The organism is Methylobacterium oryzihabitans (genome assembly GCF_004004555.2).
GTDB lineage: Bacteria > Pseudomonadota > Alphaproteobacteria > Rhizobiales > Beijerinckiaceae > Methylobacterium > Methylobacterium oryzihabitans.
This window is the reverse complement of the sequence record NZ_SACP01000033.1, coordinates 1-56,529: the sequence shown is the minus strand read 5'-3', so window position 1 is coordinate 56,529 and position 56,529 is coordinate 1. Positions and strand designations below refer to the sequence as shown.

46 protein-coding genes, 2 pseudogenes and 1 riboswitch (1 of these 49 only partly in view) are annotated in these 56,529 nt (G+C 73.5%); of the genes and pseudogenes, 15 read left to right on the top strand and 33 right to left on the bottom strand.

What is annotated here, in order from left to right; genetic code table 11:
• On the top strand, positions 1-1,746 hold the 3' portion of the coding sequence (locus tag EOE48_RS24105; RefSeq protein WP_127733434.1) for an SWIM zinc finger family protein. Its footprint begins 168 nt before the window's first position; the window shows 1,746 of its 1,914 coding nt (coding positions 169-1,914); the start codon falls outside the window, past its left edge; the stop codon is at positions 1,744-1,746.
• Positions 1,747-1,754: 8 nt separating this feature from the next.
• Here the strand turns inward: EOE48_RS24105 and EOE48_RS24100 are convergent, their stop codons facing one another.
• From EOE48_RS24100 to EOE48_RS24090, 3 genes are all read right to left on the bottom strand, one after another.
• Complete coding sequence (locus EOE48_RS24100) at positions 1,755-2,528, bottom strand: SDR family NAD(P)-dependent oxidoreductase (RefSeq protein WP_127733433.1); 774 nt, start codon at positions 2,526-2,528, stop codon at positions 1,755-1,757.
• A gap of 67 nt (positions 2,529-2,595) precedes the next feature.
• Positions 2,596-4,011, bottom strand: coding sequence for an amidase (locus EOE48_RS24095; protein ID WP_127733432.1), 1,416 nt, complete (start codon positions 4,009-4,011; stop codon positions 2,596-2,598).
• Between the two features lie 111 nt (positions 4,012-4,122).
• A complete protein-coding gene (locus EOE48_RS24090) occupies positions 4,123-4,839 on the bottom strand; it encodes an MgtC/SapB family protein (RefSeq protein ID WP_127733431.1) in 717 nt (238 codons plus the stop codon).
• 163 nt (positions 4,840-5,002) lie between these two features.
• Between EOE48_RS24090 and EOE48_RS24085 the strand changes: the two genes are divergently transcribed.
• Positions 5,003-5,689 (top strand): Crp/Fnr family transcriptional regulator, encoded by a 687-nt coding sequence (locus EOE48_RS24085; protein ID WP_127733430.1) that lies wholly within the window; start codon positions 5,003-5,005, stop codon positions 5,687-5,689.
• On the opposite strand, the gene pdxR is transcribed toward EOE48_RS24085, so the two are convergent.
• Complete coding sequence (gene pdxR / locus EOE48_RS24080) at positions 5,686-7,119, bottom strand: MocR-like pyridoxine biosynthesis transcription factor PdxR (protein WP_187371525.1); 1,434 nt, start codon at positions 7,117-7,119, stop codon at positions 5,686-5,688. The genes EOE48_RS24085 and pdxR overlap by 4 nt on opposite strands.
• Positions 7,120-7,215: 96 nt before the next feature.
• Between pdxR and EOE48_RS24075 the strand changes: the two genes are divergently transcribed.
• On the top strand, positions 7,216-8,139 hold the full coding sequence (locus EOE48_RS24075) for a DMT family transporter (RefSeq protein ID WP_127733428.1): 924 nt from the start codon (positions 7,216-7,218) through the stop codon (positions 8,137-8,139).
• Positions 8,140-8,429: 290 nt separating this feature from the next.
• On the opposite strand, the gene EOE48_RS24070 is transcribed toward EOE48_RS24075, so the two are convergent.
• The 10 genes from EOE48_RS24070 to EOE48_RS24025 form a co-directional block, all read right to left on the bottom strand.
• Positions 8,430-11,591 (bottom strand): ATP-binding protein, encoded by a 3,162-nt coding sequence (locus tag EOE48_RS24070; protein ID WP_127733427.1) that lies wholly within the window; start codon positions 11,589-11,591, stop codon positions 8,430-8,432.
• Positions 11,588-12,274, bottom strand: a complete 687-nt coding sequence (locus EOE48_RS24065) for a hypothetical protein (RefSeq protein ID WP_127733426.1) — start codon at positions 12,272-12,274, stop codon at positions 11,588-11,590. Before EOE48_RS24065 ends, EOE48_RS24070 begins: the two co-directional genes overlap by 4 nt.
• Complete coding sequence (locus EOE48_RS24060) at positions 12,271-13,263, bottom strand: endonuclease domain-containing protein (protein WP_127733425.1); 993 nt, start codon at positions 13,261-13,263, stop codon at positions 12,271-12,273. The genes EOE48_RS24065 and EOE48_RS24060 overlap by 4 nt, the downstream gene beginning before the upstream one ends.
• A gap of 108 nt (positions 13,264-13,371) precedes the next feature.
• Positions 13,372-14,070 carry an ABC transporter ATP-binding protein gene (locus EOE48_RS24055; protein WP_210249594.1) on the bottom strand — a complete coding sequence of 233 codons (699 nt, stop codon included), beginning with the start codon at positions 14,068-14,070 and terminating at the stop codon, positions 13,372-13,374.
• Positions 14,067-14,813, bottom strand: coding sequence for an ABC transporter ATP-binding protein (locus EOE48_RS24050; protein ID WP_127733424.1), 747 nt, complete (start codon positions 14,811-14,813; stop codon positions 14,067-14,069). Before EOE48_RS24050 ends, EOE48_RS24055 begins: the two co-directional genes overlap by 4 nt.
• Positions 14,810-15,808 carry a branched-chain amino acid ABC transporter permease gene (locus EOE48_RS24045; protein ID WP_127733423.1) on the bottom strand — a complete coding sequence of 333 codons (999 nt, stop codon included), beginning with the start codon at positions 15,806-15,808 and terminating at the stop codon, positions 14,810-14,812. Before EOE48_RS24045 ends, EOE48_RS24050 begins: the two co-directional genes overlap by 4 nt.
• Positions 15,805-16,662, bottom strand: coding sequence for a branched-chain amino acid ABC transporter permease (locus EOE48_RS24040; protein WP_127733422.1), 858 nt, complete (start codon positions 16,660-16,662; stop codon positions 15,805-15,807). The genes EOE48_RS24045 and EOE48_RS24040 overlap by 4 nt, the downstream gene beginning before the upstream one ends.
• 252 nt (positions 16,663-16,914) lie before the next feature.
• The gene (locus EOE48_RS24035) at positions 16,915-18,129 is read right to left on the bottom strand and encodes an ABC transporter substrate-binding protein (protein ID WP_127733421.1); all 1,215 of its coding nucleotides are present in this window, start codon (positions 18,127-18,129) and stop codon (positions 16,915-16,917) included.
• A gap of 19 nt (positions 18,130-18,148) precedes the next feature.
• Positions 18,149-19,600, bottom strand: a complete 1,452-nt coding sequence (locus EOE48_RS24030; protein ID WP_127733420.1) for a glutamine synthetase family protein — start codon at positions 19,598-19,600, stop codon at positions 18,149-18,151.
• Between the two features lie 4 nt (positions 19,601-19,604).
• Complete coding sequence (locus EOE48_RS24025; protein ID WP_127733419.1) at positions 19,605-20,960, bottom strand: aromatic ring-hydroxylating dioxygenase subunit alpha; 1,356 nt, start codon at positions 20,958-20,960, stop codon at positions 19,605-19,607.
• Positions 20,961-21,208: 248 nt separating this feature from the next.
• On the opposite strand from EOE48_RS24025, the gene EOE48_RS24020 reads away from it, so the two are divergent.
• Positions 21,209-22,009: an IclR family transcriptional regulator domain-containing protein gene (locus EOE48_RS24020; protein WP_127733418.1), complete on the top strand. Its 801-nt coding sequence runs from the start codon at positions 21,209-21,211 to the stop codon at positions 22,007-22,009.
• A gap of 351 nt (positions 22,010-22,360) precedes the next feature.
• Here EOE48_RS24020 and EOE48_RS24010 read toward each other — a convergent pair whose 3' ends face one another.
• Genes EOE48_RS24010 through EOE48_RS24000 form a run of 3 tightly spaced genes read right to left on the bottom strand, consistent with a single transcriptional unit; the run spans position 22,361 to position 25,079 of the window.
• Positions 22,361-23,182 (bottom strand): ABC transporter permease, encoded by an 822-nt coding sequence (locus EOE48_RS24010; protein WP_127733416.1) that lies wholly within the window; start codon positions 23,180-23,182, stop codon positions 22,361-22,363.
• 2 nt (positions 23,183-23,184) lie between these two features.
• A complete protein-coding gene (locus EOE48_RS24005; RefSeq protein ID WP_127733415.1) occupies positions 23,185-23,994 on the bottom strand; it encodes an ABC transporter ATP-binding protein in 810 nt (269 codons plus the stop codon).
• The gene (locus EOE48_RS24000; RefSeq protein ID WP_187371524.1) at positions 23,991-25,079 is read right to left on the bottom strand and encodes an ABC transporter substrate-binding protein; all 1,089 of its coding nucleotides are present in this window, start codon (positions 25,077-25,079) and stop codon (positions 23,991-23,993) included. Before EOE48_RS24000 ends, EOE48_RS24005 begins: the two co-directional genes overlap by 4 nt.
• Positions 25,080-25,164: 85 nt before the next feature.
• Between EOE48_RS24000 and EOE48_RS23995 the strand changes: the two genes are divergently transcribed.
• On the top strand, positions 25,165-25,890 hold the full coding sequence (locus EOE48_RS23995; RefSeq protein WP_127733413.1) for a phosphoribosyltransferase: 726 nt from the start codon (positions 25,165-25,167) through the stop codon (positions 25,888-25,890).
• Positions 25,891-25,897: 7 nt separating this feature from the next.
• On the opposite strand, the gene EOE48_RS23990 is transcribed toward EOE48_RS23995, so the two are convergent.
• The 15 genes and pseudogenes from EOE48_RS23990 to EOE48_RS23920 all read right to left on the bottom strand — a co-directional run bounded on the left by EOE48_RS23990 (position 25,898) and on the right by EOE48_RS23920 (position 41,159).
• The gene (locus EOE48_RS23990; RefSeq protein WP_127733412.1) at positions 25,898-26,791 is read right to left on the bottom strand and encodes an HpcH/HpaI aldolase/citrate lyase family protein; all 894 of its coding nucleotides are present in this window, start codon (positions 26,789-26,791) and stop codon (positions 25,898-25,900) included.
• 68 nt (positions 26,792-26,859) lie between these two features.
• Complete coding sequence (locus EOE48_RS23985) at positions 26,860-27,627, bottom strand: SDR family oxidoreductase (RefSeq protein ID WP_127733411.1); 768 nt, start codon at positions 27,625-27,627, stop codon at positions 26,860-26,862.
• Positions 27,624-28,433 carry an N-acyl homoserine lactonase family protein gene (locus EOE48_RS23980; protein WP_127733410.1) on the bottom strand — a complete coding sequence of 270 codons (810 nt, stop codon included), beginning with the start codon at positions 28,431-28,433 and terminating at the stop codon, positions 27,624-27,626. The genes EOE48_RS23985 and EOE48_RS23980 overlap by 4 nt, the downstream gene beginning before the upstream one ends.
• Positions 28,430-29,422: an Ldh family oxidoreductase gene (locus tag EOE48_RS23975; protein WP_127733409.1), complete on the bottom strand. Its 993-nt coding sequence runs from the start codon at positions 29,420-29,422 to the stop codon at positions 28,430-28,432. Before EOE48_RS23975 ends, EOE48_RS23980 begins: the two co-directional genes overlap by 4 nt.
• A gap of 292 nt (positions 29,423-29,714) precedes the next feature.
• Positions 29,715-30,107, bottom strand: coding sequence for a carboxymuconolactone decarboxylase family protein (locus EOE48_RS23970; protein ID WP_127733408.1), 393 nt, complete (start codon positions 30,105-30,107; stop codon positions 29,715-29,717).
• A 43-nt stretch (positions 30,108-30,150) separates the two neighbouring features.
• The gene (locus tag EOE48_RS23965) at positions 30,151-31,371 is read right to left on the bottom strand and encodes an ABC transporter substrate-binding protein (protein ID WP_127733407.1); all 1,221 of its coding nucleotides are present in this window, start codon (positions 31,369-31,371) and stop codon (positions 30,151-30,153) included.
• Between the two features lie 338 nt (positions 31,372-31,709).
• Positions 31,710-32,942: an ABC transporter substrate-binding protein gene (locus EOE48_RS23960; protein WP_127733406.1), complete on the bottom strand. Its 1,233-nt coding sequence runs from the start codon at positions 32,940-32,942 to the stop codon at positions 31,710-31,712.
• A 59-nt stretch (positions 32,943-33,001) separates the two neighbouring features.
• Positions 33,002-33,709: an ABC transporter ATP-binding protein gene (locus EOE48_RS23955; protein ID WP_127733405.1), complete on the bottom strand. Its 708-nt coding sequence runs from the start codon at positions 33,707-33,709 to the stop codon at positions 33,002-33,004.
• Positions 33,696-35,477, bottom strand: a complete 1,782-nt coding sequence (locus tag EOE48_RS23950) for a branched-chain amino acid ABC transporter ATP-binding protein/permease (protein WP_127733404.1) — start codon at positions 35,475-35,477, stop codon at positions 33,696-33,698. Before EOE48_RS23950 ends, EOE48_RS23955 begins: the two co-directional genes overlap by 14 nt.
• The gene (locus EOE48_RS23945) at positions 35,477-36,430 is read right to left on the bottom strand and encodes a branched-chain amino acid ABC transporter permease (protein ID WP_127733403.1); all 954 of its coding nucleotides are present in this window, start codon (positions 36,428-36,430) and stop codon (positions 35,477-35,479) included. Before EOE48_RS23945 ends, EOE48_RS23950 begins: the two co-directional genes overlap by 1 nt.
• Before the next feature lie 120 nt (positions 36,431-36,550).
• Positions 36,551-37,966 (bottom strand): MmgE/PrpD family protein, encoded by a 1,416-nt coding sequence (locus EOE48_RS23940; RefSeq protein ID WP_246154783.1) that lies wholly within the window; start codon positions 37,964-37,966, stop codon positions 36,551-36,553.
• 107 nt (positions 37,967-38,073) lie between these two features.
• Positions 38,074-38,982 (bottom strand): annotated as a pseudogene (locus EOE48_RS30400) (NAD(P)-dependent oxidoreductase); the annotation flags it as partial.
• Positions 38,983-39,113: 131 nt separating this feature from the next.
• Complete coding sequence (locus EOE48_RS23930) at positions 39,114-39,791, bottom strand: haloacid dehalogenase type II (RefSeq protein ID WP_127733401.1); 678 nt, start codon at positions 39,789-39,791, stop codon at positions 39,114-39,116.
• 119 nt (positions 39,792-39,910) lie between these two features.
• Positions 39,911-40,114: a hypothetical protein gene (locus EOE48_RS23925; protein ID WP_246154779.1), complete on the bottom strand. Its 204-nt coding sequence runs from the start codon at positions 40,112-40,114 to the stop codon at positions 39,911-39,913.
• A 118-nt stretch (positions 40,115-40,232) separates the two neighbouring features.
• Entirely contained in the window at positions 40,233-41,159 is a 927-nt protein-coding gene (locus EOE48_RS23920) for a LysR family transcriptional regulator (RefSeq protein WP_127733399.1), read from the bottom strand.
• Between the two features lie 156 nt (positions 41,160-41,315).
• Between EOE48_RS23920 and EOE48_RS23915 the strand changes: the two genes are divergently transcribed.
• From EOE48_RS23915 to EOE48_RS23890, 6 genes are all read left to right on the top strand, one after another.
• The gene (locus tag EOE48_RS23915; RefSeq protein ID WP_127733398.1) at positions 41,316-42,056 is read left to right on the top strand and encodes an SDR family oxidoreductase; all 741 of its coding nucleotides are present in this window, start codon (positions 41,316-41,318) and stop codon (positions 42,054-42,056) included.
• 416 nt (positions 42,057-42,472) lie between these two features.
• Entirely contained in the window at positions 42,473-43,834 is a 1,362-nt protein-coding gene (locus EOE48_RS23910) for an MmgE/PrpD family protein (RefSeq protein ID WP_127733397.1), read from the top strand.
• Positions 43,835-44,097: 263 nt separating this feature from the next.
• Complete coding sequence (locus tag EOE48_RS23905) at positions 44,098-45,429, top strand: MFS family transporter (protein WP_127733396.1); 1,332 nt, start codon at positions 44,098-44,100, stop codon at positions 45,427-45,429.
• A 110-nt stretch (positions 45,430-45,539) separates the two neighbouring features.
• Positions 45,540-47,198 carry an acetolactate synthase large subunit gene (locus EOE48_RS23900; RefSeq protein WP_127733395.1) on the top strand — a complete coding sequence of 553 codons (1,659 nt, stop codon included), beginning with the start codon at positions 45,540-45,542 and terminating at the stop codon, positions 47,196-47,198.
• Complete coding sequence (locus EOE48_RS23895) at positions 47,195-49,033, top strand: ATP-binding protein (RefSeq protein ID WP_127733394.1); 1,839 nt, start codon at positions 47,195-47,197, stop codon at positions 49,031-49,033. The genes EOE48_RS23900 and EOE48_RS23895 overlap by 4 nt, the downstream gene beginning before the upstream one ends.
• Before the next feature lie 5 nt (positions 49,034-49,038).
• Positions 49,039-50,376, top strand: a complete 1,338-nt coding sequence (locus tag EOE48_RS23890) for a sigma-54-dependent transcriptional regulator (RefSeq protein WP_127733393.1) — start codon at positions 49,039-49,041, stop codon at positions 50,374-50,376.
• 30 nt (positions 50,377-50,406) lie between these two features.
• On the opposite strand, the gene EOE48_RS23885 is transcribed toward EOE48_RS23890, so the two are convergent.
• Positions 50,407-50,838, bottom strand: coding sequence for a hypothetical protein (locus EOE48_RS23885; RefSeq protein WP_127733392.1), 432 nt, complete (start codon positions 50,836-50,838; stop codon positions 50,407-50,409).
• 197 nt (positions 50,839-51,035) lie between these two features.
• A riboswitch (cobalamin riboswitch) is annotated at positions 51,036-51,243 on the top strand.
• Positions 51,244-51,351: 108 nt separating this feature from the next.
• Here EOE48_RS23885 and EOE48_RS23880 point away from each other — a divergent pair.
• From EOE48_RS23880 to EOE48_RS23865, 4 genes and pseudogenes are all read left to right on the top strand, one after another.
• Positions 51,352-53,442 (top strand): TonB-dependent siderophore receptor, encoded by a 2,091-nt coding sequence (locus tag EOE48_RS23880; protein ID WP_127733391.1) that lies wholly within the window; start codon positions 51,352-51,354, stop codon positions 53,440-53,442.
• On the top strand, positions 53,442-54,176 hold the full coding sequence (locus EOE48_RS23875; protein ID WP_127733390.1) for an ABC transporter ATP-binding protein: 735 nt from the start codon (positions 53,442-53,444) through the stop codon (positions 54,174-54,176). The genes EOE48_RS23880 and EOE48_RS23875 overlap by 1 nt, the downstream gene beginning before the upstream one ends.
• On the top strand, positions 54,173-55,567 hold the full coding sequence (locus EOE48_RS23870) for a DUF3526 domain-containing protein (RefSeq protein ID WP_127733389.1): 1,395 nt from the start codon (positions 54,173-54,175) through the stop codon (positions 55,565-55,567). The genes EOE48_RS23875 and EOE48_RS23870 overlap by 4 nt, the downstream gene beginning before the upstream one ends.
• A pseudogene (locus tag EOE48_RS23865) lies at positions 55,564-56,529 on the top strand (ABC transporter permease); the annotation flags it as partial. The gene EOE48_RS23870 and the pseudogene EOE48_RS23865, both read left to right, overlap by 4 nt.

Sequence of the window (56,529 nt, the reverse complement as noted above, 5' to 3'; positions counted from 1 at the left end):
CGCCTGCCCCCCGGCCGGCCGCCCGGCGAGGCGGCCTGCACCTGCCCGGCGGGCGGGATGTGCCGCCACCGCGTCGCGCTGGTGATCGCCTACCGGGCCGAGGCGGTCCCGGCGGACGCGGACCCGACGCCGGGAAGCGCCGCGCCCTGGGATCCCGGCGGGCTCGAGTCCGCCGCGTTCGAGGCCGGGCTCGGGCCGTCCGGGGCCGCCGAACTGAAGCGCCTGCTCGCGGCGGGCGTCACGGTCGGGCTGGAGTACGGGCCGGTCCCGGCGGCGCGGCTGCCGACCGCGAGCGTGCGCTTCCTCGTGCCCGGCGAGACCGGCTACGCGCGCTGCGACTGCGCCGCCGGCGGCGGCTGCGCCCACGTCGCGGTGGCGATCCGCGCCTTCCGCGCCGCGTCCGGCGCCGCGGAGATCCGGCTCGGCGGCGCCCACGAGGCCGCCCCGGCCGACGACCTCGCCGGGGCGGTCGAGCGGCTGGTCGCCGGCCTGATCGAGGCCGGGGTCGCGGCCGGACCGGAGGCGCATGGCGACGCCCTCGACCGGCTCGGGCGCGCGGCGGCCGCCCGCGGCGCCACCCAGGTCCTGCTGGCGCAGGCCGACCTCGCCGGGCAGCTCGCGGCCTATGCCGGGCGCAGCGCCGCCTACGACGAGGCCGTGGTGCTGGCGCTGGCCACCGAGCTGATCGCCCGCACCCGGGTCGGCGACGCCGCCGCGCTCGGCCTCGGCCAGCCCTACGAGACCGCGATGGGCAAGACCCGGCTGGTCTCCCTCGGCGCCCGCCTCGTCGCCCGCGGGCGGGGTGCCGTGGCACGGGTGGCGCTCGCCGACACCGATACCGGCGCGACCCTGGCGCTGGAACGCGACTTCGCCCCGGCGGAGGACGAGGCCGGCTTCGTCGCCGGCCTGCCCGGCCGCCTGCTGGCGCCCGGCCTGCCGCTCGCCGGCACCGGGCGGGGCCAGATCCTCACCAGCGTCGCCCGCCGGCGCGCCGACGGGCTGCTGGCGCTGGGCCAGGGCGCCCGCGGGCGCACCGCCCTGCTGCCGCGGGACGCGATCCTGCGGCTGCCGGCGCCGCTCGCCGCCCCCGATCTCGCGGCGATCCGCGACCGGCTGGCGGCGCGGTCGCCGGGCTTCCTGCGCCCGCGCGACCGGCTCGACGCCTTCCACGTCGTTCCGGTCGGCGAGGTGCTGGGTCAGGCGTGGTCGCCCGGCGCCCAGCTCTGGCAGGCGGCGGTGGCCCTGCCGGGGGAGGGCGGCACGCTCCACCTCGCCCGCGCCCACGACCGCGCGGCGCCGGGGGCGCTCGACGCGCTCGCCGCCGCCTTCGCCGGCCGGTGGGGAGCGGTGCGGCAGGTCGCCGGCCCGATGGGGATCGAGGGCGGCGCCCTGGTCTGCGATCCGTGGTCGGTCGGCACCGACCGCCTCGTCGTGCCGGATCTCGAAGCGCCCGACGCGCCCGCGACCGCGGTCGCGCCGGCCCCGGCGGCGGGATCCTCGCTCGTGGACGAGGCCGCTTCCCTGCTCGCCGGGGCGCTCCATGCCGGGCGGCGCGCCTTCGCGGCGGCCTCCGGCGCGGGCGCCCCGCGCCTCGTCGCCGACCTCACGGCCTCCGGCCACGCCGCCACCGCCGCGCGGCTGTCGGAGGCGCTGGCGGCCCGGGGCGACGGCGCGGTGGCGGCCTTCGCCCGCGCCGCCCTGTGGGTCGCGGCGATGGCGGAGGATCCCGGCCCGGAAGCGTCGTGAGCGACGGCCTACGCCCCGCCCCAGTTCATCGTCAGGCCGCCATCCATGGTCCAGGTCTGGCCGGTGACGTAATCGCCGTACTCGGAGGCGAGGAACAGGGCGAGGCGGGCGATCTCGATCGGCTCGCCGGCCCGGTGCCACGGGATCTCCTTGAACGACGCCTCGCGCTTCTGCGGGTCGTCGAGCCGCTCCTGGGTCATCGGCGTCGCGATCAGCCCGGGGGCGATGTTGTTGACGTTGATCCTGTCCTCCGCCAGCTCGACCGCGAGGCTGCGGGTGAACGAGCCGATCCCGGCCTTCGACATGCCGTAGGGGGCCGAGTTCGGGGTCGGCAGGTGCTGGGCCACCGACGAGATGGTGACGATGCGCCCGCGCCCGCCCGCCGCCTTGCGCAGGCGCACGAAGGCCCGGGCGCAGTGCAGCGGCCCCTTCAGGTTGGTGTCGAGGATCAGCGCGAGCTGGTCGTCGGGCAGGTCGGCGACCGGGGTCTGCGCGCCCATGCCCTTGCCGGCGTTGTTGACCAGCACGTCCGGCGTGCCGAGTTCGGCCGCGACCCGGGCGAACAGCGCGTCCACCGCCGCCGGGTCGCGCACGTCGAGCTGCGCCACCAGGGCCCGGCGCCCGGCCGCCTCGACCTGCCGGCGCGTCTCGGCCGCGCCGGCCTCGTCGGTGTGGTAGGTGATGCAGAGGTCGGCGCCGGCCTGCGCGAACAGCACCGCCGTCGCCTGGCCGATGCCGGAATCGGCGCCGGTCACCACGGCGATCGTTCCGTCGAGCTTCATCTCGGGGGTGTCTCCTGTCGGCCGGCAACGTGCGGTCGACGCCGCCGTTCCGGCCCGGAGGCCCCGGCTACCCGGCGTGCGTCACCTGCGGCGCCTCGCGCAGCGACCACGGCCGCGCCGCCTCGAAGGCGCGCGAGGCGGCGAGCACCCGCGCGTCGGCGCCCTTCGGGCCGACGATCTGCAACCCGACCGGCAGCCCGGCCCGGGTCAGCCCGCACGGCACCGTCGCGCCCGGCTGGCCGGTGAGGTTGAACGGGTAGGTGAACGGGGTCCAGTTGAGCCAGTCGTCGCCGAAGCGGCCGTCCGGCGGCGTCAGGTGCCCGGCGGCGAAGGCCGGCGTCGCCAGCGCCGGGGTGAGCAGCAGGTCGTAGCGCTCGTGGAAGCGGGCCATCGCGGTGTAGAGGGCGCCGCGGGCGCCGAGCGCCGCGACGAAGTCGGCCGCCGCGATCCGGCTGCCGGATTCGGCCACCGCCCGGAAGCCCGGCTCCAGGTCCCCGCGCCGCGCCTCGGGCACCGCCCGCATCACGCACCACGCACCGACGTGCCAGATGCCGTTGAGGGTGTCGATCGGGTCGGCGAAGCCCGGATCGGCCTCCTCGACGGTGGCGCCGAGTTCCGCGAAGGCCCGTGCCGCCGCCTCGGTCAGCGCCGCCACCTCGGGATCGACGCCCTCGGCATAGCCGAGCCGCGGGCTCCAGGCGATGCGCAGGCCCCGCACTCCGTCCTCCAGGCCGGCGCGGTACTCCGGCGGCGCGTCGCGCTCGGCCAGCATGTCGCGCGGATCGGGCTGCGCCATCACGCCGAGCATCAGGGCGGCGTCGCGCACCGTGCCGGTCATCGGACCGAGATGCGAGACCGGCGCGAAGGGCGAGGGCGGGAAGGCCGGGACGCGGCCGTAGCTCGGCTTGAGCCCGTAGATGCCGCAGAACGCCGCCGGAATCCGGATCGAGCCGGCGCCGTCGCCGCCGATATGCAGCGGCCCGAGATTGAGCGCCGCCGCCGCCGCGGCCCCGGCCGACGATCCGCCGGTGGTGGTCGAGGTGTCGTGCGGGTTGCGGGTGATGCCGGTGAGCGGCGAGTCGCCGAGCCCCTTCCAGCCGAATTCCGGCATCGTGGTGAGGCCGAACGGGATCGCGCCGGCCTCGACGAGGCGGTCGACCACCGGGGCGCTCTCGGCCACCGGCGCCTCGGACGAGGTGCGCGAGCCCCGCCGCGACGGGTGCCCGGCCCAGGCGACGTTGTCCTTGACCGTCACCGGCACCCCGTCGAGGGGGCCGGCGGGGTTGCCCGCGGCCCAGCGCGCCTCGGAGGCGGCGGCCGCCGCCAGGGCCGCCTCGGGCGCGAGCCGCACGAAGGCGTTGACCGCCGGCTCGTGCCGCTCGACCCGGGCGAGCACGTCGGCCATCACCTCGCGCGGCGACAGGCTGCGGTCGCGGTAGCGGGCGAGGAGGGCGGTCGCGTCGAGCTGCCAGATGCCGGTCATGTCGTCTCCCCGAACCCCGAGCCGGCGCCGCGGCCCGGCCTGAGCCTGCGACCTTAGCGGGATCCGGGCCAGCCCGTCATGCGCCGGCCGGGGAGCGGGCGCGCGTCGGGCTCAGTCGCTGTTGCGCGCGGCCCAGGTGGCGTGGCGGACCTCGGTCCGGCGCTCCAGGGCGGCGACCACCGCGTCCAGTTCCGCCGGCTCGACCGCGGTGCTGACCAGCGTCGCGACGAGCTCCGACTCGTCGGGGCCGCGCTCCTCGACCTCGACCTCGCTCACCGGGTAGTGCGCCGCCTCGAGCTGGTCGGTGAGCACGTCGCGCAGCGCGGCGACCTGGTCGTCGCCGGCGGTGACCCGGACCTCGTAGGTCGCCTCGGTCAGGCGCTCGTCGATCGGGGCGCGGTTGATGGCGTTGACGAGCGGCCGCAGCAGCGTGTTGCCGGCCAGCACCACCACCGCGACCATCACCGCCTCGGCGGCGAGGTCGGCCCCCGCGAACGCCCCGACCGCCGCCGAGCACCACAGCGTCGCGGCGGTGTTGAGGCCGCGGACGTTGGTGCCCTCCTTCATGATCGTGCCGGCGCCGAGGAACCCGACGCCCGACACGACGTAGGCGATGATCCGCACCGCGCCGTCGGGGCCGGTGAGCCGCATGCCGAGATCGACGAAGGCGGCGGCGCCGACCGCCACCAGCACGGTGGTGCGCAGGCCCGCGGTGCGCTGGCGGTACTGCCGCTCGGCCCCGATCAGCGTGCCGAGCACGAAGGCCAGCACCACGCTCACCACCGAATCGAGGAACGTCCAGGGCTGGAACGCCACCACCACCGCCATGCCGCCGGATCCTCACGCCACTGCCGAGCGTGCCCGGTTAGCCGGCATCGTCGTCGTTTCGATGACAGATGGGCGTCCCGCATCCCCGGCCGATCCCGCCGCGACCCTGGCAAGCCCGGCCGGACCGTGGCAGAACAGCCACGGCGCGGCGGGGGTTTCGGCAATGGGGCGGCTAGCGGTTTTTCCGTTCTTCAAGGATCCGGGCATCGATCTCGGCCCGTTCGAGGCCCGCTGCATCTGGCGCCGCTTCGAGCCGAACGAGATCCTGGTCGATTTCGACGACGCGTCGACCGACGTGTACTTCCTCGCCACGGGCGAGGTCCGGATCCTCAACCGGACCCAGTCGGGCAAGGAGGTGATCCTCGGCGAGATGCGCGGCGGCGAGTTCTTCGGCGAGCTGGCGGCGATCGACGGGGTCAGCCGCTCGGCCAACGTCACGGCGCTGACGCGGGGCGAACTCTGCGTCGTGCCGGCGGGGGTGTTTCGCCAGATCGTGTTCGCGGCGCCGCCGATCGGCGAGCGGCTGCTGCGGCTGCTGGCCAAGCGCGTGCGGATGCTCAACGCCCGGCTGATGGAGCACGCGGTGCTCGACCTGCGCCACCGGCTCTACGCCGAGTTGCTGCGCCTGTCCTCGCCGCGGGCCGGCGCCGACGGCGAGCGGGTGGTGACCCCGCCGCCCTACCACCACGTGCTCGCCGCCCGCATCGGCTGCCGCCGCGAGCAGGTAACGCGCGAATTCACCACCATGGCCCAGGAGGGCCTCGTCGACCGCACCCGCGGCGCCCTGATCCTGCGCCGGCCCGACCTGCTGGAGGCCCGGGTGGCGGAGGCGCTGCGGGAGGACGGTTAAGCGTCGCGCAGGGCCGCGTCGAGCCGGGCGACCGCCTCGGTCAGTTCCGCCGGCCGCCATGCGGCGAAGCCGAGCAGCAGGCCGGCCGCGTCGCCCGGCGGGCCGGCATGGAGCCGCGACAGCGCCAGGACGTCGAGTCCGCGCGCGCCGGCCCGCGCCGCCGCCGCGGCATCGGCGGTGCCGTCGCGCAGGCGCGCCAGGACCTGAAGCCCGCCGGCCGGCGCCTCGACCGCGATCCGGTCGCCGCAGGTCTTCCGCAGGGCCGCGACGAGGTGGTCGCGCCGTTCGCGGTAGAGCCGCCGCGTCCGGCGCAGATGCGCGCGGTAGAGGCCGCGCCCGAGGAACAGCGCCAGGGCCTCCTGGACCTGGGGCGCCGCGGTCAGGCCGAGATGGCGCTGCGCCGCCAGGGCCACGGGCAGCAGGGGCCGCGGCACCACCATGTATCCGACCCGCACGGCCGGGCTCGTCGCCTTGGCGAAGGTGCCGGCATAGATCGCGCGATCGGCCCCGGTCAGCGCCTGGAGCGCCGGGACCGGCGCCCCGTCGAAGTGGAACTCGCCGTCGTAGTCGTCCTCGAGGATCAGCGCCCCGGCGGCGTCGGCGGCGCGCAGGAGGTCGCGCCGGCGCGCGACCGGCATCAGGCACCCGGTCGGGAACTGGTGCGAGGGCGTGACGACGACGAGCTTCGGAACCGGGCTGTCCCGGGGCAGGGTCAGCCCGTGGGCGTCGACCGGCACCGGGACCACCCGGGCTCCGGCGGCGGCCAGGGCCTCGCGGATCCCCGGATAGCCCGGCTCCTCGATCCAGGCGGGATCGCCCGGATCGAGGACGAGGGCGGCGACGAGGGTCAGGGCCGCCCGGGCGGTCGGCAGGATCACGACCCGATCGGGCTCGGCCCGCACGCCGCGCTGCGCCGCGAGGTGGTCGCGCAGGCCCGCCTGGAGCGCCGGGGCGTTGGCGGCGGGGGGGCCGGCCGGGCTGCGGCGGGCCGCGTCGCGCAGGCAGCGCGCCCAGGCCGCGTGGGGGAATTCCCGCGGGTCGCCGAATCCGGTGCGGAACGGCCGCAGCGTCGCGGAGGCGGGCGCCGGCGGCAGCGCGGCGGCCCAGGCCGACAGGCGGGGCATCGCCGCGGCGCCCGCCGGTGGCCGTCCCGGGACGGGGCCGGCGAGGCCCGTCCCGGGCGCGACGACCGGCCGGCAGCCCTGGCGCACCACGAGGTAGCCCTCCGCCGCCAGTTGCCCGAAGGCGGCCGTGACGGTGTTGCGCGAGACCCCGAGATCGTCGGCGAGCCGCCGGCTCGACGGCAGCATCGTGCCGGGCGCGAGGGCGCCCCCGGCGACCAGCCCGCGCAGCCGGGCCGTGAGGGCCTCGGCGAGGCCTTGCGTCCGCGGCAGATCGTGCCCCAGCAGGTCGGCCAGCACCGCACTCATCCGCTGGCCCTCCGGAATGGATGGAACTGAGCCTCGGCGAGGATCCAGCCGGCACCCTACGGCAACGGTCGTTCGGAATCACCCCGAGGACCGGCCATGGACCCTGCTCCCTCCCGCCTCCGTGCCTTCGCCCTGCTCGCCCTCGTCGTGGGCGCCTGGGGCTGCAACTGGCCGGTGACGAAGCTGCTGGTCGAGACCGTGCCCCCGCTCTGGGTCACCGCCTCGCGATGCTGGATCGCCTTCGCTGCCGTGCTGGCGATGCTCGCCGCCTCCGGCGCGCTGATCCGCCCGCCGGCCGGCGATTGGCCGGCGCTCCTCGGCACCGCGCTCCTGCACATGGTCGGGTTCTCGACCCTGTCGGCGGCCGGCCTCGCGGTGCTGCCGGCGAGCCAGGCGATCGTGCTCGGCTACACCACGCCGCTCTGGGTCGCGCTCGCGGCGCCGCTCGTCCTCGGCGAGGCGATGCGGCCGGGCCACCGCCTCGGCGTCGGGCTCGGGCTGGTCGGGCTCGCGGTGCTGCTCAACCCGGTCGCGGTCGACTGGTCGCGTCCCGACACCGCCGGCGGCATCGGCCTCGTCCTCGCGGCGTCGCTGTGCTGGACGGGAAACATCCTGCTGATCCGCTCCCGGGCCTGGACCGCGCGCCCGTTCCAGTTGCTCGTCTGGCAATTGCTCCTCGCCGCCTGCGTCCTGACCGGGCTCGCCGTCGCGGTCGAGGGCGCGCCGCGCTTCGCCTGGACCGGGCGGACCGGTCTCCTGCTCGCCTTCAGTGGGCTGGTGGGCACGGCGCTCGGCTACTGGGCGATGTCGGTGGTCAACCGCGGCCTGCCCGCCCTCGCCACGGCGCTCGGCCTCACGGCGACGCCCGTGGTCGGCATCGCCTGCGCCGGGCTGGCTCTCGGCGATCCGCTCACGCCGCCGCTGGTGGTCGCGGCGACGCTCATCGTCGGCGGGATCGCGGCCAGCAGCGTGGCCGGGCGGCGGACCGCCCCGAGACCGCCGCCCGCAATCCGGAGGTGATACGATGTCCGGACGTTTCGTTCCGGGAATCGTATCACAAGCCCGCGCGGTGGAGCCGAAGGCTCCACACGCATGAGCGAAGTCGATGTCCGCATCGCGAAACGGTCCCGCAGGAATCGCCAGAAGCGATCAATCGGAAATCGTATGAGGTCGGTCGATCGTCTCTGGAGGCCGGAGGGGGCGTCCCGACGGCGAACGGGTTCACGGCGTTGGCGGGCCCCCGACCCCGCGGGCGGGATCGCCCATGCGACGGCGGGCCTGCCGTCATCGCGCGCGTCCGGGGACCGGGCTCAGGGCGGGGCCGCCCGGAGCCCGGCCGCGATCGCCGAGCGACGGGCCTGCGCGGCGACCTCCTCGGGCGTCGGCGGGTTGGCGGGGTGGTGGCTGAGGCAGAGCGGCGTCCGCAGCTTGGCCGGGCGGCCCGAATTCTCGGTCGAGAAGTAGAACTCGCCCATGGCGAGCCGCCCGATATCGGCGGCGCTGCCGCCGTTCGCCGCCATGATCTCCTGCGCCGCCGAGATCGTCGCCGGGGCGCTCTGGCGGCCGAAGAACTGCGTCGTGCAGTTCGACACGATCTGGTTGTGGATGCCGCGCGGCACCTGCGTCGCCACGATCATCCCAAGCCCGTACTTGCGCCCCTGCGCCACGAGCTTGATGCCGCTGCCGAGGCTCGGGACGCCGCGCCCGGAGGGCAGGAAGGTCTGGGCCTCGTCGACGACGTAGAGCATGCCGCGCGGCGAGGGATTTTTCTTGATCCAGCCGAACAGCGCCATCTGGAGCCGGTTGACGAAGTCCTCGCGCGCCGCGTCGGAGGCCAGCCCCGACAGGTTGACGACCGAGACCCGGGTGCGGGCCGGGTCGGGCCCGTGGAACAGCAGCGCGGGATCGAGGACCGCGCCCTCGACCTTCAGCAGCGGGTTGGTGGCGACCGCGGCGTAGAGCTGGTCGGCCATGGCGGCGGCGAGCTTCTGCGCGTTGCCGATCCGGCTGACGCCCTCCGGCAGGTCGGCGAGCAGCGCGGTGAGGTCCGCGAGATTGCCGCCGCCGCGGCCGGCGAACAGCCGCAAAGCCTCGGCGAGCACGCCCTTCTGGAGCGGCTTCGACGCGCCCGCGAGGGGGCCGAGGGTCTCGGCCGCCATCTCGATCGCCTGATCGCCCTCGTCGCGGTCGTCGCCGAACCCGGCGAAGTCGGGCAGCGGCGACAGGAACAGCGGGTTGCCGGCGTGGCGGCCCGGGGTCCAGACCACGACCTCGACCGCGGCCCGGTAGCGCGCCGCCTTGGCCTCGTCCTCGGGGGTGAAGGTCTTCGGCGTCTCCGGCCACGCATCGCCGAGGCGCGACAGGTCGTTGTTGGGATCGACCACGATCGCCGGGATGCCCGACAGCGCCGCCTCCTCGACCAGCCGCCGCAGCAGCACGGTCTTGCCCGAGCCCGAGCCGGCGATGATCGCGGTGTGGCGCGGCAGCAGCCGGAGCGGCAGCGTCACCGCCTGTGCCTCCGGCGTCAGGCGGTGCCCGACCGGGATGGCATCGGGCGCCGGCTCGGCCGGCGGTGGGGCAGGGGGAGCCGTCCGCCGGGGCGGCGGCTCCGGAGCGGCGGGCAAATCGGGCACGACCGTCTCGACGGCATCCGGCTCTCCCGCGTCCCTCGCCCCCGCCCGCGGTTCGGCGAGGCCGATCTGGCGGAAGAACTCCGTCGCGAGGAGCGGCTGCCGGCCGCGCAGCCAGCGCTCGAACCGGTCGAACTCGCCGGCCTCGGTGGCGCGCTCGCGCAGGGTGCGCAAGGCCACGAAGGTGCGCAGGTCGTCGTCGGACGGATCGACCAGCCGGCCGCCCGCCGCCGCGAAGGCGTCGAAGAGCTGCTTCGTCTTGGCGCCCGTCGGCACCGGGCCGCGGCGCACCAGCACCAGTTCGCGCCCGGGGATGCGGGTCGAGATCCCCGACGCGGTCAGCGCCGCCCGCAGCCGGGCCTGGAACGCGATCGCGTTGCGGTGCTGGAGCGCGCGGTAGCAGACGTGCCGCTCGCGGTCGTTCTCGTCGCGGTAGGTAAAGGTCAGGCGGCCGTGCAGCGGCGGGATCCGCTGCTCGGGCTCGCCCTTGCTGGCGACGTCGCAGGAATCGTCCGGGTCGTCCTCCAGGGCGTAGAGGTCGAAGGTCGCGCGCAGCAGGTCGCCGAGGCCGCCGTCGTCGCCGTCGAGCAGGCCGCCGATCTCGGCGACCCGGCGCTCGCCGTCGAGGTCGAAGATTGGGGGCGGCGTGACGAAGCGCGTATCTTTCGTCCGGTCGATGAGGCTGTCGCAGGCGGTCACCGCGTCCCCGGCGAGGCAGTCGCGGCGGAACGCGTCGCAGCGCATCAGCAGGGTGCGGGGCATCACGCCGTGGGCGGCGGCCTCGGCGATGGCCCGGTCGGTATAGGGCCAGGTCGGGCTCGACGGCGCGAACCCGGCCTCGCGATAGGCCGGCGCCAGCCGGTCGCGGATCAGCGCCGCCGCCGCCATCCGGTCGTTCATGCCCTGGAGGGCGACCGGTCTCTCGAACCGCTGCTGCGCCGAGCGCAGCCCGCGTTCCTCGATGCGCGTCCACGAATCCTGCAGGCAGGTGACGACCGTCATGCCGCGGCCGCCGACGTCGTGGAGTTCGAGCAGGCCGGCGGCCAGCACCTCGGTCAGGCTCGCGGCGCCGTCGAGGTCGTCGCCGAGGGCGATCCGGCTCGCATCGACCACGCCGTCGATCTGGTCGAGGGCGACGAGGGTCGGTCCCGACAGCCCCATGATCCACGACAGGCCGCGCACCACCTCGACCGGGGCCGGCGGCGGGCTGCGGAAGCCGAGCTTCGCCCGCTCGGCCGGGTCGGCGTCGTAGCCCTGGAGCCACGCATGGGCGAGGCTAACGGTGTCGAAGTCGCCGGCGCGCAGGAGGCAGAGGGCGCGGAACACGTCCTGATGGCCGAGCGCCCGGGCCGAATCATCGCGCATGAGCGCGCGGACCAGGATGTCGACGATCCGGCGGACGTCGATGTCGGGGGTGTTGAACGCCTCCTCGACCTGCCGCTCGACGTTGAAGCGGCGGGCGACGCCGGCCAGCACGGCGTCGGATTGTCGGCGCCCGTCCGGCATCGACTTCATCAGCGCGCCGACGAAGCTGAGCGCGGCGCTGCGCCAGAAATCGGTCAGCCCGAGCACGTCGAGCATCACGAACCAGCCGCCCGAGGCCCAAACCTCGCGCCGGATCTGGCCGACGAGGTGGGTCTTGCCGATGCCGGACTGGCCGAGGAGGACGCGGCCGGCCACGCGCTGCCCGGTGTCGCGGGCGCCGTCGTGCAGGGCGGCGGCGATCTGCGGCGCGAGGGCGTCGTTCGGCCCGCCGGTCGGCGCGACGTCGAGCCAGACGCTGTCGAGGGTGCGCACCCAGTCGAAGTTGACCCGGCGCAGGGCGTCGAGGGCGGTGCTCATCGCTGGATCCAGATCAGGTGGAAGGGTTCGCCGGCCGGGTCGTAGGCGGCCGCGCGCTCGGCCGCGGTCAAGGCCTTCGGGTCGGTGAGCTGGCTCAGCCGGGCGGTCGGGTCGCCGCGCAGGATCGCGGCGAGCCCGGCATCGACGGCAGCGCGGTCGAGGTCGGCGAGCTTTTCGCGCAGGGCGCTCAGCCGGATGGCCCGGGCGGTCTCGCCGCCGGTCAGCGCGAGATAGGCCGCCTCGATCCGCGCGCGGATTTTCGCCGGCGCCCGAGCGCCGTCGGGCGGTGCCGCCTTCGCCTTGCGTGAGCCGCCCGACGCCCTGCGCCGCGGCCGGGAAGGCGGCGGGGCCTCCGGCTCGGGCGGGGAGCCGACGAACTCGGCGAGCGTGACGCCCGCGGCGTCGAGGTGCCGGCGCACCCGCGCCAGCCAGTCCTGGAGCACGCGGTAGTTCGGCGGCAGCGGCGCGTCGGCATGCTCGCCGGCCCAGCGCCAGCCCTTGTCGGCCACCGTGAGTCGGAACGAGCGCCCGGCCCGCTCGACCGTCAGGAAGCGCCCCGCGACCAGGGCCTCGCGGTCGGCCTTCTCGACCCGCGGCAGGATCTCGCTCTGCAACGCGGTGCCCTGGCGGCCGAGCAGGCACCACAGGACCAGCGCCTGCTTCGGCGTCGGCGTCTCGCTCATCGGGTCCGGTCCTCCCCCGGGGCTCGCAGCCGGACCACCGCGCGGATCTTCTCGATCGCCCGGGGCAGGTCGGCCTCGACCTCGTCGTTGGTGATGCGCAGCACGAGGTAGCCCGCCACCAGAAGCTCGTAGTCGCGGTGGCGGTCCTCGGCGAATTTCTGCGGCGTCCGGTGCTCGGGGCCGTCGAGTTCCACGACGACCCGGTGCGCGCGGCAGACGAGGTCGACGCGGACGCTGCCGCCCCAGGCGCCGACCGGCACCGGCGTATTGCCGGCGAACAGGCCGGCGAGTTCCGGGTCGCCGTGCAGGGCCGCCTCGACCCGCCGCTCGGCGAGGCTGGCGTGGTGCGCCCGCGAGCGCGGCGCGATGAACCGCGCGGCGGCCGGCACCGGCGCGTGGCGGACCTCGTGGGCGCCGTAGAGGATGCGCGGATAGGGCGGCTCCTCCGGCGGAGCCGAGGGCAGGGCCGCCACGACGGCGGCGCCATGGCCGGCGCACCATTCCAGCGCCTCGATCACCGGCGCGGCGCGGACGGGGGCCGCCGGATCGACCTCGGCGACCAGGACGACGCCCGAGGCGTCGATGACCGCGAGCAGCTCGGCGAATTCCAGCGTCGCCGGCAGCCGGCGGAACCGCGGCGGTCGCCCGGCCCCGGCCCGGCGCGCGGCGGAGTCACGCCAGGACGCGGACAGGGCCGAACCCGACGCCCCCGCCTCGTGCCAGTGCGGCCAGCGCGCGAGCGCGAGGTCGGCGAGGTCGTCGAGGATGCGCTCGAGGATCGCCGCGGTGGTGGACAGATCCTCGACCGCGAGCAGGAGCACGCCCCGCAACCCGTCTCCGTCCGCCGCCAGGATCTCGCCGAGCCGGTCGCGCCCGAGACCGATCAGCGACAGCCGCTCGCCGCCCGCGAGGCGCTGGACGCGGTCGGCCAGTTCGGCCGGAGCGATCTGCGGCCGGGCCGGCGGGTCGGGACGGACAGGCGAGGGCAAGTCGAGACCGCAACCTGGGGTAGGAGACCGCTACTCCCATTTCATAAGGCGGGTCCCGCGCAAAGACAAAGCCGGAATGATCCAACCGGTCGCAGTCCGGCAGGCCCGTCACAACCCGGTCAGTTCCACGATCCGGGCCGGGTCGGCGAGCAGGGCGGCGCTGCCGGCCCGGGCGACGATGCGGCCGCGGTCCATCACCACCGCGTGGCCGGTGAGTTCGAGGGCGTCGGCGGCGTGCTGCTCGACCATCACCAGGGCGAGCCCGGTGCCGGCGAGTTCGCGGATCGCGTCGAGCACCACGTCGACCATCACGGGGGCGAGGCCCTCCAGCGGCTCGTCGAGGAGCAGCAGGTCGGGATTGAGCATCAGGGCGCGGCCGAGCGCCAGCAATTGCTGCTCGCCGCCCGAGAGCTGCCAGCCCTGGTTCGCCCGGCGCTCGGCGAGGCGCGGCAGCAGGGCGTAGACCCGGGCGAGGTCCCAGGGGCCGGGCCGGGCGGCGACCTCCAGGTTCTCCTGCACGCTGAGCGTGCGGAAGATGCGCCGCTCCTGCGGCACCCAGCCGAGGCCGAGCCTCACCCGCTCGGCGGCCGGCAGCCCGGCGACGTCGCGGCCGCGCCACAGGATCCGGCCGGCGGTGCGGTCGGTCAGGCCCATCAGCGTGCGGATCAGCGTCGTCTTGCCGACGCCGTTGCGGCCGAGCAGCGCCAGCCCGCCGCCCTCGGGGATCGCGAGGTCGATCCCGTCGAGGATCGTCGCCCGGCCGTAGCCGGCGGTGACGCCCTCGACGGCGAGCAGCGGCGGGCTCACGCGCGCCTCCGGCCGAGATAGGCCTCGCGCACCGCCGGATCGGCCGCGACCTCGGCCGGGCTGCCCTCGGCCAGCACCGCGCCGCCGGCCATGACGGTGACCGTGCGGGCGAAGCGGCGCACGAGGTGCATGTCGTGCTCGATGAACAGCAGGGCGAGGTCGGCCGGCAGGGTTTCGAGCACCTCGAACAGCCGCGTGCTCTCGCCGGCCGGGACGCCGGCGGCGGGCTCGTCGAGGAGCAGCACCCGCGGCCGGCCGGCGAGCGCGAGCGCGATCTCCATCACGCGCTGCTGGCCGTAGGCCAGGGTGCCGAGGGGCCGGCCGGCCTGGGGCAGGGCGCCGAGCCGGCCGAGGATCTCCGCCGCCTCGTCGCGGCGCCCGCGCCGGGCCAGCGGTCGCAGGCAGCGCCAGGTCAGCCCGTCGCGCTCGGCCAGCGCCAGCGCCACCGCCTCGAAGGCGGTCATCTCGGGAAACAGCGACGTGACCTGGAAGGTGCGGCCGAGGCCGCGCTTGACCCGGGCCGGCACGGATGCGCGGGTGATGTCCTCGCCATGCAGCCGCACCCGGCCGCGATCGGGGGCGAGCGCCCCGGTGAGCAGCGACACGAAGGTGGTCTTGCCGGCGCCGTTGGGGCCGATCAGGGCATGGCGGGCGCCGGCCGGCAGGACGAGGTCGACGCCTGACACGGCGTGGAGCGAGCCGAAGCTCACCGACAGGCCCTCGGAGGCGAGCGCCGCCGTCACGATTCGCCCCCGGCGGCGACGCGGGTCCCAGTGGCACGGTGCAGACGCGGCAGCCGGCCGTGCAGGCGCCGGGCCACGCCGCCGAGGCCGCCCGGCACCACGAGCACGGTCAGCATCATCGCGGCGCCGAGCCAGCCGGTCCAGTAATGCGGGCTCAGCGCCGACAGCCAGTCCCGGGCCGCCATGTAGACCAGGGCGCCGACGAGGCCGCCGTAGCGCCCGCCGGTGCCGCCGAGGCACAGCACGATCAGCACCTCGGCCGAGCGGTGGAAGCTCAGGCTCTCCAGCGCCACCGACTGCGTGGTCTGGGCGAGCAGGGCCCCGGCGATGCCGGCGAGCACCGCCGCGACGACGAAGCCCTGGATCAGCCGCCGGCGCCCGTCGGTGCCGAGCGCCGCCATCCGGGCCGGGTTCTGCTTCAGCCCGCGCAGGGCGTAGCCGAACGGCGAGGCGGCGAGGCGAGTGTAGAACAAAAACCCCGCCGCCAGCACCGCGAGCGCGTAGCCGTAGGCGGTGAAGCCGTAGAGGTCGAATGGGAACAGGCCGAGCACCGGGCTCAGATCGAAGCCGCTGAGGCCGTCGTCGCCGCCGGTGAGGACGCGGGCGCGGCTCGCCGCCTCGTGCAGCATCAGCCCGAGGCCGAGCGTCACCATGAGTTGCGCGAGGCCGTGGACCCGCACCACCAGCGGTGCCACCAGGGCGGCAGCGAGGCCCGCGACGAGGCCGCCGGCGGCGAGGCCGGTCAGCGGCTCGCTCCAGCCGTGCAGCGCCAGCAGGGCGGCGGCGTAGGCGCCGAGCCCGAAGAAGGCGGCGTGCCCGAGGGAGACCAGTCCGGCATGGCCGACCAGAAGGTCGAGGGAGAGGGCGAACAGCGCCAGGATCGCGATCTGCGAGCCGAGGAGGACGTGGTCGGGCGCGATCCACGGCAGCGCCGCGAGGGCGAGCCAGGGCAGGATCTCGGCCGGATGGACCCGGCGCGGGCCGAGTGTCGTCATGCGCGCAGGACCCCGTTCGGCCGCCAGACCAGGGCGGCGACGGCGAGCCCGTAGACCGCGAAGGCGCCGATCTCCGGCAGGTAGTACTTGCCGGCGACGTCGACGAGGCCGACCGCGGCCGCGGCGAGGAACGATCCCGTGACGGTGCCGGCGCCGCCCATGCAGACCACGATGAGGAAATAGGCGAGGTACTTCAGCGGGAAGGTCGGGTCGAGGCCGAGCACCGGCACCGCCAGCGCGCCGCCCAGCCCGGCGAGCCCGGCCCCGAGGGTGAAGGTGAGGGCGAACAGCCGCCCGACCCGGATGCTGACGCCGCCGGCCATCTCGGCATCCTCGACCGAGGCCCGCACCAGGGCGCCGATCCGGGTGCGCTCCAGCCCGAGCGCCAGCGCGAGGGCGACCGCGACGCCGAGCCCGATCAGCACGAGGCGGTAGAGCCCGACCCGCACCCCGCCGAGATCGACCTGCCCCTGGAGGAAGCCCGGCAGGTCCGCCGGCTGCTGGCCGGCACCGAAGGCCGCGGTGGCGGCGGCGATCCAGACATAGACCAGCCCGACGGTGAACAGCACCTGATCCAGCGGGCTGCGGCCGTAGAGGCGGCGAAACAGCAGCCGCTCCAGCACCACTCCGCCGACCGCCGCGGCGAGCGCCGCCAGCGGCAGGGCGAGCAGGAACGGCACCCCGGCGCGGGACATCGCCAGGGCCGCGACGTAGCCGCCGCCTGCCGCGAAGGCGCCGTGGGCGAGGTTGACGAGCCCCATCAGCCCGAGCGTCACCGCGAGCCCGACGCTCATCAGGAACAGCAGCATGCCGTAGGCGAGGCCGTCGAACACGACCACCGGCAGGCCCGTCATCGAGGATGCTCCGTCATGGACAAGTTGGATGGTCGCTCATCGGGGAGGCTGCGGCTGATTCCGAGGATCTGCGGGTTTCGACACGGGCGGGGGTTCCGCTCTCCCATTCGCACCAGCAGATTCACACATCGCCGAACGAGGCGCGAGGAGAACGCGCGCAATCCGTTATATGAAGTTGCGATCCCGATCTGGAGCGGGGATCCCGCGCTGGACTCTCAATCGTCGAACCACCCGCTTCGAGCCCTTCCCGCCCTACGCCAGCGGGTCGGTGACGCGGTCGAACTTGTCGAACTCGGTGCAGACGAGCCTGCCGTCGATCCGCTCGGTGCGGCGGACGTAGACCGTCTGGACGATGTCGCGGGTCTCCGGCCCGATCTCGATCGGCCCTCGCGGGCTCTCGAAGGCGAGGCCGCGCAGCGCCGTCATCAGGGCGTCGCCGCCCTTGCCGCCGGACTTGGCGAGCGCCGCGTCGAGGGCGGCGAGGCCGTCATAGGCGGTCATCGCCATGTAGTTCGGCGCGTAGTCGCCGTGCTCGGCCCGGTAGCCGGCGACGAAGCGGCGGTTGAGGTCGGACGGGTGCGCGGTCGAGTAGTGGTGGGTGGTGATCAGCCCGAGCCCGGCGTCGCCCGCCGCCTGCATGTAGCTGTCGTCCATCGCCTCGCCGGTGGCGAGGAGCCTGATCCCGGCCTCGGCCAGCCCACGCTCGCGCGCCGCCTTGAGGAAGTTGTTGGGCAGGTCGCCGGAGGGAAAGAAGAAGAACGCCGCCTCGGGCTTCTCGTCGCGGATGCGCTGGACGAAGGCGGAGAAGTCCGGGTTGCTCAAGGGCGCGCGCAGGGCGCCCACCACCTTGCCGCCGGCGGCCGCGAAGCTCTGCCCGAACGCCTTCTCGGCATCCGCCCCCGGGCCGTAATCCGAGACCAGGGTCATGGCGGTCTTGGTGCCCTGGCGCCCGGCCCAGGTGCCCATCGGAGCGCTGACCTGCCCGACCGTGAACGAGATCCGGGCGAAGTACGGCGACTTCGACGGGATCACCGAGGCCGAGGCGTTGAGCACGATGCAGGGGATCTTGGCCTGGCTCAGCACCGGCCCGATCGCGATGGCGTTGGGGCTGAAGTCGAGGCCCATGATGGCGTCGACCTTGTCGCGGGTGATGAGCTCGCGGGCGAAGCGCGTGGCGAGGTCCGGCGCCGGGCCGGCGGTGTCGCGCTTGATGATCGCGACCTCGCGCCCGGCGACCTTGCCGCCGTTCTGCTTCAGCCACAGGGCCATGCCGTTGTCCATCTGCCGGCCGTAATCGGCATAGGGACCGGAATAGGTCACGATCATGCCGATCCTGAGCGGCTCCGACGACTGCGCCAGGGCCGGCCGGCCGAGGGCGAGCGCGGCGGCGCCGGCGCCGAGGGATTTCAGCACCGTGCGGCGGTCGGAGGTGCGCCGGGCAATACCGTCGAGTGTGGCCTCGTCCATCGTCGCGTCCCCTGGTGGATCAGAACAGGTCGAAGTATTCGCGCTGTTCCCAGTCGGTCACCTCGGCCTGGAAGCGCTCGATCTCGGCCGACTTGATGCGCAGGTAATAGTCGATGAAGGCGGAGCCGAACGCGTCGCGGAAGAACGCGCTGTCGTGAAGCGCGATCACCGCCTCGCGCAGGCTCTTGGGCAGCAGCGGCGCCTCGGCCTCGTAGGGTGCGTCGGCCGACGCACCGGGCTCCAGCCCGCGGGCGATGCCGTCGAGGCCGGCATGGATCTGCGAGGCCATGTAGAGATAGGGGTTGGCCAGCGGCTCGCCGGCCCGGTTCTCCAGCCGGGTCGCCGGGTCGCCCGGCCCGCCGAGGACCCGCACCATCACGCCGCGGTTGTCGCAGGCCCAGATCGCCCGGTCGGGGGCGAGCGAGTAGCCGCGGTAGCGCTTGTAGCCGTTGATCGTCGGGGTGGTGAACACCGCCGCCGCCCGGGCGTGGTGGAGCAGCCCGGCGAGGTAGTGCCGGCCGAGGGGCGAGAGCGGCTGGCCCTCCTCGGACGCCGATCCCTCCGGAGCCATGAACAGGTTGCGGCCGCTGTCGCGGTCGCGCAGGCTCTGGTGCAGGTGCCAGCCCGACGCGAAGGAATTGGCGATCTGCGGCCGGCACATGAAGGTGGCGTGGTAGCCGTGGCGGGCCGCGACCTGCTTCACGCAGGAGCGGAACAGCACCATCAGGTCGGCCGGTTCGAGGCCGGTGGTCGGCGCGAAGGTGAACTCGCACTGGCTCGGCCCGAACTCGACCTCGACCGAGCGCAGGGGCAGGCCGAGGGCCAGGACGGCGCGGCGGATCGGATCGAGGGCCGGCGCCATCTGGTCGTAGCGCTGCTCGGTCAGGTACTGGTAGCCCTTGGACAGAAGCCCGACCTCGGGCGGCCGGCCGGGCTGGGTCGCGTCCTCGGGGGCGAGGCGCGGATCGGCCATCCGGTAGAGGTGGAACTCGACCTCGATGCCGGCGACGAAGTCCCGGCCCTGTTCGGCGAGGCGCGCCAGCGCCTTGCGGTAGAGGCCGCGGCCGTCGAACGGGAACGGCCGGCCATCGCGAAAGAACAGGTCGCAGAGCAGGAAGCCGGTGCGCTCGGCCCAGGGCAGCACCCGGAAGGTCGCCGGGTCGGGCAGCATCGCGAGGTCGGCCGCGCCTTCGAACTCGCGCAGGCCCAGGCCCCCGCCGGCCGAGAAGACCGGAAACACCGTGCGGTGGGCGGTGTCCTTGAGCAGCAGCGTCGAGGTGGCGAGGCAGCCGGCGCGCAGGGCCTTGACCGCCTCGCCCGCCACCAGGGTCTTGCCGCGCAGGACGCCGTGCTGGTCGGGGAACGACAGCCGGACGACCTCGATGCCCTGCTCCTCGATGGTGCGGGCGACACGGGCGGCCTGTTCCTGCCGCTCCGAGCCCCACAGGCCGCAGGTCTCCGCGAGGCTCATCGGCTCACTCGGCCGCTTCGGCGGGCAGGCGGGCGGCGATCTCGGCCGGCACCGGCGCGACCCAGGGCGCGCCGCGGCGGCGCTTCACGTCGACCTCCATCCAGTAGGTCTCCCAGCCGCGGGTCGGCCCGATTCCGTCCATCGTCGCCGGGCCCTGGACGCTGCGGGCGGTGCGGGCGTCGAGGGCGAGCAGCGGCGCCTCGCCGGCCTCGACCTTGGCGATCTCCTCGCGCAGGATCCGGCGGTAGAGGATGATCGCCTTGTCGGACTGGCCGAGATGCTCGCGGGTGCGGTCCTGGATCCGGCCCATCGATTCCACCGCCCACTGGTCGTGGACGTTGATGTCGGCGCCCATGCCCGTGTAGGTGCTGTGCTGCTGCTCGTGCGGATCGAAGCCGTAATCGTTGTGGCGGTTCTTGCGCGAGACGTAGTCCGGCAGCTCGTAGAGTTCGAGGCGCTGGTCGCGCATCTTCTGCTTGTCCACCGGCTTGGTGTAGCTGGTGAACACCGCGTACCAGTAGCAGGTCTCGTCGTCGACGGGGACGTGCCACTGGGTGATGGTCATCTCGGTCGAGAGCGGGATGACGAAACCGTGCGGGAAGAGCTGGTTCGTCACCCGGACATGGGTGCGCGCCTCGTCGATCTCGCGCAGGGCGATGATGCGCATGCCGTACTCGGTGCGCTCGACGTTGATGATCGGACGGTCGTATTCGCGCAGGATCCGGGTCATCGGCAGGTGGCTGTCGGCGGAGGCGCCGCGGAACTGCTTGCCGTAGGCGTCGTGCGGGTCCTCGTCCTCGAAGAAGCGGTGCAGGAACGAGGCGTGGGCCGGGTCGATGCCGACCTCCAGCGCCTGGAGCCAGTTGCACTCGATCAGGCCCTTGAACGCGAAGGTGTAGGACTCCTCGGCGACGAAGCAGTCGATCTCGGGGAAGGCCGGCGGCTCGCCCTCGCCGAGATAGGCCCACAGGATGCCGGACCGCTCGACCACCGGGAAGGCGCGCTGGCGGATGTTGGCGCAGAGCCGCGAGCCCGCCGGCTCGGCCGGGGTTTCCAGGCAGCGCCCCTCGGCGTCGAACAGCCAGCCGTGGAAGGCGCAGCGAAGGCCCGCCGGCTCCAGCCGCCCGAAGGCGAGGTCGGCGCCGCGATGGGGGCAGTCGCGGTCGATGAGGCCGTAGCGGCCCTGGCCGTCGCGAAACAGCACGAAGTTCTCGCCGAGCAGGCGCACCGGGCGCACCGGCCGCTCGCCGGCGAGCTCGTCGACGAGGGCCGCCGGCTGCCAGTAGCGGCGCATGAGCCGGCCGAGGGGCGTCGCGGCGCCGACCCGGGTGATCCTGTCGTTCTGTTCCTGGCTCATCATGGCGGCGTTCTCCCGCGCGAGGTCGGCCCGGACTCTGGGGTCTCGTTCGCTGACCGAATTTCCGGCGTCAGAGTGGAACGGCTCCAGACGGGCCGCAAGGGAAATGTGCGGGCACGTCGCGGGTAGAGCGTGGGCAAACGCCGCGCGATGCGCCAGAAACCGCTCATTGTGTTCGGTCAGCGAACAATCCTCTGGGAGCTCGTTCAGGGCCGTGCTACGGACGGGCTCGCCCCGACCAGGATCCGACCATGCCACGCCTGCGGCGCCCGGAGGACGAGCCCGGCCTCGCCGACCGGCCCGGCCCGGAATACCTCGAAATCCTCGCCCGCGGCCTCCGGGTCGTCGCGGCGTTCAACGCCGGCCCGCGGCAGATGACGCTGTCCGAGTTGGCGGCGCTGGTCGACGCGCCCCGCTCCACCGTGCGGCGGGTGCTGCTGACGCTCGAACATCTCGGCTACGTCGCCCGCGACGGCCGCCATTTCAGCCTGACGCCGCGGGTGCTGGTGCTGGCCTCGGCCTACCTGACCTCGAACCCGCTGCCGGCGCTGATGCAGCCGGTGGTCGATGGATTGTCCCGGCGCACCGGCGAGGCGTGCTCGGCGGCGGTGCTCGACCGCGACGAGGCGGTGATGATCGCCCGCGCCAGCCCGTCGCGCATCATCACGGTCGGGCTGGAGGTCGGCTACCGCCTGCCGGCCTATTGCTCGGCGGTCGGCCGGGTGCTGCTCGGCGGCCTGACCGAGCCCGACCTCGACGCCGCCCTCGGCCGGACGCCGCTGGAGCGGCTCACCCCCGCCACGGTAACCGACCCGGTGATCCTCAAGGCGCTGGTGATCGCCGGGCGCGAGCAGGGCTACTCGCTGGTCGACGAGGAGGCCGAGCACGGCTTCCGCTCGATCGCCGTTCCGGTGACCCGGCGCGACGGCTCGCTCGCCTGCGCGCTGCATATCGGGCTCGCCGCCCAGCGGGCGAGCGTGGGGCGGATGCTCGACGAGTTCCTGCCGCTGCTGCGCGCGGCGGCGGCGGAGATCGGGCCGCTGGTGCCGTGAGCGGTGGCGGCCCGAGCTATCGTATTGCTACATCTCCGAAAGGAGGCGCGGGGATCTCTCCTCGCCCCGCTTGCGGGGAGAGGCCCGATCACCCCCTGTTGGGTGGTCGGGGAGCCCGAAGGGCGAGGGTGAGGGGGCAGTTCCGGAGGAGGCTCCTCCTGAACCGCCCCCTCACCCTCGGCTGCCGCCTCGCATCGGCGACAACGAGGTGTGGGATCTTCGATCCCCAGATGCCCTCTCCCCGCAAGCGGGGCGAGGAGAACGCGCACAAGCCGTTATGTGAATCCGCAAGCGCGCCTGGGAGAGGGGATAAGTGCCCCGACTTCTCCCGGACACCCACCAGGGGCCCCATCACCCCCCATACCACCGCAGCGCCACCCGCTCGGCCAGCGCCGTGAGGGCGTAGAGCCCCAGCCCGATCCCGCAGAGCAGCGCGATCGAGGCGAAGATCAGGGCCATGTCGGCCTGCGAGGCGGCGAACAGGATCATGTAGCCGAGCCCGGCCTGGGCGGTGATGAACTCGCCGACGATGACGCCGATCATCGCGAAGGTGATGGCGATCTTCGCGCCGGCGAAGACGTGCGGGATCGCCGCCGGGAAGCGGACGTGCAGGTAGGTGCGCCACGCCCCGGCGCCGACCGAGCGGCACAGCCGCAGCAGGTCGCGGTCGACGCCGTCGAGGCCGGCCAGCGTCGCGATCACCACCGGGAAGAAGGCGATGAAGACCGCGAAGGTCAGGCGCGACCCGGTCCCGATCCCGAGCCAGACGATGAACAGCGGCGCCAGCGCGATCTTCGGGATGAGCTGGAAGAACACCACGTTCGGATACAAGGCCTCGCGCGCCAGCCGCGACGCCGAGACGAGGACCGCGAGCCCGGTGCCGAGGACGAGGGCGATGAGGAAGCCGGCAACGGTCTCCAGCGTCGTCGGCACCGCCTGCCCGAGCAAGAACGGCCCCGTGGCGACGAGGCGCTCGGCGACGGCGCTCGGGCTCGGCAGCAGGGCCGGCGAGATGCCCCGCAGGCGCACCAGAGCCTCCCAGAGGCCCAGCACGAGGGCGGCGGTGACGAGCGGCAGCAGGATCCGGCGCAGGGTACCGCGCCACGGCAGCAGGCGCCCGCGGGGGAGGACGGGGGCGGGGGCGGGGGACGCCAGGGTGTCGGGGATCGCCATGGTCAGGCCGCCGCCGCGGCCGGCCCGCGCATGGCGCGGTGGATCGCGTCCTTCAGGTCGAGGCACAGGGCATTGAAGGCCGGGTCGGCCTCGATCGCCGGGTCGCGCGGGCGCGGGAACGGCACCGCCACCTCGGCGACCACCGTCGCGGGGCGCCGGCCCATGACCAGGATCCGGTCGGACAGAAACACCGCCTCGCGGATCGCGTGGGTGATGAACAGGGTGGTCTTGCGCTCCCGCGCCACGATCTCGCCGAGCGCCAGCACCATCTCGTCGCGGGTGATCGCGTCGAGGGCGCTGAACGGCTCATCCATCAGCAGGATCGCGGGATCGGCGATGAGGGCCCGGCACAGGGCGACGCGCTGGCGCATGCCGCCGGAGAGTTCCCGCGGGCGCTTGTCGGCGAAGCCCGACAGCCCGGCCAGGGCGAGGAGGGCGCCGGCGCGCTCCGTGGCGCCGGCCATCGGCCGGCCGCTCATCCGCAGCGGAAACAGCACGTTGTCGCGCACGCTCTTCCACGGCAGCAGCGTGGCGTCCTGGAACATCAGCCCGACCCGGGTCTGCGGCCCCTCCACCGGCCGCCCGGCGAGGGCGAGGCTGCCGCGGGAGGGCGCCTCCAGCCCGGCCACCATCAGCATCAGGGTGCTCTTGCCGCATCCCGACGGGCCGAGGATCGACACGAACTCGCCCTCCGCGACCGTGAAGCTGACGCCGGCCACCGCCTCGACCGGGCCGGAACGCGACGGGTAGGTCTTGGCGACGCCCGAGACGCGGATCGCGGGTTCCGCCCGGGGCGGCGCGGGATCGCTCATCCGAGGATCGCGGCGTAGTCGGCGGTGCCGGCCCGCACCGCGTCCCACTCGGCCTTCGACAGCGTCACCGACCCGACGAAGGCGTTGGAGAAGAGTTGCGCCGGGTCGGGGCGCACCGCGTCCTTGGGCACGCCGTAGGTCATCACCATGTCGACCATCGCGCCGGCCCGGTCGAGGTCGGTGTAGCCCAGCGCCCGGGTCTCGGCCTCCGGCGACAGCACGGTGTAGTGCATCAGTCCCTGCGACACCCGGGCATTCTCGCGCCCGGTCGGGGTGATGCCGATCTCCGGCACCTCGCGCACGAAGATGTCGAGGGCGGCGTTGGGGTCCTTCAGCGCGAAGGCGAGCCCTTCGGTCAGCGCCTCGGTCACCGCCCGGCACAGCTCGGGGTCGCGGGCGAGGGTCTCGCGCCGGGTGACGACCTGACCGGCGTACAGCGAGACGTCGGACTTGCTCCAAAGCAGGAAGCGGCAAGGCTCCTTCATCGCCAGGATGACCGGGACCGAACTCGTCGCGATGGCGGTGATGGCGTCGACCTGCCGGTGGACCAGCCCCTGTTCGAGGACACGGTTGTCCATCTGCACCATCTTCGTGCCCGACACGTCGATGCCGGCCTTCTTGACGAAGGCGTTCCAGTACGGCGCCTCGGCAGAGGTCGGGACGGTGCCGATGGTCTTGCCGGCCAGATCCTGCGGGGACCTGATCGGCGAATCGCCCCGCAGCGCCACGCCCATCGTGGCGTCGTAGCCGAGGGTGGCCAGCGCCACGAGCGGCAGGCCGCGGGCGGCGCCCAGGATGGTGCCGCCGGCGAAGACGAAGCCGAAATCGAACTCGCCCGCCGCGACCGCCTGCGCGGCGGCGACCGAGCCGTAGCCGCGGGCGATGGTGGCCTCGATGCCGCGCTTCCTGAAGAAGCCCTGGTTGCGGGCGACGTAAGTGAACAGGGTCGAGCCGTTGGCCAGCCACGGCAGCGTGATCCTCACCGCCTTGGCCGATTGCCCGAGGGAGGGACGCGGCATCACGGCCGCGGCGGCGGCGGCCCCGCCCAGCAGGCCGCGGCGGCTGAGCTTGCTCCGTGGCGTCATTCTCTGCTCGCCTCCCCGATCGTTCGATCGCTCGCGGCCAAGCCAGAACCGTGCCATCGTGTCGGCTCGCGCGAGGGAAGGCGGCATGGACGGGACCGGGCAGCGATGGACCGAGCCGACGACGGGCTACTGGCAGACCCTGCTGCCGGACTGGCCCGGGGGCCGCCCGCCGACGCCGCCCTACCGCTTCGGCTACCCGGTGCGGCTGCCGGACGGCCGCGTCCTGGTCCTGCCGATCCGGCCGCTGCCGGACGGGACCCATGCGGTCGCCTCGCTGATCGCCAACCAGGCCTCGTTCGCGGTCGTGCGGGCGCTCGCCGGGTTCATGGCGCGGGCCGCCGACGAGGCCGGCGCCGAGACGATCGTCGGGCTGCCGACCCTCGGCCTCGCCTTCGCGCCGCTGGTCGCCGAGGATCTCGGCCACGCCCGCTACGTGCCGCTCGGGTACTCGCGCAAGTTCTGGTACGAGGACCGCCTGTCCGAGCCGGTCGCCTCGATCACCAGCCCCGGCGGCGGCAAGCGGATCTTCGTCGATCCCAACCAACTCGACCTGCTGCGCGGGCGCCGCATCGTGGTCGTGGACGACGCGGTGTCGTCGGGCACCACCGCGGCGGCGGTGGCGCGGCTGTTCGGGCGCCTCGGCCTCGACGTGGCGGCGATCGTCGTGGCGATGCGCCAGACGCAGCGGTGGCGCGCGCCCCTCGCGGCGGTCGATCCGGCGCTGCCGGACCGGGTGCGGGGCGTGTTCGACTGTCCACGGCTCGCGGCGACCGCGGAGGGCTGGGTTCCGGTCGAGGATTCCGAGGCGTGAGCCCGATTCACAGTGCCGCCGGAATCGTCACGCCGAGCACGGCCGCGCGGTCGAGCAGCCGCAGGGCCGCCTTGTAGGACGGCACCTCGATGCGGTGGCCGTCGAGTTCGGCCGGGGTGACGCCCCGGTCGCGGGCCTGCTCGAACGTCGCGATCAGGCGCAGCGCCGCCCTCATCTGCTCGTCGGACGGCGTCAGCCGGGCGGCGACAGGGGCGACCTGGGCCGGATCGACCAGCGCCTTGGCCTTGAACCCGCGGGCGAGGGCGAAGTCGAGGTCGCGGTCGACGTCCTCGCGGCGCGAGAAGGTGTAGGGGCAGTCGATCGCCAGCACGCCGGCGGCGACGCACTCGAACAGGAACCGCGACCGGGCGTAGGCCAGCTCCTCCGAGCCCGGCGTGCGGCCGACGCCGATGTCGGCGGCCAGATCCTCGCTCGCCAGCAGCATCGCGGTGACGCGCGGGCTCGCCTCCGCCATGGCGGTAATGCGCACCAGCGCCGCCGCGGTCTCGACGTTCGGCACGATCTCGGTCGCGCCGATGGCGAGGCCGAGGTCGCGCTCGTGCCGGGCGATCTGGCGGTCGAGGGCGGCGACCTGCTCGGGGCCGGCGGTCTTGGCGAGCAGGATCACGCCGATCCCGGCCCGCATCGCGGCGGCGAGGTCGTCGTGGCCGACATGTTCGAGCGGGTTGAGGCGCACCGCCGGGATGACGCCGGACGCGCGGCAGGCTTCCGCGATCGGCCGGCACAGCCGGCGCGCCTGCGCCTTGAGCTGCGGCGGGGTGAAATCCTCGAGATCCTGGATCAGCACGTCGGGACCGGCCTCGGCAGCCCGGCGCAGGGCGGCCTCGTCGGCGCCCGGGGCGAAGATCCAGGTCCGGCGGGCGGCGATCGGTCGGGTCATGGCGGCGGGCCTCTCGTGGGGACGCGGCGGGACGATCCCGCGATCCGGGTCGCGGGACAACCGCCCGGTCACGCCACCGACCAGCCGCCGTCGACCGGGATGACCGCGCCGGTGATGTCGCGCGCCGCCGGCCCGCACAGGAAGACGACGAGGGCGGCGACGTCCTCCGGCTGCACGAAGCGGCCGCTCGGCTGGCGCTCGCTGAGGTAGAGCCGCGTCGCCTCCGTCTCGCTCAGGCCCCGCTCGTTCGCCAGCGCGGCGATGCGGGCGAGGATCGCCGGCGTCGGGACGGTGCCGGGGCTGACGGCGTTGCAGGTGACGCCGGTGCCGGCGGTTTCCAGCGCCAGGGTGCGGGTGAGCCCGACGAGCCCGGCCTTGGTCGCGGTGTAATCGACCCGCCGCCGGGCGCCGCGCTCGGCGTAGAGCGACGCGACGTTGACGATGCGGCCGAAATCCCGCGCCCGCATTCCCGGCAGGGCGAGGCGCGCGAGGTGGAACGGCGCCGATAGGTTGACCGCCACGGCCCGGTCCCAGTCGGCGGCGGAAAACTCCTCCGCCGGCGCGAAGTGGCGGACCACCGCGTTGTTGACCAGGATGTCGGGTCCGCCCGGGATGCCGGCCGCCAGGGCGTCGATCGCCGCCGGGTCGGCGAGGTCGGCCCGGCGATAGGCGACCGCGACGCCGTGGCGGGCGGCGAGCGCCGCCCGGACCGGCTCGGCGGCCTCGGGATCGTCGAGGCCGTGCAGCACGACCGCGTGGCCGGCCGCCGCGAGCGCCTCGGCGCAGGCGAGCCCGAGGCCGCCGGTGGACCCGGTGACGAGGGCGGTCCGGCTCATGCGCCCGTCCGGGGCGCGACGTCGAGCCGGACCGCGATCCCGTCGAGGTCCGGCGACACCGCCGGGTAGAGCGCCATCACCCGCGGGTCGTGCCCGGGCACGACGTGGTCCCGGCTATCGGCGAGCGCCCGCACGGTGCGGAAGCCCTCCAGCATCGCGCCGACGTCGTGGACGGCCGGGAAGGGGCGGCCGGTCGCCATGTTGGCGTAGAAGTGGGTCGCGTCGGAGGCGACCACGACCCAGCCGCGCCGGGTCCAGACCCGCACGACCTGGAGGCCGGCGGAGTGACCGCCGATCCGGTGCAGGCTGAGGCCGGGGACGATCTCGGCGGCGCCGTCGTGGAACGTCACCGCCCCGGCATGGACCCGGCGCACGAGGCCGACCACGTCCTCGACGTCGTAGGGGTGGCGCAGGAACGGGTGGCACATGCAGCGCCCGGTGGCGTAGGCGACCTCGCTGTCCTGGCAGTGGAAGCGCGCGCGCGGGAAGTCGCCGAGCGAGCCGGCATGGTCGTAGTGCAGGTGGGTCAGGATCACCTCGTCGACGGCGCCGGGGTCGATCCCGAGCAGCCCGACGCCCTCCGCCGGGCGGCGCAGCATCGTCCGGCCGCGCTCCGCCGCCGAGGTCGGGTTGAAGCCCGTATCGATCACGAAGCAGCGGTCGGCGTTGCGTGCCACCCACACGAAGTAGTCGAGATCCTCGCCCGATTCGTGCGCGTCGGCGCCGATGAAGTTGTCGGAGGCCTTCCGGCCGGAATGGTGGCCGTAGCGGATGGCGTAGAGCTCGAAGGGTTCGGGATGGGTCATTGGGGGCGCTCCGCGAGGGCGACGAGCCGGGCGTGCAGCACGTCCGGGATCTCGATGGCGTCGTCGGCGAGGCGCCGCGCCCGGGCGGCGCGGGAGCGGTCGAACGGCATCCGCACCGGCTCGCCGCCGGGCACCGGCCGGGCCGAGCGGACCGCCTCGCCGTAGGCCGTGACGTTGCGGCGGAACACGTCCTCGGGGCCGAGCAGACCGGGCTTCATCAGCACGATGACGAAGCCGAATCCGGCGAGGTCGGGCGGGATCGGGTCCGAGCCCGCCATGATGCCGAGCAGTTGCACCACGATGGCGAGGCCGGAACCGCGATGGCCGCCCCAGGCCGCGAAGGCGCCGGCCAGCGCCGCCGCCGGGTCGCGGGTCGGCGCCCCGTCCGGTCCGAACGCCACGCCCTCCGGGATCGGCTGGCCGAGCCGGCCGGCGAGCGTCACCTCGGCATGGATGATCGCCGAGGTGCCGATGTCCCAGATCACCGGCTCGCCGTCGCTCGGGAAGCCGAAGCAGATCGGGTTGGTGCCGAACCGTCCCTCGGTGGCGCCGTGCGGGGCGACCCAGGGCGAGGCGTTCGACGCAATGACGCTGACCAGCCCGGCCGCCGCCGCCATCTCGGCGTAGTGGGACAGCATGCCGGTGTACCAGGTGTCGTTGGCGCCCACGACCGCGATGCCGCTCGTCGTCGCCTTGTCGATCGCGATCGTCGTGGCCCGGTGCGCCACGAGGTAGCCGAGCTGGTCGCCGCCCTCGATCCGGGCCGAGACCGGCGTCTCGTGCCGGACCACGATCGGCCGCCGGCGATCGCCGGTGCGCTCGAACCGCTCGGCGATCGAGATCGCGCGGGCGAGCCCGCCATAGGCGGCTCCGCGCAGCTCGCAATCGAGCAGGTGGTCGGCGATCAGCGCCGCCTCGGCCTCGTCGTGGCCGAGGGCTCCCATGACGCGCGCCGCCAGGGCACGCGCCTCATCGACAGACAGACGCATCGGGGTCTCCTCGGCCCCGGCCGCCAGGGGGCGGGGGCTTGGTGGAAGCTGGTCCTAAATTACTGCTGCTGCTCAATAAACTCGCAACGGCCCCACCCTCCCCCCTCTGCGGGGGAGGGTGCCCTGCGAAGCAGGGCGGGAGAGGGGATCGCGACGCTTCGGAAGGTAGCACCCGTCAGCGAGGGCGCGACCTCTCCGGAGGCGGCGTCCCCTCTCCCGGCTCGCTCCGCTCGCCACCCTCCCCCGCGGAGGGGGGAGGGTTCGCGTCGGCGCCGTAAGCGACCGCCCGCCCTCAATTGTCCGGCTTGCCGGCCTCGACCTCCTTGAACACCTCGCGGGCGATGCGGAACGAGTCGACCCCGGCCGGGATGCCGCAATAGATCGCGACCTGGAGCAGGATCTCGCGGATCTCGTCCTTGGTGACGCCGTTCTTCAGCGCGCCCTTGAGGTGCATCTTGAGTTCGTGCGGGCGGTTGAGCGCGCTCAGCATCGCCAGGTTGAGCATCGAACGGGTCTTCTTCGGCAGCCCCTCGCGGCCCCAGACGGCGCCCCAGCAATACTCGGTGGTGAGCTGCTGCATCGGCAGGTTGAAGTCGTCGGCATTCGCGATCGAGGTCTCGACGAACTCCTTGCCGAGCACGCTCTTGCGGATCTCCAAGCCGCGCTCGTAGGTTTCCTGGCTCATCTCGTCGTCCTTGTGATGGAGGGAGTCGCGATCCGGGGACGGATCAGCGCTTCGGCCAGAACGGCTCGGCCACCGCGAGCTGCTTGGGGAAGACCGTGACCGGGATGCCGTTCTGCCACTGCACGACCGTCATCTCGGCGTCGACGCGGCGGCCCTTGCCGTCGAACTTGATCAGGCCGCCGGGGAAATACTTGGACGGTCCGCCGTCCATGGTGCGCAGGGCCTCGGCGACGGCCTCCTTGTCGGCCTTGCCGGCCTTCTCGAGCGCGTCGCGGATCACCCACATGTCGCCGTAGGTCGAGATTGCGTTCTGGGTCATCCAGGGCTCGTTGAAGCGGGACTTGAGTTCGGCAACCAGATCCTCGTGCCCCTTGGTCGCCCAGCTTCCGACGCAGGTGAGCACGCCCTGGAGCAGGCTCGGGTTGATCGTCTGGAGGATGTCGGGCTCGGCGATGGCGATGCCGAACGAGATCGTCGGGATGCGCCCTTGCGAGAGGCCGAACTCGTTCATCTTCTCCAGCACCAGCTTGGCGTCGGAGATGACGGTGGGCAGGAAGAACAACAGATCGGGCCGGGTCGAGCGGACCTTCTGCACCAGCGGCGTCGCGTCCGACAGCGGCGGGGTGAAGGTCTCGTCCATCACGAGGTCGAGGCCGACCTCCTTCAGCAGCCCCTCGCGCATCGGCTTGGCCGAGGCGACCGAGGCGCCGGTGTTGTCGGTGATGATCGCCACCGTCTTCGGGCGCTTGCCGGCGGCGGTCTCGGCGAGCCGCATGATGAGCGGCAGCGCCTGCCGGGCCTGCGAGGCGGCGGTGGCCGAGGTCTGGAAGACGTAGTGGAAGCCGCGCTCGGTGATGAGGTCGGAATAGGACAGCGTCAGCACCGGCAGGTGCGCGCGCTCGGTCACCTCGGTCACCGCCAGCGTGAACGACGACAGGTAGGCGCCCGACGCCGCCACGAGGTCGGGCTCCTGGGCGACCATGCGCTGGGCGGCGTTCTTCGCCTTCTCGGTCGTGTCGCCGCAATCGAGCACGACGAGGCGGAACTTCGCGCCGCCGAGGGCCTTGACGCCGCCGGCCTTGTTGATGTGGTCGACCGCCATCTCGGCGCCCATCCGCATCACGCTGCCGGGCCGGGCGTAGAGGCCCGACAGCGGCACCAGCAGCCCGACCTTCACCTCGGCGGGCGCCTGCGCGAAGGCGCGGGGCGCCGCCAGCGCCGCGGCGCCGGCGGCCAGCAGGGTGCGGCGCGTGGTCCTGGTCATCGTGGTGTCCTCCCGGTCTGGCCCTCTCGCGGGGCCGTTTCAGATGGTCGCCGTCCTTGCCGTCATTGGTGGATGAGGCTCGGCCCGAAGTGCTTGCAGTCGGCGGGGGCGGTTCTCGATGTGGCGCGGGTCCCCCTCTCCCGAGTGGGAGAGGGGACAGGGGTGAGGGTGGCTCGGGTTCAGAATGAACCGCGAACCGTCGAGCTGCCCAGCTCAACCGTTGGTGCCTGCTTCTGGAGCCGAGCCACCCTCACCCCTACCCCTCTCCCACTCGGGAGAGGGGATCCCGCGCCTGAAAATCCTATCGTGAGATCAGTATCTTATAGCTCGTTTCCACGTCAGCGCTTGGGCCAGAACGGCGGGGCGAGGGCGAGGTCGTCGGGGAAGACCGCGACCGGCACGCCCTTCTGCCACTGGACGATCACCACCCCGGCCCCGATGCGCCGGCCCTTGTCGTCGAATTGCAGCCGGCCGCCCGGGTAGTAGCGGGACGGACCGAAATCACCCGTGCGCAGGGCCTCGGCGACGGCGGCGCGGTCGGCCTTGCCGGCCTTCTCCAGGGCATCCTTGATCAGCCACATGTCGCCGTAGGTCGAGACGATGTTCTGGGTCGCCCACGGCTCGCCGTACTTCGCCTTGACGTCGGCGATGAGCTTTTCCTGACCCTTCACGCCCCAGTTCGCCACGATGGTCATGATGCCCTGCACCACCTCGGGCGATACGCTCTGGAGCATGTCCGGCTCGGCGATGGTGATCGAGAACGAGATCGTCGGCACCCGGCCCTGGCCGAGGCCGAACTCGTTCATCTTCTCGATCCCGAGCTTGGCGTCGGCGATCGCGTTCGGCATGAACAGGAAAAGGTCGGGCCGGGTCGAGCGGACCTTCTGGATCAGCGGCGTCGCGTCGGAGAGCGGCGGCGTCCACACCTCGTCCATGACGAGCTGCAGCCCGAGCTGCGGAAACAGCTTCTCCTTGAGCGCCTTGGCGGTGGCGACCGAGGTGCCGGTGTTGTCCATCGCGATCGCGACGGTCTTCGGCCGCTTGCCGGAGGCGGATTCGGCGAGCTTCATCAGCTCGGGCAGGCCGAGCGCCGACTGCGCCGCCGCGGTCGCGGCGGTCTGGAAGATGTAGCGGAAGCCGCGGTCGGTGAGCAGGTCGGAATAGGACAGGGTGAGGAGCGGCAGCGCCGCCCGCTCGGTGACCTCGCTGACCGCGAGGGTGAACGACGACAGGTAGGCGCCGGTGGCGGCGACGAGGTCGGTCTCCTGCGCCACCATGCGCTGGGCGGCGTTCTTCGCCTTCTCGACGGTGTCGCCGCAATCGAGCGCCACCAGTTCGAGCCTGGCGCCGCCGAGCGCCTTGATGCCGCCGGCGGCGTTGACGTCGGCGATCCCGAGTTCGGCGCCCATCTTCATCACCGCGCCGGGCCGGGCGTAGAGGCCCGACAGCGGCACGATCAGGCCGACCTTCACGGGCGCCGGCGCCTGCGCCCGCGCCGCGGTGGCGAGGCCGAGGGCGGCGCTGCCGCCGACGAAGCCCCGCCGCGTGAGTGATGAAACAGTCCCGGTCATCCTCGCTCCTCCCGATCGGCCCGCCTCTCCGGGCGGAGTGCCGTCCCGTGAAACCCCGGTCACATCCCGAGATACGCCTGCCGCACCCGGTCGTCGGCGCGCAGGGTCGCGTTGGTGCCGTCGAGGACGACGCGGCCGGCCTCCAGCACGTAGCCGTGGTCGGCCGATTCCAGCGCCTCGGCGACGCGCTGCTCGACCAGCAGGATCGTCAGCTTCGTCTGGGCCCGGATCTCGATCAGCTTGTCGAAGATGAAGTCGGCGATCGCCGGCGCGAGGCCCATCGACGGCTCATCGAGCATCAGCAGCTTCGGGGCCGAGGCGAGGCCGCGCCCGATCGCCACCATCTGCTGCTCGCCGCCCGACAGGGTGCCGGCATACTGGCCGCGGCGCTCGGCCAGGACCGGCATCAGCCCGAAGATGAGGTCGAGGCTGCGCTTCCAGGCCCGGCGGCCGGCCTCGGTATAGGCGCCCATCTCCAGGTTCTCCATCACGGAGAGCGAGGGGAAGACCTGCCGCCCCTCCGGGACGTGGGCGATGCCGAGATGGGCGCGCCTCGCCGCCGGAACCGTGCGCAGGTCCTGGCCCTCGAACCGGATCGTGCCGGCCGACGGCGCGACGACGCCCGAGATGGTCTTGAACAGGGTCGACTTGCCGGCGCCGTTCGGCCCGACGATGGCGACGAACTGCCCGGCCTCGACCCGGGCCGACACACCCTTCAGGACCGAGACCGCGGTGTAGCCCGCCGAGACGTTCTCAAGCGTGAGCATGGGCCACCCATTTCTTGCCGAGATAGGCCTCGATGACCTGCGGATCGCGGGTCACCTGTTCGGGCTCGCCGTCCACCAGCACCGCGCCGTGGTCGAGAACCAAGAAGTGGTCGACGAGGCGGACCATCGCCTGCATCGTGTGCTCGATGATGACGATGGTGATGCCGCCCTCGGCGAGACGCCGGATCACCGCCACCACCTCGTCGGCCTCGCCGTGGCCGAGCCCGGCCAGGGTCTCGTCGAGGAGCAGCAGCCGCGGCTGGCCGGCGAGCGCCCGGGCCAGTTCCATCAGGCGCAGCTCCTTGGTGGTGAGCTGCCCGGCGATCCGGTCGGCGACGGCGCTCAGCCCGACCTGCTCGACCGCTGCGTCGGCGAGGCGGCGCGCCTCGTCCTCGCTGCCGGCGCGGAGATAGGCGCCGACCCGGACGTTGTCGCGCACCGACATCCGCAGGAACGGCCGCATGACCTGGAAGGTGCGGCCGATCCCGGCCCGGGCCAGCTCGTGCGGCATCGCCCCGACCCGGTCGCGGCCGGCGACGATCACCTGCCCGGCATCCGGGCGCAGGAAGCCGTTGAGCAGGTTGAACAGCGTCGTCTTGCCGGCGCCGTTCGGGCCGATGATGCCGAGGATCATCCCCTCGTGGACGTCGAACGAGACGTTCTGCACCGCCTTGAGCCCGCCGAACGACTTGGACAGGCCGCGCACCGAGAGCAGCACCTCGCCGGTGCGGCGGCGCGCGCGGGACGGGCGCGCCGGCGCCGCGAAGGGGACGACGCCCGCCTCGACGGCGGCGGGAGGGGCCTCGGGGACCGGCGCCGCGGCCCGGCGCTGGCGCAGCCGGTCGCGCACCCGCCAGTACACGCCCTCCGGCGCCAGCAGGATCACCGCCATGATGGCGAGGCCGAAGATCACGCCCTGGATGCCGGGGATGCGGGCGCCGAGTTCGGCGTGCAGGATCTCCGAGACCGGGATCAGCACCGCCGCGCCGATCAGCGGCCCCCAGACGGTGCCGACGCCGCCGAACATCGACACGGTGAGCGCCTGGGCCGAGACCAGCATGCCGAACACCGAGGGCGGCGTGACGACGAGCAGGACGACGGCGTAGAACGCCCCGACCGCCCCGGCGATCGCCCCCGACAGCGCGATGGCGCGCAGCTTCCACGCCAGGGTGTTGATCCCGGCCGCCTCCGCCGCCGCCTCGTTCTGCTTGATCGCGAGCAGCGCCATGCCGAAGCGCGAGCCCTCGATGGCGCGGGTGATGAGCACCACCGCCAGCAGCATGACCAGGGCCACCAGCGTGTAGAGCCGGGGGTCGGAGAACTGCATGTAGGCGAAGGGGGCATCGCGCTTGATCGGGAGGGTCACCTCCTGGAAGCCGAGCCACTCGAACACGTAGAGCATCGCCAGCGGGTAGGCGAGCATCGCCAGCGCGAAGTAGTGCCCGCGCAGGCGGAAGGTCGGGATGCCGACGATCAGCCCGGCGAGGCCGCCGACGACCGCGCCCGCCGGGATCAGCAGCCACGGGCTGAGGCCGAGGTAGATCTGCCCAAGCGCCGTGGTGTAGGCACCGAGGCCGAAGAAGGCGGCGTGCCCGAACGAGACGAGGCCGGTATAGCCGGACAGGAGGTTCCAGGACAGGCCGAAGATCGCCCAGACCAGCACCAGCGTCAGGGTGAGCTGGTAGTACGAGTTGGTGACCAGGGCGGCGAGGCCGGCATAGAGCGCCGCGGCGACGAGGATCGGCCCGAGGGAGCGCAGCGTCGGCATCAGGTCCGCTCCACCATGCGGCCGAAGAACCCTTGCGGCCGGAAGAAGACGATGAGGAGGAAGACGGCGAAGATCGCGGCGTTCTGGAGCTGCGTCGGCAGGATCAGGGTCGAGAGCTGCTGCACGAGCCCGATCGTCATGCCGCCCCAGAACGCGCCGGTGATCGAGCCGAGGCCGCCGAGCACGACGCCGGCATACATCACGATGACGTAGTCGATGCCGATGTAGGGGTGGAACGGGTAGTTGGTGGCGAGCAGGCCGCCGGCGACCGCGGTGATCGCCGAGCCGAGCCCGAAGGCGATCCGGTGCGAGCGGTCGATGTCGATCCCCATGTAGGTCGCGGCCTCGGGGTTGTCGGCCGAGGCCCTGAGCGCCTTGCCGAGCCGCGAGCGGGTGATGACCGCCGACAGCACGATCATCGCCGCCACCGAGATCAGTGCCGCGATGCCGCGGGCCTTGTTGACGAAGACCGCGACGTCCTCGCCCCAGAGCGGCCCGATCTCCCAGGCCGAGGACGAGAGCGGCGTGCGGATCGAGGCCAGCACCGAGCCGAACACGATCAGGCCGCCGTTCTGCAGCACCAGGGCGACGCCGAGGGTCAGGATGAGCTGGGCGAAATGGCCCTCGCCTTCGAGCCGGGTGGTGCGCGCCCCCGTCACCCGCGAGATCAGGAAGCGGTGGATGAGGTAGCCGAAGGCGAACAGCAGCGGCCCGCTCAGCAGGATCGCCACGTAGGGGCCGAAGACGCTGCCGAAGACCGCCTGGACCCCGAAGCTCAGGAACAGGTAGTAGGCGGCGTACATGCCGAGCATCATCACGTCGCCCTGCGCGAAGTTGATGACCCGCATGACCCCGAAGATCAGCCCGAGGCCGACGCACATCAGGCCGTAGATCGCCCCGGCCAGCAGGCCGGCCGCGAGGGCCTGGAGCATGTTCTCGACGACCTGCGCCATCAGCCGAGCCCTCCCGCGCACGCGCCGCGTGCGTGCCGCCGCACACCCTTCATCGTTCTCTCCCGTCAGCCCGGCGGATCTCGTGTCCGCTCGGGAAATTCCTGCGCCGATCCGCCTGGTTCAGCCCCGCGGCGCCCGCCGCCCGGCGGCGAGCCGGGGCCGCGCGGCGTCGGCGGCGCACAGGGCCGCCACCGCGCCGGCATCCGCGGCCGCCTCCAGCCGGTCGACCGCCTCCTCGATGGCGTCGGCCCGTCCGGCCGGCAGCACCGCGTCGGCCGCCTGCCGGAAGCGGGCGCGGATCTCGCCCTCGGTCGCCGGAACCACGTCGGCGAGGCGCCGGCTGATCCGGGCGCCGGAACTCAGCGCGACCTCGACCTCGGCGCCCTGGCGGGCCGGAAAGTCCCGGGTGAAGCCCGGATCGCGCACCAGCCGCACCAGCGGCAGGATCCGGGTCACCGCCGGGTCGTCGAGCCGGGCATAGGCGGCCTCGTCGATCCGGCCGCGGGCCAGCGCCGCCGCGACCCCGTACGGAATGCTCATCTTGGCCTGGAGCGCGCGCACGAAAGGCCCGGCGGCGTCGCAGCCCGGATAGCGGATCGCCGCCTCGGGCAGGTGGACGGTCACGGCCTCGATCGTCTCGGCCGGACCGACCTCGCGGGCGACGGCGATCGCCGCCTGGCAGGCGGTCTGGGCGAAATTGCACGCCGGAACCGGCTTGTTGTAGACCGCCAGGATCTCGGCCTCGCCGTCGGGAAACAGCCGGATCGCGTCCGGCGCCGCCCGGCGGGCGAAGGCCGCGAACAGCCCGGCCTCGCCGTCGAGGATCGCCTCCGACCCGAACGCGCCGGCCCGGGCGAGATCGACCGCCGCGATCGCCCCGCGCGCCGCGACGCCCGGGTGGAAGTACATGTCGCTGCCACCTTCGCCGGGCCACTGGTTGAGGCCGCAGGAGGCGTTGGCGGCGAGCGCCAGGGCCGAGACCGCCTCGTCCTCCGAGAGCCCGAGCAGCACGCCTCCGGCGACCGCCCCGCCCAGAGGACCGAGGAGGCCGGTCGGGCGAAAGAGGCGGGCGAGGTCGGCGGTGAACAGCGCCCGGCCGATCCGCCCGCCGGCCTCGTAGCCGAGCGCGGCGGCGAGGAGCAGCCGGTCGCCCGCGACCCGCTCGCGCTCGGCCAGCGCCAGCAGCAGCGGCCAGAGCACCACGCCGTGATGGCCGATGCTCGCGGCGTGCATGTCCTCGCGCACCAGCCCGTGCCCGGCGGTGGCGTTGGCGAAGGCGGCCTCGCCGGCCGGCGCGGCCTTGGCGGTGCCGAGGATCGTCGCGCCGCCCTCGACGGTCGTCGCGATCGCCGCCGCCTGCCGGCTCGTCGGCAGGTCGCGGGCCTCGAAGGCGCAGGACAGGAAATCGAGCAGGCCGATCTTCAGCCGGTCGACCGCCGGGACCGGCAGGTCGGCGAGCCGCGCGGCGCGGGCCTGCCGCACCAGCGCCCGCGCCAGCCGCACCGGGGGCTCCGCCATCGTGTCACGGGACGCCATCGAACCCTCCCACGGCCTCCTTGGCCGATGCGGGCGCCGCCCCCGAGGGGCGACGGCGCGGCACACAGCTCTCTTGGGGACTTGTTCTTAGGGACTTGGCCGGGGGCTCAGCCGCGGATCTCGACGCCGGCCCATTCCTCCGACAGCCGCGCGATCGAGGTGAAGTCCGAGTCGGGGCCGTACTTGGCCTGGGTCAGCGCCAGGATCTGGCGCACCACCGCGCCCATGATCATCGGCACGCCCATCGCCTCGGCCTCGTCGAGGCACAGCCGCACGTCCTTGTAAGAGAGGGCGGTGGCGAAGCCGAAATCGAAGCTGCCGGGCAGGACCGAGCGCGGGAACTTGTCCTGCGTCGCGCTGTTGCGGCCGGAGCTGACGTTGATGATGTCGAGCAGGATCTTCGGGTCGAGCCCGGCCTTCACCCCCATCGCCATGCCCTCCGACGAGATGACGAGGGCGGCCGCCGCCAGCAGGTTGTTGACCAGCTTGGCGGTCTGGGCGAGGCCGGGCTTGTCGCCGGTGTAGAACACCTTGCCGAAGGTCTTCAGGATCGGCTCGACCGTGGAATCGAAGGTCTCGCGCGGGCACGACACCATCAGCGCGAGGGTGCCGCCCTTGGCCCCCGCGATGCCGCCGCTGACCGGCGCGTCGACCCAGGTCACCGCGCGGTCGCCGAGGCCCTGCGCGACGAGCCCGGCGACGCCCGGCCCGGTGGTCGAGAGGTCGATGAGGGTCCGCACCCGGTTGCCGTGGGCGACGCCGTTCTCGCCGAGCGTCACCGCCTTGACCACGTCGGGGGTCGGCAGGCTCATCAGGACGATCTCGGCGGTCGAGGCGACCTCGCCCGGGGAGGCCGCGACCCGCGCGCCCCGTGCTGCCAGCGCGGCGGTCGCCGCCGGCTGCTTGTCGTAGATGCAGAGCTGGTAACCGGCATCGAGCAGCCGTTCCGCCATCGGGCCGCCCATGCGGCCGATCCCGACGAATCCGAGTAATTCGCCCGCCATCGCGTGTCCTCCCCGGCCCTTCGGGTCTTCGCCCCGGGTCCGATCATGGAGGCAAGCCTAGCGAGGGCCAGCGCGCGGTGGCATCGTCGTTCTTGGAATAACAGCTTTGTCGCGCGCGGCTGCGACCGCGCACCCGGCGAGGCTTAGTCCAGCAGCCCGTCGAGGCCCCGGATCACCCGGGCCGGGGCGAGGTCGGGGTACTCGTCGGGCAGGCCGGCCCGGTTGACCCAAACCGGCGTGAAGCCGTAGGCGGCCGCGCCGGCCACGTCCCAGCGGTTCGACGACACGAACACGATCCCGGCCGCGCCGATACCCAGGCGTTCGGGCACGAGGTCGTAGGCGCGGGGGCTCGTCTTGAAGATCCCGGCCGGCTCGACCGACAGCACCGCGTCGAGATGCGGGTGGAGCCCGGCCGCCCGCACCGCGGCGTCGAGCATCGCCGGGTCGCCGTTCGAGAAGATCGCCGTCCGGAGGCCGGCCGCCCGCAGGGCCTCGAGGGTGGAGGCCACCTCCGGATAGGCGTCCAGCGACCGGTAGGCCTCCAGCAGCGCCGGGCGCACCGCCCGATCGACGTCAGGGTGGCGGGCGAGGGCGTGGTCGAGCGCCCGCTCGGTCAGCGTCCAGAACGGCGCGTAGCGACCGCACAGCGACAGCACCCAGGAATATTCGAGCTGCTTCTGGCGCCACGTCGCCGACAGCGCCTCCGCCTCCGGTCCCACGGCGGCGGCGTGGCGCTGCACGGCGGAGTGCACGTCGAGCAGGGTACCGTAGGCGTCGAAGACGACGGCGCGGGCGTCGGAGAGGGAAGACGGGAGGGGCATCGGTGCCTCGGGCTCGGGCGCGGCCGTCTCGGACGAGGGCCGGATGCGGGAAGTGTCGCATCACCGAGGCCGGGGATCACCCCGCGGCCCGATCCCCACAGGGATGAGACGGTCCGGCGCTAGGGTAGGAAGAGCTTGACGACAGCGGCGGTTCCGGCGATCAGCGCCGCCGTCGCAGCCACGCTGGCGGCCACGATCTGCCAGGGCGCGAGGGCGCGGTCGCGGTCGAGCTTGGCGGCCTCCGCCGTCAGCTTGCGCTGCTCGGCGCTGAATGTCTGCGACTCCTCGATGGACCGCAGGATGCGCGCGACCTGCTCGGCCATGTCGATCTCGCAGGAGGGGGCGCCTGCCATCTGGGTGTCTCGCGAACGGCCGGGATCGGCTTCCCTGACGTTGGGTGAGAGTGTGGACCGGCGGCACGGACGTCAAGGCGCCCGCCGCTCATGCAGGCTCCGACAGCCACAATCCGTCGCGCACCAGCGCGTGGACCTGCCGGCGCACCATCCCGGCCAGCGCCCGGGTCGCGACCGTCGTCGGCCGCTGGCTCGTCGTCGCGAGGATCAGCTCGCGGGTGAGGACCGGATCGGTGAGCGACCATTGCCGCATCCGGCCGGCCTGGATCAGGTGGCGCGCCGGCCCGTAGGACAGCAGCGTGTAGCCCACCCCCTGCTCGACGAGGCTGAGGGTCGAGGGCATCGCGTCGACCTCGAGGATCACCGATGGCGCGATCCCCGCCTCGCCGAGGCACGAATCGATCAGCAGCCGCAGCCCGTGCGGCCGGCCCGGCAGGATCATCGGAATCTCGGCGAGGCGGGCGGCGGGGACCGGGCGGTCGCCGAGGCCGAGGGGGTCGTTCGCCGGGCCGAGCAGGCTGATCTCCTCCTGGAGCAGCGGCTCGGCCCGCAGGTTGCTGGTGCGCGGCGCGTTGTAGAGCACCGCGACGTCGATCTTGCCGGTGAGCAGCCATTCGAGGATATGGCCGCTGAAGCCCTCGACGATCCGCATCGCGACCTCCGGGAACTCGGCCCGGAAGCAGCACACCAGCGGCACCGTCAGCACCGCGCCGACCGAGGGCGGCATGCCGATCGCGATGGTGCCGCGCGGACTGGAGCGGAGGGCCATCACCTCGCTCGTCGCCCGCTGCACCGTGTCGAGCACCCCGCCGGCATAGCCGTGCAGCAGCTTGCCGGCCTCGGTCAGCACGATGCCGCGGCCGTTCCTGTAGACGAGTTCGATGCCGAGCTCTTCCTCCAGTGCCTTGATCTGGCGGCTCAGCACCGGTTGGGCCACCGAGAGCACCGCTCCGGCGCGGGAGAAGGATCCGAACTCGGCCAGGGTCGCGAAAGCCTTGAGCTGCTTGAAGTCCATTCCGCCCTGCGCCGCGGGACCGTGCGCCCCGTCCTGTTGTTTTCGGAATAACTGGTAGCACGCGCGGTCGGGCGGACACAGCCCGGCGCCTCTGCCAGTCTCGCGTCGCGCCGGAGCGGCCCATCGAAGGCCGCCGCGCCGCGGGAGGAGACGGGCATGAGCGAGGACACAACCGGCACCGTCGTGCTGACGGGCGCCGCCGGGGGCCTGGGCCGCGCGATGGCGCGGGCACTGGTGGAATCGGGGCGCCGGGTCGTCCTGGTCGATCGCGACGAGGGCGCGGTGTCGGCGCTCGCCGCCGAACTCGGCGCGGCGGCCTGCGCGGTGACCCTCGACATCACCGACGACGCGCGGGTTGACCGCCTGCCGGACCTCGTGCCGGAGGATTTCCGGCCGGTGGCGGTGCTCATCAACAATGCCGGCCACGACATCGGCGGCCGGGTCCGGTTCGACCGCGGCACGGCCGACGACTGGGCCGGGATCCTGCGCACCAACCTGCTCGGCACGATGCGGGTAACCCGCGCGCTCCTGCCCGGCATGGTGGAGCGCGACGCCGGCCACGTCGTCACGGTGTCGTCGATCAACGCCGTGCGCATCGTGCCCGACATGGCGGCCTACTCGACCAGCAAGGCCGGCCTGCGGATGTTCACCGAGACGCTGCGCGGCGAACTGGCCGAGACCGCGATCCGCGTGACCGAGATCCTGCCGGGGCTCACCCGCACCGGGATCATCAGGACCCGCTACCGCGGCGACGAGGCCAAGACGAAGGCGTATTTCGACCAGTTCCGGATGGCGCTGGAGCCCGAGGACGTCGCCCGCAGCGTCGTCTTCGCCCTCGACCAGCCGCCTCACGTCCAGATCGCCGAGCTGATGATCCTGCCGGTGAACCGGTTCTAGACCGTCGCGGCCAGCCTCATACGCCAACCCTCCCACTTCAGCGCAGTGCTGTCCGGGAAAAATTCCTCGGAGAATCAAGCGCGGGATCCCCTCTCCCGAGTGGGAGAGGGGTAGGGGCGATCGAAGATCGTGCAGGGTGGCTCGGCTTCCGAGTAAAGCTTCAAGCGCCAGCAGCGCAGCTCAACGGTTGGGTGCTCTACTCGGCACCGTCTCCACCCTCACCCCCGGCCCCTCTCCCACTCGGGAGAGGGGAGACGTGCCCTTTCTTTTCCCCGGACCGCCCTGCCCTCGGCGGTGGAGGGTGGCGAGCGCAGCGAGCCGGGTCGGGACGATAGTCCCGCAAGAGGGGAAGCACGCGTCCGGAAAGGTCGGAGCCGATGCGACAGGCGCCCCACCCGCCACCACGGAGACCCACGATGACCCGAGCGGTCCCGCTCCCCGCCACCGCGGGCGCCACGCAGCGCCTCGGGGCCTTCGCCGCCGGTGTCCGCTGGGCCGACGCCCCCGAGGCGGTGCGGCGCACCGCCCTGCGCTCGCTCCTCAACGGGCTCGCCACCGCCCTCGGCTCGGCCCACGACCCGGCGGTCGCGGCGGCCGCCACCGCCCTCGGGCGGTTCGGCGGCGCCGCGCAGGCGACCGTGATCGGCCGGGGCGAGCGCCTCGATGCCGGGGCGGCGGCCTTCGTCAACGCGGTGGCGATGAACCTGCTCGACTTCGACGACACCCATCTGCCCACGGTCATCCACGTCACCGCACCGGTGCTGGCCCCGGCCCTCGCGGTGGCCGAGTGGCGCGGCGCCGACGGCGCGGCTTGTCTCGAAGCCTTCGCGGCCGGCGCCGAGATCGCCTGCCGGGTCGGACTCGCGGTCACGCCGGGGCATTACCGGCGCGGCTGGCACATCACCTCGACCGCCGGCTGCTTCGGGGCGGCGGCCGCCGCCGGCAAGCTCCTCGGGCTCGATGCCGAGGGGATCGCGGCGGCCCTCGGCCTCGCGTCGAGCCTCGCCTGCGGCCATGTCGAGAACCTGCCCAGCGCCGGCAAGAACGCGAGTGTCGGCAGCGCCGCCCGCAGCGGCATCCTGGCCGCCCTGCTCGCCGAGGCCGGGCAGCGCGCCGCGCCCCTGGCGATCGAGGGGCCGCTCGGCTGGGCACGGGCCTGCGGCGACGAGCCCGACCTCGACGCGATCGAGGCCGGGCTCGGCGATCACTGGGAATTCGCCCGCAACACCTTCAAGCCCTATCCGGCCGGCATCGTGATGCACGCGGTGATCGACGCCGCCCTCGACCTGCGCGGCCGCCACGGCCTCGACCCGTCGGCGATCCGCACGGTGGCCGTCCACGGCGACGCCCTGCTGCTCGCCCGCGGCGACCGGGTCGTCCGCAGCGCGCGCGACGCCCGCGTCAGCCTTCAGCATTGCGCCGCGATCGCCCTGGCGCGGGGCCGGGCCGGGCCGGCGGAGTTCGAGGACGCGGCGGTGTTCGACCCCGAGGTCGCCGCCCTGCGCGAGCGGGTGCGGGCCGGCCGCGACGACGGCCTGCCGCTGGGGGCGGCCCGGGTGAGCGTGACGCTCGACGACGGCCGCGACCTCTCCGCGACGGTCGCCCGGGCCCGCGGCAGCCTGGAGAACCCGCTCTCCGACGCCGAGATCGAGGACAAGCTGCGCGCCGCGGTCGCGGTGGGGCAGGGGACCTGCCACCCCGAGACCGTGATCCGGTCCGCCTGGGAGATCGCGGAGGCAGGAGGCCTCGCCCGCCTGCTGGCGGCCGTCGCCGGCTGACCTCCCATGACGTCGGCGGAAATCCGCCTACCGCTCTTCGGGGATCGGCGGAAACGCGCCGATCCGGCCGTTCATCCTGCCGACCAAATCACTGAGAAACATGAAAATTCATTGATTTCCAGACCTGGCATCACCGTTGCCATGGCTCTCCCACGCGCCGCATCGATGCCGACCGCGAGGCCGCAAAGGCCCTGACGGCATCGCACGGCGCGGCCGATCCCGCGGCGGTCCCGCGGGATGCGATCGGAACAGGGAGAACGTCCATGACTACGGCTGCGCCCGCGGTGCTCGGTGAGGTTCCGGCGACCGCCGAAACCAGCGACCGCCAGAAGATCAAGGCGATCGTCGCCGCCTCGTCCGGCAACCTCGTCGAGTGGTACGACTTCTACGCCTACGCCTTCACGTCGATCTACTTCGCGTCGTCGTTCTTCCCAAGCAGCAGCCCGACCGGCCAGTTGCTGGCGACCGCCGGCATCTTCGCCATGGGCTTCTTCATGCGGCCGCTCGGCGGCTGGATCTTCGGCTGGCTGGCCGACAAGCACGGCCGCAAGACGTCGATGATGATCTCGGTGCTGCTGATGTGCGCCGGCTCGCTGATGATCGGCCTGCTGCCGACCTACGAGACGATCGGCGTGATGGCACCGGTGCTGCTGCTGGTGGCGCGCCTCGCGCAGGGGCTCTCGGTCGGCGGCGAGTACGGCACCGCGGCGACCTACATGAGCGAGATCGCCGGGAAGGGCCGGCGCGGCTTCCTGTCGTCGTTCCAGTACGTCACCCTGATCGGCGGCCAGCTCCTCGCGGTGCTGATCCTGTTCGCGCTCCAGCACATCCTGACCGGCGACGAGCTGCGGTCCTGGGGCTGGCGCATCCCGTTCCTGATCGGCGCCGCCGGCGCGGTCGTGGCGATGCTGCTGCGCGGCGGGCTGCAGGAGACGGTCTCGCACGACACCATGCAGCGCAAGGAGGCCGGCTCGCTGCGGGCGCTGATGCAGCACAAGCGGGCGCTGCTCATCACGCTCGCCTTCACCATGGGCGGCTCGCTCTACTTCTACACCATGACCACCTACATGCAGAAGTTCCTGGTCAACACGGTGAAGCTCGACCTGAAGTCGGTCTCGACCGTGATGACCCTGGCGCTGGTGGTGTTCATGCTGCTCCAGCCGCTGTTCGGCGCGCTGTCGGACCGGATCGGCCGGCGCAACAACATGATCCTGTTCAGCGGCCTGGCGGCGGTCGGCGCGGTGCCGCTGCTGACCTCGCTGTCGCTGGTGAGCAGCCCCTACGCGGCCTTCGCGCTGATCCTGACCGGGCTCGTCATCGCGACCTTCTACACCTCGATCAGCGGCGTGGTGAAGGCCGAGCTTTTTCCGGCCGAGATCCGGGCGCTCGGCGTCGGGCTGCCCTACGCCATCGCCAACGCGCTGTTCGGCGGCACGGCGGAATACGTCGCGCTGTCGTTCAAGTCCTGGGGCAACGAGAGCCTGTTCTTCTGGTACGTCGCCGTCATGGCCGCGGTCGCCTTCGCCGCCTCGCTGTGGATGCCCGACACCCGCAAGTACGGTTACCTCGACGGCAACGGCCGGATGCGCGACTGACCCGGCGGCGCGGCTCCGGCCTCCGGGCCGGGGCCCGCACCCGGATTTCATTTGACGCCGGCCGGCGCCGGCCGCACCCCTGACCCAGAAAACACGCACCGGAGGAAGCCATGCCGAAAGGATCCGACCTGCTCGTGCGGGCGCTGGAGAACGAGGGCGTCGAGCGCATCTTCGGCATCCCCGGCGAGGAGAACCTCGACGTCGTCGAATCCCTGCGCCGGTCGAGCATCGAGCTGGTGCTGACCCGCCACGAGCAGGCCGCCGCCTTCATGGCCGCCACCCACGGCCGCCTCACCGGACGGCCAGGCGTCTGCCTCTCGACCCTCGGCCCGGGCGCCCTCAACTTCTCGACCGGCGCCGCCTACGCCCATCTCGGCGCGATGCCGATGATCGTCATCACCGGCCAGAAGGGCATCCTGTCGGCGCGGCAGGCCCGGTTCCAGATCGTCGACGTGATCGCCTCGATGAGGCCGATCACCAAGATGGCCCGCCAGATCGTCTCGGCCTCCTCGATCCCGACCCTCGTGCGCGACGCCTTCCGGGTCGCCGCCGAAGAGCGCCCCGGCCCGGTCCTGCTCGAACTGCCCGAGGACATCGCCGCCGAGGAGGCCGAGGCCCACTCGGTGCCGTCGCACCCGACCGACATCCCGGTCGCCCACCCGGCGGCGATCGCCCGCGCCGCCGCGATGATCCGCGCCGCCCGGCGCCCGCTGGTGATGCTCGGCGCCGCCGCGAGCCGGCCGCGCTCGGCCGGCGACATCGGCGGCTTCGTGCAGCGCACCGGCATCCCGTTCTTCACCACCCAGATGGGCAAGGGCACGATCGGCCACGGCTCGCAGCTCTACATGGGCACCGCCGCCCTGTCGGAGCGCGACTACGTCCACGAGGCGATCGACGCCGCCGACCTCATCATCGCGATCGGCCACGACACCGTCGAGAAGCCGCCGTTCTTCATGGGTCAGGCGGACCAGAAGGTGCTGCACGTCGGCTACAGCCCGGCCCATGTCGAGGAGGTGTACTATCCCGACGCCGAGGTGGTCGGCGATCTCGGGCCCACCCTGACGCTGCTCGCCGACCGGCTCGAGGGCGACCTGCCCGAGGCCGGCGCGCTGCTTCCGATGCGCGAGCCGATCCTGGCGCGGATCATGGACCGGGCCGACGAGGCGCGCTTCCCGGTGACGCCGCAGCGGCTGGTGCGCGACGTGCGCCGGGTGATGCCGGAGGACGGCATCGTCTGCCTCGACAACGGGATGTACAAGATCTGGTTCGCCCGCAACTACCGCACGGCGCTGGCCAACACCCTGCTGCTCGACAACGCGCTCGCCACCATGGGCGCCGGCCTGCCCTCCGCGATGGCGGCGGCGCTGCTGCATCCGGACCGCCGCGTGCTGGCGGTCTGCGGCGACGGCGGCTTCATGATGAACAGCCAGGAGATGGAGACCGCGGTCCGGCTGAAGCTGAACCTCGTCGTGCTGGTGCTGGACGATTCGGCCTACGGCATGATCCGCTGGAAGCAGGCGGTCGACCGGTTCCCGGATTACGGCATGACCTTCTCGAACCCGGATTTCGTGAAATACGCCGAGAGCTACGGCGCCACCGGCCACCGGGTCGCGGCGGTCGAGGATCTGGAGCCGACCCTGGAGGCGGCGTTCCGGGCCGGCGGCGTCCACCTCGTGGCGGTGCCGGTCGACTATTCCGAGAACACCCGCGTGCTGGTGGACGAGCTGCGCGCCCGGGTGAAGGACCGGGCGCCCGACCCGGCGGCATGACCGCGCCGTCCCCCGCCGCCGCATCCTGGCGCGTGCGGCCCGGCGCGCTCCTCGCCGGTGCCGGGATGCGGCGCTGGGGGCTGATCGCCGCGACGCTCGCCGTCGCCGCCGCCGCGTTCGGGCTCGCCCTCGATGCCGGGACGGAGGGCGTGCGGCGGGCCGCGCGCCAGCGCCTCGTCATCGGCGAGGCGGTGCTGCGCTCGGCCGTCGAGCGCTACCAGTCCCTGCCCGACATCCTCGCCCTCGACACCGAGGTGCTGGCACTCCTCGCCGCGCCGGACGCGCCCGAGCGCGTCGCCGCCGTCAACGCGAAGTTCGCGGCGATCGCGGCGGCCTCCAGCGTCGCGGCGATCTACCTGCTCGATCCGGCCGGCCTGACCCGCAGCGCCAGCAACTGGAACCTGCCGCTCAGCTTCGTCGGCTCGTCCTACGCGTACCGGCCGTACTTCGCCGAGGCGGCGGCGACCGGATCGGCCCGCTATTTCGGGATCGGCACCACCACCGGCCAGCCGGGCCTGTTCTTCGGCCGGGCGGTGCCGGGCCCGGGTGCGGCCCTGGCCGGCGTCGCCGTGGTCAAGGTCGACCTCGAGGGCCTGCAGGGCGAGTGGCGGCAGGCCGGCGAGCACGTCCTCGTCTCGGACGCCGCCGGCGTGGTGTTCCTGGCGAGCGAGCCGGCCTGGAAGTACCGCCCGTTCCGGCCGCTGGCGCCGGCCGAGGCGGCGCGGATCGGCGCCGCGCGCCAGTACGGCGACAGCGACCTGCGGCCGCTGCTCGACGCCGACCCGGCCGACGGCACGATCCGGCTCCCGGCCGGCGGCGGCGCCGTGCGCGGGATCGTCGAGCGGGTGGCGATGCCGGATCTCGGCTGGACGCTGTGGTACGTCGCCGAGACCCGACCGGCGACCCGCCAGGCGCTGCTGGTGGCGCTCGCTGCCGGGATCGCCTGCCTCGCCCTCGGCTTCGCCCTCGCGGCGGAGAGCCAGCGGCGGCGGCGGCTGCGCGGCGAGCAGGCGATGCGCCTCGCCCTCGAACGGCGGGTGGCGGAGCGCACCCGCGACCTCAGCGCCGCCAACGAGCGCCTGCGCGGCGAGATGGCCGAGCGCGAGCGGGCGGCCGCCGCCCTGCGCCGGACCCGGGACGAACTGGTGCATGCCGGCCGCCTCGCGGCCCTCGGCCAGCTCTCGACGGCGATCAACCACGAGATCAACCAGCCGCTCGCGGCCCTGCGCACCTTCCTGGCCAGCACCGCGGTGTTCCTCGACCGCGGCGACGGCGACACCGTGCGCCGCAACCTGCGGCGGATGACCGACGTGACCCAGCGCATCGCCGAGATCATCCGCCACCTCAAGGACTTCGCCCGCAAGACCGCCTCCGGGCAAAGCGAGCCGGTGGCCCTCGCCGCCGCCGCGGCGGCGGCCCTCGACCTGCTTCAGGCCCGCATCCGCACGGAGGGCGTCGCGGTGACCTGCGCGATCCCGCCCGACGCCGTGGTGCTGGCCGAGCCGGTGCGCCTGGAACAGGTGCTGTTGAACCTGATGGTCAACGCCCTCGACGCGATGCGCGACGCGCCCGAGCGCCGGCTCGAGGTGAGCGCGACGCGCGACGAGGGGGCCGTCTGGCGCCTGTCCGTCGCCGACAGCGGCGGGGGGATCCCCGAGGAGCACATGGCGCACGTCTTCGACCCGTTCTTCACCACCAAGCCGGCCGGGGAGGGGCTCGGCCTCGGCCTGTCGCTGTCGTCGCTGATCGTCACCGATTTCGGCGGCAGCCTCGTCGCCGGCAACGGTCCGGGCGGCGCCGTGTTCTCCCTCGTGCTGCCGGCGGCGGAGGCGTGAGCGCGATGGGGCGGGCGACCCGGGTCCTGTTCGTCGACGACGAGGAGACGGTGCGCGAGGCGCTCGACCAGTGGCTGACCCTCGCGGGCTACGAGGTCGAGACCTTCGAGGCGCCGGAGGCGGCCCTCGCGGCGATCGACGACAGGTTCCCCGGCATCCTGGTCACCGACATGCGCATGCCGCGCATCGACGGGCTCGCGGTGCTGGAGCGGGCGCTCGCCCGCGACCCCGACCTGCCGGTCGTGCTCGTCACCGGCCACGGTGACGTGGCGATGGCGGTCGAGGCGATGCGGCGCGGCGCCTACGACTTCATCGAGAAGCCGTTCGTGCCCGAGCGCCTCGCCGACGCGATCGGCCGCGCCTGCGAGAAGCGTCATCTCACCCTGCGCCTGCGCAGCCTGCACGCGGCCGCCGACAGCCGGGACATCGAGGGCCGCCTGATCGGCACCTCGCGGGCGATGGAGCGTCTGCGCCGCGAGGTGCTCGACCTCGCCGCCACCCCGGTCAACGTCGTCATCAACGGCGAGACCGGATCGGGCAAGGAACTGGTGGCGCAGTGCCTGCACGCCTTCTCGGCCCGGCGCGACGCCCGCTTCGTCGCGGTCAATTGCGGCGCCATCCCCGACACGATGATCGAGAGCGAGCTGTTCGGCCACGAGGCCGGCGCGTTCACGGGGGCGCTCAAGCGCCGGATCGGCAAGCTCGAACACGCCCATCGCGGCACGCTGTTCCTCGACGAGATCGAGGCGATGCCGCTCTCCGGCCAGGTGACGCTGCTGCGGGTGCTGCAGGAGCGCAGCCTCGAGCGGCTCGGCGCCAACGATCCGGTGGCGGCCGACCTGCGCACCCTGTGCGCCAGCAAGGTCGACCTGCGCGCCCATGCCGAGAGCGGCCGGTTCCGTCCCGACCTGTACTACCGCCTCGGCGTCGCCGAACTGCACATCCCGCCCCTGCGCGACCGGCGCGAGGACATCCCGCTGCTGTTCGAGCACTTCGCCGCCCGCGCCGCCGAGGCCCATGGCCGGACGATGCGCCCGCTCGGCGCCCGCCTCGTGCAGGATCTTCTGGAACGCCCCTGGCCCGGCAACGTGCGCGAACTGCGCAACGCCGCCGAACGCTACGCCTTCGGCCTCGACCGGCACGGCGGCGAGCCCGAGGCCACCTCCGACGTGCAGCCGCTCGCGGCCCGGGTCGAGGCGTTCGAGCGCGACCTGATCCGGCAGGCCCTCCGGCAGGCGCAGGGCAACGTCGCCGAGGCGATGCGCCTGCTCGACCTGCCGCGCCGCACCCTCAACGAGAAGATGCAGCGCCACGGCCTGAGCCGGGGGGACTTCGCCGGGTGATCGTCAGGGTGCCGTTGCGGACTCAGCCTTCTACGAGCGCGGGTACGGACCGAGGAAAAGGTCGCCGAGCGCTTTCCGGCGCAGATAGGTGAGGCGCCGCCGGCGCAGGTGCTCGGGCCGGTCGTGGATCAAGTGGCAGCGCTGGCACCACGCCGCGAGATCGCGGTCGCCGTTGCGGCTGGTGTCGTGCTCGCGGTGGCACGTGGCGAGGATCGGCACGGTCAGCCGGGCGCCGGCGAGGACCGGCAGTGCGGGCGGTCGCCGCAGCCTGCGGCCGCGCCCGTCGCGCCAGATGCCGGACTCCGCATCGTGCCACGTGCCGTCCTCGAGGCAGACGACGACCCGCCCGTGCGGACGGCCGCAGCCCTCGCAGCGCCCGCCGGCCCGGCCGAACCGGATCTCCTGCGAGAGTTGGGGCCAGTCGATCGGGTAGAAGTGGCGGTGTTCGGGGCGGATCGGCACGGTATGGCCACGCTACGCCCGGCGGGTCGGAATGGCCATCCGTTTCCGCGCAGGCTGGCGGAGCCAGCTCGTAGTCCTGCCGGCTCCCTCGATCGCACGCGGCGGCCCGATCCGGCCGCGCTGTGCTCCCGCGGACACAGCGATTGTAACAATGTTTCATATCGCTGCCGCGAGATTGACGCCCGTCCGGCGCGCCGCGATGATCCCGGCGTCGAGGTTCCGGTGGGCACGCACCCGCCGGCTAAGAGGGAATTCGGTGGGCTCCCCGGAGCGAAGCCGAAGCTGCCCCCGCAACTGTCGGCGGTGAGGTCCTGTCGTCCAGGGTCACTGGTGCTTTGCACCGGGAAGGCCAGGCAGGATCCGAGACCCGCGAGCCAGGAGACCTGCCTCGGCACGAACACGTCCCGCGGGCGGGGTGTCCCGGCGGAGCGCAGGATCGGAGCGGCGCGGCCTCGCGCCGGCCCGCTCGCGCCTCCGCCCGGCTCCGGCCCGGCAACCGAGAGCGCGCCCGTGATGCACCGCCCCCGTCTGGCCCCGGCCGATCCGCGCAGCCCGCGCCGCGGCCCGCGCGTGGCGCTCGCGGCGGCGGCCACGGCCGCCGCGGGCACGATCGGGCTGATCGGCCCGACCCCGGGCTTCCGCGCCGACCGGGCGGTCAGCAGCACGAAGACCGACACGCCCCAGCGCGACGTGCCGCAGGTCGTGACGGTGGCCTCGCGGGAGGTCGTCACCGACCTCGCCGCCACCCGGGTCGACCGGGTGTTCGCCTACACGCCGGGGGTGGCGCAGCAGAACAACTTCGGCGGCCTGACGATCTTCAGCTACGCGATCCGCGGCGTGACCACCTCGGAGATCTACAAGAACGGCTTTCCGCTCAACCGCGGCTATCCGCCCCCGCCCGACACCCAGAACGTCGAGCGGATCGAGGTGCTGAAAGGGCCCGGCGGCGGCCTGTTCGGGCGCAGCGACCCCGGCGGCCTCGTCAACATCATCACCAAGCAGCCGACCGCCGAGCGCTTCGTCGAGTTCGGCAACCAGGTCGACTCGTTCGGCCTGACCCGGGGGACGATCGATGCCGGCGGCGCCCTCAACGAGGAGGGCACGCTGCTCTACCGGTTCAACCTCGCCGCCCAGGGGGCGGGCAGCTTCCGCGATTTCGTGGACAGCGACCGGCTCCTCGTCGCGCCGGTCGTGAGCTGGCAGGTCACGCCCGACACCCGGATCACGGTCGAGACCGAGTTCCTGCGCAACCGCGTCGTGTTCGACCGCGGCGTGATCGCGATCAACGGCCGCCTCGGCCTGCTGCCGATCTCGCGCTTCCTCGGCGAGCCGGGGCAGAGCATCGCGCAATCCTCCGACACGATGCAGGTGCGGGTCGACCACCGCTTCAACGCCGACTGGCAGATGCGGTTCGCCACCCATTTCAGCACCGGCGCGCTGCAGGGCGAGGCCGCCGAGGTGCGCGGCCTGCGCTCCGACCTGCGCACCGTGATCCGCGACCGCAACGTCCGCGACTACCAGTGGGACGTGGCGATCGGGCAGGCCGAGGTGGTCGGGCGCTTCGACACCGCCGGGTTCGGCCACACCCTGCTGCTCGGCGTCGAGCGCGAGAGCACCGACAGCCGCGCCCAGCTCATCCGCTCCAATTTCAACCGCGATCCCTACGCCCTCGACATCTATGATCCGGTCTACGGACAGGCCCGCCCACCGCTGGCGCGCCAGACCAACAACATCGAGACGATCACCAACACCGCCCTCTACGCCCAGGACCAGATCGTGCTCGGCCCGGAATGGAAGGCGCTGATCGGCACGCGGCTCGATGTCTTCGAGCAGGATTTCCGCGAGCGCACCACCGCGGTCCGGACCGACCAGTCGCGGGCCGCGGCGACGCCCCGGGCCGGTCTCGTCTACCAGCCGCTGCCGTTCCTCTCGCTCTACACCAACGTCGGCACCAGCTTCCGACCCAATATCGGGCCGGACGCGGCGGCGGCCTCGCGGTCGGGCCCGTTCGCGCCCGAGACCGGGCTCGGCTACGAGGTCGGCGCCAAGCTCGACCTGTTCGACGGCGCGCTCGGCCTCACCGGCGCGCTGTTCCGGGTCGAGCGCCAGAACGTGCTCACCGCCGATCCGGCCAACAGCGGCTTCTCGCTGGCGGCGGGCGGCGTGCGCAGCCAGGGCGTCGAGCTGACCGCGACGGGGTCGCTGTCGCCGGAACTGAAGATCCTCGCCGGCTACGTCTTCGCCGATTCGGTCATCACCAAGGACAATGTCCTGCCTGTCGGCGCCCCGCTCATCAACGTGCCGCGTCACAGCGGCAGCCTGCTCGCGGTCTACGAGGTCCAGGGCGGCGACTGGAAGGGGCTCGGGATCGGCGGCGGCGTGCGCGCGGTCGGCGAGCGGGCCGGCGACGCGGCGAACGGCTTCACGCTGCCCGGCTACATCGCGGCCGACGCCCTGGCCTATTACCGCCTCGGCAACATCCGCCTCTCGCTCAACGTCGAGAACCTGTTCGACACCACCTATTACGAGAGTTCGCTCAACGCCTTCCGGGTCTTTCCGGGCTCGCCGCGCCGCTTCACCGGCATGGTCTCGGTGCGGTTCTGATGGCGGGCGAATCGGACGCGGTCCTGGAGATCCGCGGCGCCACCGTGCGCTTCGGCGACCGCCTCGCCCTCGACGGGCTCGACCTGACCCTGCGGGCCGGCGAGGTCTTCGCCCTGCTCGGGCCGAACGGGGCCGGCAAGACCACGACGGTCAACCTGATCCTCGGCTTCCTGCGGGCCGATGCCGGCCGGGTCCTGGTCTGCGGACGCGATGCCGGAACCGAGCCGGTCGCCGCCCGGGCCGAGACCGCCACCATTCCCGAGCAGGTCGCGCTCTACCCCAACCTCACCGGCCTCGAGAACTTGCGCTACCTCGCGACGCTCGCCGGCCTGAGCCTGTCCCGCGACGCGGCGCGCCGGCACCTCGACGAGGCCGGGCTCGCCGCGGAGGCGCAGGGGAGGGCGGCCGCAACCTATTCCAAGGGCATGCGCCAGAAGGTCGGCGTCGCGGTCGCGCTCGCCCGCCGCGCCCGGCTGCTGCTCCTCGACGAGCCGACCTCCGGCCTCGATCCGGCCGCCTCGGCGGAGTTCTCGGGCATCGTGCGGGCGGCGGCGCGGCGCGGCACCGCGGTGCTGATGGCGACCCACGACCTTTACCGGGTGCGCGAGATGGCCGACCGGGTCGGCGTGCTGCGCGCCGGCCGCCTCGTCGAGGAGATCGACCCCGGCCGCCTCGACCACGTCGCCCTGGAGCGGCTCTATCTCGACACCCTGGCGGACGGAGGCGCGGCGTGAGGCGGATCGCGGCGGAACTCGCGCTGCTGGCCCGCGACCCGCGTCCGCGCTGGATCGCCGCCGTGCTGGTCGTGCTCCTGGCGGTGGCGGGCCTCGGCACGTGGCGCGACGCCGCCCGCTACCAGGGCGAGGCCGAGCGGATCGCCGCCGCCGAGCGCGAGCGCTGGCTGTCCCAGGACCCGAAGAACCCGCACTCGGCCGACCATTACGGCCTGTGGGTGTTTCGCCCCTCGGCGCCGCTCGCGGTGCTCGACCCCGGCACCGAGCCCTATACCGGCCGGATGGTCCGGGTGGAGGCGCACCTGTTCAACGATGCGGTCTACCGCGCGGTGCAGGATGCCGGGCCGCTTGCCCGGGCCGGCCTGTCGAGCCCGGCCGACATCGTGCAGCTCGTGGTGCCGCTCGCCGCGATCCTGCTCGGCTTCTCGGCCTTCGCCGCCGACCGCGAGCGCGGCACCCTGCGCCTCGCCCTCGGCAACGGCGCCGCGCCCGGGCGGCTCTTCGCCGGGCGTTTCGCCGCGCTCCTCGTCGCCACCGCCGCGGTGGTCGGGCTGCCGCTCCTCGCGCTCGGCGGGCCCGCCGCCGCGCAGCTCGGCGCGCCGGGCTGGCAGGCCGGGCCGCGGCTCCTCGCCTGGGTCGCCGCGCAGGTCGCCTACGCCGCCGCCTTCCTGCTGCTGGCGATGCTGCTGTCGCTGATCGCCCGCACCGCCCGCGGGGCGCTCGCGGCCTCCCTGGTGGTCTGGGCCGTGCTCTGCGTGGCGATGCCGCGGCTCGTCACCGCGGGCGTCGAGGCGGCGGTTCCGGCCCCGACCTACGGCGAGACGCGGGCGCGCATCGAGACGACGTTCCGCGCCCACCGCACCGCCGAAGCGAGCGATTCCCGCGCCCGCGAGGTGCTGGAGCGCTACGGCGTGCAGGATCCCGACGAGTTGCCGGTCGACCTGCGCGGGCTGATGATGAGCGAGAACGAGAGTCACAACGTCGCGGTCTACGACCGGGAGTTCGGCGCCTTCTTCGCCGGCCTCGCGGCCCGCGACGCCGCGCTCGCCCGGGCCGGGCTGCTCTCGCCGCGCCTCGCGCTCCAGGTCCTGTCCCAGACTCTCGCCGGCACCGACTTCGCCCAGCACGCCCATTTCGTCTGGGCGGCGGAGGCTTACCGGCGCGGCATCTCCGAGCGGATGAACGCCGAGATCCGCGACAACCCGCAGCGCGGCGGCCGCCTGCTGATCGCCGACCCAGCGCTATGGCGGGCGGTGCCGCCCTTCGATCCCGCGCCGCTGCCGCTCGCCCGCTCGCTGGCCGACGCCGCCGTGCCGGCCGCGATCCTGGCCTTGTGGCTCGCGGTCCTCGCGGGCCTCGCCGTACCGCTGGTCCGGAGGCTGACGCCGTGAGTCCCGCCCGCTTCCCGCGCCTGCTCGCCGCCGAGACCCGGCTGATCCTGCGCGAGCGCCTGACCTGGGCGATCCTCGCCGCCCTTCTGGTCGCCCTGTGCGTCGGCGCCCGCACCGGCGCCGTCCGGGTCGAGGCCGAGCGCGCCGCCCTGGCGCGGGCGGCGCAGGACGAGGCGCGGGCGGTGCGCGAGGCGCGCGCGGCGCATCTCCGCTACGCCCGCCCGACCCCGGTCACGGTGAACTACTGGCAGGATCCGACCCACGCCTTCGGCTACATGACCCAGTTCCTGGTCAGCCACGCGGTCAAGCCGCCGACGCCGCTCGCCGGCCTCGCCACCGGCCAGTCCGACGTGCAGCCGGGGCTGATCCGGGTCGGCTTCGGCTTCAGCACGGTGTTCGACGACACCGCCTACGAGCCCGGCGCGGTCGCGGCCCTCCGGCTCGGCCCGTTCGACCTCGCCTTCGTGCTGGTCGCCCTGGTGCCGCTGGCGGTGATCGCCCTCGCCGGCACCCGCCTCGCCGCCGAGCAGGATTCCGGCCTGCTGCGGCTGATCGCGGCCCAGCCGGTCGGCCCGCGGGCGGTGGCAGGGGCGAAGTTCGGCGCCGCCGCCCTGGTGATGGTCGCGGCCGTGCTCGGCGAAACCGCCCTGGCGCTCGGCCTGTTCGGCGACCTGCCGCCGTTCGCCGGGTGGGGCGCCACCCTGGCGCTGCTCGCCGCCTCCCTCGCCGCCTATGTCGGCCTGTGGGTGGCGCTGTGCGCGCTGGCGGTGAGCCTGTGGCGCGGGGCGGTCGCGGCGCTCGCGGTGCTCGTCCTCGCCTGGGCCGGCCTCACGGTGGCGTTGCCGGCGGCGCTGGGCCTCGCCGCCGAGGCGCTGGCGCCGCGTCCCTCGCGCATCGCCGCGATCGACGCGAGCCGGCAGGCGCAGGCGCGGTTCTACGCCGGCGACGAGGCGGCCCGGGTC

Coding starts and splice junctions, on each gene's coding strand:
- EOE48_RS24045 (WP_127733423.1), bottom strand. CDS start 15,808: ATGACGACACTCGGCCCGCGCCGGGTCCATCCGGCCGAGATCCTGCCC.
- EOE48_RS23940 (WP_246154783.1), bottom strand. CDS start 37,966: ATGGCGTCCCGTGACACGATGGCGGAGCCCCCGGTGCGGCTGGCGCGG.
- EOE48_RS23875 (WP_127733390.1), top strand. CDS start 53,442: ATGGCGGGCGAATCGGACGCGGTCCTGGAGATCCGCGGCGCCACCGTG.
- EOE48_RS23925 (WP_246154779.1), bottom strand. CDS start 40,114: ATGGCCGAGCAGGTCGCGCGCATCCTGCGGTCCATCGAGGAGTCGCAG.
- EOE48_RS24000 (WP_187371524.1), bottom strand. CDS start 25,079: ATGACGCCACGGAGCAAGCTCAGCCGCCGCGGCCTGCTGGGCGGGGCC.
- pdxR (WP_187371525.1), bottom strand. CDS start 7,119: ATGAGTGCGGTGCTGGCCGACCTGCTGGGGCACGATCTGCCGCGGACG.
- EOE48_RS24030 (WP_127733420.1), bottom strand. CDS start 19,600: ATGAGCCTCGCGGAGACCTGCGGCCTGTGGGGCTCGGAGCGGCAGGAA.
- EOE48_RS23915 (WP_127733398.1), top strand. CDS start 41,316: ATGAGCGAGGACACAACCGGCACCGTCGTGCTGACGGGCGCCGCCGGG.
- EOE48_RS24095 (WP_127733432.1), bottom strand. CDS start 4,011: ATGACCGGCATCTGGCAGCTCGACGCGACCGCCCTCCTCGCCCGCTAC.
- EOE48_RS23895 (WP_127733394.1), top strand. CDS start 47,195: ATGACCGCGCCGTCCCCCGCCGCCGCATCCTGGCGCGTGCGGCCCGGC.
- EOE48_RS24010 (WP_127733416.1), bottom strand. CDS start 23,182: ATGGCGATCCCCGACACCCTGGCGTCCCCCGCCCCCGCCCCCGTCCTC.
- EOE48_RS24025 (WP_127733419.1), bottom strand. CDS start 20,960: ATGATGAGCCAGGAACAGAACGACAGGATCACCCGGGTCGGCGCCGCG.
- EOE48_RS23880 (WP_127733391.1), top strand. CDS start 51,352: ATGCACCGCCCCCGTCTGGCCCCGGCCGATCCGCGCAGCCCGCGCCGC.
- EOE48_RS24040 (WP_127733422.1), bottom strand. CDS start 16,662: ATGACGGGCCTGCCGGTGGTCGTGTTCGACGGCCTCGCCTACGGCATG.
- EOE48_RS23970 (WP_127733408.1), bottom strand. CDS start 30,107: ATGAGCCAGGAAACCTACGAGCGCGGCTTGGAGATCCGCAAGAGCGTG.
- EOE48_RS23920 (WP_127733399.1), bottom strand. CDS start 41,159: ATGGACTTCAAGCAGCTCAAGGCTTTCGCGACCCTGGCCGAGTTCGGA.
- EOE48_RS24100 (WP_127733433.1), bottom strand. CDS start 2,528: ATGAAGCTCGACGGAACGATCGCCGTGGTGACCGGCGCCGATTCCGGC.
- EOE48_RS23905 (WP_127733396.1), top strand. CDS start 44,098: ATGACTACGGCTGCGCCCGCGGTGCTCGGTGAGGTTCCGGCGACCGCC.
- EOE48_RS23975 (WP_127733409.1), bottom strand. CDS start 29,422: ATGCGTCTGTCTGTCGATGAGGCGCGTGCCCTGGCGGCGCGCGTCATG.
- EOE48_RS23985 (WP_127733411.1), bottom strand. CDS start 27,627: ATGAGCCGGACCGCCCTCGTCACCGGGTCCACCGGCGGCCTCGGGCTC.
- EOE48_RS24065 (WP_127733426.1), bottom strand. CDS start 12,274: ATGAGCGAGACGCCGACGCCGAAGCAGGCGCTGGTCCTGTGGTGCCTG.
- EOE48_RS24020 (WP_127733418.1), top strand. CDS start 21,209: ATGCCACGCCTGCGGCGCCCGGAGGACGAGCCCGGCCTCGCCGACCGG.
- EOE48_RS23910 (WP_127733397.1), top strand. CDS start 42,473: ATGACCCGAGCGGTCCCGCTCCCCGCCACCGCGGGCGCCACGCAGCGC.
- EOE48_RS23980 (WP_127733410.1), bottom strand. CDS start 28,433: ATGACCCATCCCGAACCCTTCGAGCTCTACGCCATCCGCTACGGCCAC.
- EOE48_RS24070 (WP_127733427.1), bottom strand. CDS start 11,591: ATGAGCACCGCCCTCGACGCCCTGCGCCGGGTCAACTTCGACTGGGTG.
- EOE48_RS23945 (WP_127733403.1), bottom strand. CDS start 36,430: ATGGCGCAGGTCGTCGAGAACATGCTCCAGGCCCTCGCGGCCGGCCTG.
- EOE48_RS23960 (WP_127733406.1), bottom strand. CDS start 32,942: ATGACCGGGACTGTTTCATCACTCACGCGGCGGGGCTTCGTCGGCGGC.
- EOE48_RS23995 (WP_127733413.1), top strand. CDS start 25,165: ATGGACGGGACCGGGCAGCGATGGACCGAGCCGACGACGGGCTACTGG.
- EOE48_RS24090 (WP_127733431.1), bottom strand. CDS start 4,839: ATGGCGGTGGTGGTGGCGTTCCAGCCCTGGACGTTCCTCGATTCGGTG.
- EOE48_RS24035 (WP_127733421.1), bottom strand. CDS start 18,129: ATGGACGAGGCCACACTCGACGGTATTGCCCGGCGCACCTCCGACCGC.
- EOE48_RS23955 (WP_127733405.1), bottom strand. CDS start 33,709: ATGCTCACGCTTGAGAACGTCTCGGCGGGCTACACCGCGGTCTCGGTC.
- EOE48_RS23950 (WP_127733404.1), bottom strand. CDS start 35,477: ATGCCGACGCTGCGCTCCCTCGGGCCGATCCTCGTCGCCGCGGCGCTC.
- EOE48_RS23900 (WP_127733395.1), top strand. CDS start 45,540: ATGCCGAAAGGATCCGACCTGCTCGTGCGGGCGCTGGAGAACGAGGGC.
- EOE48_RS23965 (WP_127733407.1), bottom strand. CDS start 31,371: ATGACCAGGACCACGCGCCGCACCCTGCTGGCCGCCGGCGCCGCGGCG.
- EOE48_RS23930 (WP_127733401.1), bottom strand. CDS start 39,791: ATGCCCCTCCCGTCTTCCCTCTCCGACGCCCGCGCCGTCGTCTTCGAC.
- EOE48_RS23990 (WP_127733412.1), bottom strand. CDS start 26,791: ATGACCCGACCGATCGCCGCCCGCCGGACCTGGATCTTCGCCCCGGGC.
- EOE48_RS24005 (WP_127733415.1), bottom strand. CDS start 23,994: ATGAGCGATCCCGCGCCGCCCCGGGCGGAACCCGCGATCCGCGTCTCG.
- EOE48_RS23890 (WP_127733393.1), top strand. CDS start 49,039: ATGGGGCGGGCGACCCGGGTCCTGTTCGTCGACGACGAGGAGACGGTG.
- EOE48_RS24075 (WP_127733428.1), top strand. CDS start 7,216: ATGGACCCTGCTCCCTCCCGCCTCCGTGCCTTCGCCCTGCTCGCCCTC.
- EOE48_RS24085 (WP_127733430.1), top strand. CDS start 5,003: ATGGGGCGGCTAGCGGTTTTTCCGTTCTTCAAGGATCCGGGCATCGAT.